At 61.8% G+C, this 57,671-nt stretch carries 29 protein-coding genes and 2 pseudogenes (2 of these 31 only partly in view); 18 read left to right on the top strand and 13 right to left on the bottom strand.

The features are described 5' to 3' along the window. A protein-coding gene (gene qhpC, locus ACWKV5_RS25390) for a quinohemoprotein amine dehydrogenase subunit gamma (protein ID WP_008145336.1) crosses the window boundary here: on the top strand, positions 1–270 show its 3' portion. The gene continues 54 nt to the left of window position 1, outside the view; 270 of the gene's 324 nt are visible here — the last part of the coding sequence; its start codon lies off the left edge, out of view; its stop codon occupies positions 268–270. A 24-nt stretch (positions 271–294) separates the two neighbouring features. Beyond that, a complete protein-coding gene (gene peaD / locus ACWKV5_RS25385; RefSeq protein WP_483843495.1) occupies positions 295–1,413 on the top strand; it encodes a quinohemoprotein amine dehydrogenase subunit beta in 1,119 nt (372 codons plus the stop codon). Positions 1,414–1,530: 117 nt separating this feature from the next. On the opposite strand, the gene ACWKV5_RS25380 is transcribed toward peaD, so the two are convergent. Continuing rightward, positions 1,531–1,932: a lysozyme inhibitor LprI family protein gene (locus ACWKV5_RS25380; protein WP_483843494.1), complete on the bottom strand. Its 402-nt coding sequence runs from the start codon at positions 1,930–1,932 to the stop codon at positions 1,531–1,533. 234 nt (positions 1,933–2,166) lie between these two features. On the opposite strand from ACWKV5_RS25380, the gene ACWKV5_RS25375 reads away from it, so the two are divergent. Further along, on the top strand, positions 2,167–2,661 hold the full coding sequence (locus tag ACWKV5_RS25375; RefSeq protein ID WP_483843493.1) for an SRPBCC family protein: 495 nt from the start codon (positions 2,167–2,169) through the stop codon (positions 2,659–2,661). Positions 2,662–2,951: 290 nt separating this feature from the next. Here ACWKV5_RS25375 and inhA read toward each other — a convergent pair whose 3' ends face one another. Continuing rightward, a complete protein-coding gene (gene inhA, locus ACWKV5_RS25370; protein ID WP_483843492.1) occupies positions 2,952–3,629 on the bottom strand; it encodes an isonitrile hydratase in 678 nt (225 codons plus the stop codon). An 89-nt stretch (positions 3,630–3,718) separates the two neighbouring features. Here inhA and ACWKV5_RS25365 point away from each other — a divergent pair, with 89 nt between their 5' ends. Beyond that, on the top strand, positions 3,719–4,702 hold the full coding sequence (locus tag ACWKV5_RS25365) for a GlxA family transcriptional regulator (RefSeq protein ID WP_483843491.1): 984 nt from the start codon (positions 3,719–3,721) through the stop codon (positions 4,700–4,702). On the opposite strand, the gene ACWKV5_RS25360 is transcribed toward ACWKV5_RS25365, so the two are convergent. The 3 genes from ACWKV5_RS25360 to ACWKV5_RS25350 form a co-directional block, all read right to left on the bottom strand. Beyond that, the gene (locus ACWKV5_RS25360) at positions 4,671–5,573 is read right to left on the bottom strand and encodes an alpha/beta fold hydrolase (RefSeq protein ID WP_483843490.1); all 903 of its coding nucleotides are present in this window, start codon (positions 5,571–5,573) and stop codon (positions 4,671–4,673) included. The two genes, ACWKV5_RS25365 and ACWKV5_RS25360, sit on opposite strands and share 32 nt — an antisense overlap. 46 nt (positions 5,574–5,619) lie before the next feature. Then, positions 5,620–6,009: a hypothetical protein gene (locus tag ACWKV5_RS25355; protein ID WP_483843489.1), complete on the bottom strand. Its 390-nt coding sequence runs from the start codon at positions 6,007–6,009 to the stop codon at positions 5,620–5,622. Positions 6,010–6,415: 406 nt separating this feature from the next. Then, positions 6,416–8,254, bottom strand: coding sequence for a glycoside hydrolase family 15 protein (locus tag ACWKV5_RS25350; RefSeq protein ID WP_483843488.1), 1,839 nt, complete (start codon positions 8,252–8,254; stop codon positions 6,416–6,418). Positions 8,255–8,498: 244 nt separating this feature from the next. On the opposite strand from ACWKV5_RS25350, the gene ACWKV5_RS25345 reads away from it, so the two are divergent. From ACWKV5_RS25345 to ACWKV5_RS25315, 7 genes and pseudogenes are all read left to right on the top strand, one after another. After that, on the top strand, positions 8,499–9,671 hold the full coding sequence (locus tag ACWKV5_RS25345; RefSeq protein WP_483843487.1) for an MFS transporter: 1,173 nt from the start codon (positions 8,499–8,501) through the stop codon (positions 9,669–9,671). 84 nt (positions 9,672–9,755) lie between these two features. After that, on the top strand, positions 9,756–10,490 hold the full coding sequence (locus ACWKV5_RS25340) for a thioesterase II family protein (RefSeq protein ID WP_483843486.1): 735 nt from the start codon (positions 9,756–9,758) through the stop codon (positions 10,488–10,490). A 249-nt stretch (positions 10,491–10,739) separates the two neighbouring features. Then, a pseudogene (locus ACWKV5_RS25335) lies at positions 10,740–19,817 on the top strand (amino acid adenylation domain-containing protein); the annotation flags it as partial. 12 nt (positions 19,818–19,829) lie between these two features. Then, positions 19,830–21,344: pseudogene (locus ACWKV5_RS25330) on the top strand (amino acid adenylation domain-containing protein); the annotation flags it as partial. A gap of 96 nt (positions 21,345–21,440) precedes the next feature. Beyond that, positions 21,441–21,707, top strand: coding sequence for a phosphopantetheine-binding protein (locus ACWKV5_RS25325; RefSeq protein WP_483843507.1), 267 nt, complete (start codon positions 21,441–21,443; stop codon positions 21,705–21,707). Continuing rightward, a complete protein-coding gene (locus ACWKV5_RS25320) occupies positions 21,707–33,469 on the top strand; it encodes a non-ribosomal peptide synthase/polyketide synthase (protein WP_483843485.1) in 11,763 nt (3,920 codons plus the stop codon). The genes ACWKV5_RS25325 and ACWKV5_RS25320 overlap by 1 nt, the downstream gene beginning before the upstream one ends. A 197-nt stretch (positions 33,470–33,666) precedes the next feature. Continuing rightward, the gene (locus ACWKV5_RS25315) at positions 33,667–34,623 is read left to right on the top strand and encodes an alpha/beta hydrolase (RefSeq protein WP_483843484.1); all 957 of its coding nucleotides are present in this window, start codon (positions 33,667–33,669) and stop codon (positions 34,621–34,623) included. A gap of 250 nt (positions 34,624–34,873) precedes the next feature. Here ACWKV5_RS25315 and ACWKV5_RS25310 read toward each other — a convergent pair whose 3' ends face one another. The 5 genes from ACWKV5_RS25310 to pvdM all read right to left on the bottom strand — a co-directional run bounded on the left by ACWKV5_RS25310 (position 34,874) and on the right by pvdM (position 43,074). Further along, positions 34,874–37,336, bottom strand: a complete 2,463-nt coding sequence (locus ACWKV5_RS25310; protein ID WP_483843483.1) for a TonB-dependent siderophore receptor — start codon at positions 37,334–37,336, stop codon at positions 34,874–34,876. Between the two features lie 154 nt (positions 37,337–37,490). Next, positions 37,491–39,140 (bottom strand): cyclic peptide export ABC transporter, encoded by a 1,650-nt coding sequence (locus ACWKV5_RS25305; protein ID WP_483843482.1) that lies wholly within the window; start codon positions 39,138–39,140, stop codon positions 37,491–37,493. Between the two features lie 206 nt (positions 39,141–39,346). After that, positions 39,347–40,213, bottom strand: a complete 867-nt coding sequence (gene pvdO / locus ACWKV5_RS25300) for a dihydropyoverdine dehydrogenase (RefSeq protein WP_483843481.1) — start codon at positions 40,211–40,213, stop codon at positions 39,347–39,349. A 202-nt stretch (positions 40,214–40,415) separates the two neighbouring features. Continuing rightward, positions 40,416–41,696 carry a pyoverdine-tailoring periplasmic protein PvdN gene (gene pvdN, locus ACWKV5_RS25295; protein ID WP_483843480.1) on the bottom strand — a complete coding sequence of 427 codons (1,281 nt, stop codon included), beginning with the start codon at positions 41,694–41,696 and terminating at the stop codon, positions 40,416–40,418. Between the two features lie 28 nt (positions 41,697–41,724). Further along, on the bottom strand, positions 41,725–43,074 hold the full coding sequence (gene pvdM, locus ACWKV5_RS25290) for a pyoverdine-tailoring dipeptidase-like protein PvdM (RefSeq protein WP_483843479.1): 1,350 nt from the start codon (positions 43,072–43,074) through the stop codon (positions 41,725–41,727). 193 nt (positions 43,075–43,267) lie between these two features. On the opposite strand from pvdM, the gene pvdP reads away from it, so the two are divergent. Further along, positions 43,268–44,896 (top strand): pyoverdine maturation tyrosinase PvdP, encoded by a 1,629-nt coding sequence (pvdP, locus tag ACWKV5_RS25285; protein ID WP_483843478.1) that lies wholly within the window; start codon positions 43,268–43,270, stop codon positions 44,894–44,896. A 135-nt stretch (positions 44,897–45,031) separates the two neighbouring features. Here pvdP and ACWKV5_RS25280 read toward each other — a convergent pair whose 3' ends face one another. From ACWKV5_RS25280 to ACWKV5_RS25270, 3 genes are read right to left on the bottom strand one after another with little or no spacing between them, the layout of a single operon-like run. Beyond that, a complete protein-coding gene (locus ACWKV5_RS25280; protein ID WP_483843477.1) occupies positions 45,032–46,426 on the bottom strand; it encodes an efflux transporter outer membrane subunit in 1,395 nt (464 codons plus the stop codon). Between the two features lie 7 nt (positions 46,427–46,433). Beyond that, positions 46,434–48,407 (bottom strand): MacB family efflux pump subunit, encoded by a 1,974-nt coding sequence (locus ACWKV5_RS25275; protein ID WP_483843476.1) that lies wholly within the window; start codon positions 48,405–48,407, stop codon positions 46,434–46,436. Next, the gene (locus ACWKV5_RS25270) at positions 48,408–49,580 is read right to left on the bottom strand and encodes an efflux RND transporter periplasmic adaptor subunit (protein WP_483843475.1); all 1,173 of its coding nucleotides are present in this window, start codon (positions 49,578–49,580) and stop codon (positions 48,408–48,410) included. Between the two features lie 302 nt (positions 49,581–49,882). Between ACWKV5_RS25270 and ACWKV5_RS25265 the strand changes: the two genes are divergently transcribed. From ACWKV5_RS25265 to ACWKV5_RS25240, 6 genes are all read left to right on the top strand, one after another. Continuing rightward, the gene (locus ACWKV5_RS25265) at positions 49,883–50,365 is read left to right on the top strand and encodes a sigma-70 family RNA polymerase sigma factor (protein WP_483843474.1); all 483 of its coding nucleotides are present in this window, start codon (positions 49,883–49,885) and stop codon (positions 50,363–50,365) included. Between the two features lie 133 nt (positions 50,366–50,498). Next, a complete protein-coding gene (locus ACWKV5_RS25260) occupies positions 50,499–51,836 on the top strand; it encodes a lysine N(6)-hydroxylase/L-ornithine N(5)-oxygenase family protein (RefSeq protein ID WP_483843473.1) in 1,338 nt (445 codons plus the stop codon). A 510-nt stretch (positions 51,837–52,346) separates the two neighbouring features. Continuing rightward, a complete protein-coding gene (gene mgtA / locus ACWKV5_RS25255) occupies positions 52,347–55,049 on the top strand; it encodes a magnesium-translocating P-type ATPase (RefSeq protein ID WP_483843472.1) in 2,703 nt (900 codons plus the stop codon). A 168-nt stretch (positions 55,050–55,217) separates the two neighbouring features. Continuing rightward, a complete protein-coding gene (locus tag ACWKV5_RS25250; protein ID WP_483843471.1) occupies positions 55,218–55,637 on the top strand; it encodes a response regulator in 420 nt (139 codons plus the stop codon). A gap of 152 nt (positions 55,638–55,789) precedes the next feature. Then, complete coding sequence (locus ACWKV5_RS25245; RefSeq protein ID WP_483843470.1) at positions 55,790–56,410, top strand: response regulator; 621 nt, start codon at positions 55,790–55,792, stop codon at positions 56,408–56,410. Between the two features lie 12 nt (positions 56,411–56,422). Next, positions 56,423–57,671, top strand: partial view of a transporter substrate-binding domain-containing protein gene (locus tag ACWKV5_RS25240; protein ID WP_483843469.1) — the start only. 1,970 nt of this gene lie beyond the right edge of the window; the window shows 1,249 of its 3,219 coding nt (coding positions 1–1,249); it begins with the start codon at positions 56,423–56,425; the stop codon falls past the right edge of the window.

Genomic DNA, 57,671 nt, shown 5'->3' with positions numbered 1-57,671 from the left:
GCCGAAAACCGTATCGAAGAAGTGGTCGCAATGAGCTCTGTTGCGGGCTGCGCCTCGACCACCGACCCGGGTTGGGAAATCGATGCGTTTGGCGGGGTGTCGTCGCTGTGCCAGCCGATGGAAGCCGACCTGTATGGCTGCTCCGACCCGTGCTGGTGGCCGGCCCAGGTGCCCGACATGATGAGCACCTACCCGGACTGGAACAAGGATGCCCAGGCGTCCAACGAAAACTGGCGCAACCTCGGCACTGTCTTCCCCAAAGACAAGTGATCAGATAAGAAGAAGGATTCCAGCATGCACAGCATCAAAGCCTGCGGCCTGGCCGCATTCGCCGTCCTGAGCGCTTGTTCGTTCACTGTTCTGGCCGATGACAATGCAGCACTGCAAGACGGTCACGAGTACATGGTGACCACCAACTATCCGAACAACCTGCACGTGATCGACCTGGCCACCGACACCCTGTTCAAGACCTGCAAGATGCCCGACGCCTTTGGCCCCGGCACGGTGCAATTGTCGCCGGACCGCAAGACCGCTTATGTGCTGAACAACCACTACGCCGATGTCTACGGCGTCGAGCTGGACAGCTGCAAGCAGGTGTTCCACGCCAGCATCACCCAGAAACCGGGGGAGAAAGCGAAGTCGATGTTCGCCTTCACCCTCAGCCACGATGGCAAGGAACTGTTTGCCATCGCCAACCCGACGCTGATGCTCAATGACCGCTACGAAGTGCAGCAGCCACGGCTCGATGTGTACAAGACTGACGCCGGCATGGACGCCAAACCCGTGCGCAGTTTCCCGGCGCCGCGCCAACTGACCATCATGCAAAGCGGCGATGATGGCACGCTGTACGTGGCCGGGGCGGACGTCTACAAGGTCAACGTGAACACCGGCAAGTTCGAAGTGCTGATCCCCAGCCGTCACTGGAAGCGCCCGAACTACAGCGCGCCGGACGTGCTCTACGTGTGGAACCAGCAGACGTATCGCCATGATTTTTCGCTGCTCTACACCGCTGCGAAATTCAAGGACAAGAAGCAGGACCCGTTGACCGCCGAATACCTCTACGGGCTGTTCAGCATCGACCTGAAAACCGGCAAGACCGAAACCACCGACTTCGGTCCCCTGACGGAAATCTACTTCAGCGGCATGCGTTCACCGAAGGACCCTAACCTGATGTTCGGGGTGCTCAACCGCTTGGCCAAGTACGACATCAAGGAAAAGAAAATGCTCCAGGCGGCGACGCTGGATCATTCCTACTACTGCATTTCCTTCAACAAGGACGGCAGCAAGATCTACCTGGCCGGGACGTTTAACGACGTAGCGATTTTTGATGCCGACAGTCTGAAGCAGATTGGCAGCATCAAAATGCCGGGTGGGGATATGGCGATTACGACGGCGCAGGTGTTTGTCCGGTAATTGCGGTGCCTGAACTGACGCCTTCGCGAGCAGGCTCGCTCCCACGCTGGAACTGTGAACGCAGGACCAATGTGTGCGAGCCTGCTCGCGAAGGGGCCCTCACAGATCACAAAGGCATCAAACCCCAGGCACTGGGCAGCTCAAATCCCCCTCCTGGCACTTCAGATAATTCCTGAACGTCTGAACCCGCGCCTTGGTCAAGTCAGTGGTGCAGCTGCTGTAGATCAACGGATACACACTGCCCCCTTCCACCCCCGACGCCGAAAACTTGCACTCGGCATCCCGAAACGCAACCCATGCCCGTTGCGCGCCCACCAGCAACTTCTTGCGCTCGGGCTCGGCTTTCAGACGCGTGGTGATTTGCTGGTACAGCGCATTCAACTCCTTGTCCGCTGCCGCATTCTGCTGCGCTGCGCACTGGTTCATCGTGGCCTGGTCGGTGGCGTTGTCGCAATCCACGGCGAACGCCATCGAGGTGAACATCACTGGCGCCAGCGCCAGGAAAAAGCGTGAGTACATGGCGAAAACTCGCTGTGGCAGAGGAAATTGCGGGGCAGTGTAACGAATCGTTATGAACCTGCGCCGACAGAGCGCAACTGGCTGCCAGCAACTCTCGCGCCCGCAAACCCGAACTTATGCGCACAAATATGGCCGAATATCCCGAGCATGGTTGATCGCGACAAGCGATTGGTTCAATTTTAGGGTTGGTCTTGTGGTTGTTACTGACCTACTGTTCAGTACAGGAGGTGACTTATGAATCCAACATCAGATCGAGATCGCATCGAAAGGAAAATCCTGCTCAAGGCGAAGCGTTCGCATGTCTGGCGCGTGCTGGCCAATGCCGAAGCGTTCGGGCAGTGGTTTGGCGTTGCACTGGAAGGCAAGCGTTTCGTCGCCGGTGAGTGGACCCAGGGGCAGATCACTTTTCCCGGGTATGAGCACTTGTTGTGGAATGTGTTGGTGGAGCGGGTCGAGCCAGAGCGGTTGTTTTCGTTTCGCTGGCACCCGTACGCCATCCACCCGGACGTCGACTACTCCCAGGAGCCGACCACGCTGGTCAAATTCGAGCTCGAAGACATGGACAATGGCACGCTGCTCAAGGTGTCCGAATCCGGTTTCGATCACATCCCCCAGACGCGCCGTGAAAAGGCGTTCCGTATGGACAGCCGTGGTTGGGAAGAACAGATGAACAACATCGAACAGTTTCTGACCGAAAGCGCCAAAGCCCATGAGCGTGAAGGTGGTTAAGGCTACAGCCCCCTGAACTCGCGGCCTCTAGCCTGGATACCTTAGCCGTCTAAGGGTTTTCGGAAGGGCAGGTATAGCGAATGTCTTACACGCGGTGCTAGCTATGTCGTCTATTGCAGATTGGATCCGACACGTAATCTAGCCCCATCAACTGAAGCACAGGAAGCGCTTCAGGATCACGGATGATCGACCATCAGCAAGGATTGGCTACCGACAGGGAGTCGACAATGGTCTTGGGAAAAACCCGCTTCGGCGGGTTTTTTTTTGCCTGTCGAAAAGTTCGGCAGCACTTAGAGCCTGGCCGCTGCCCGTTCGGTGATTTGCGTGCGCAGCTCAAGCGAGGCGGCTGCCCGGCGTTGCGCTTCAGCCAGAACACTCGATGGAGCCGTTTCAGGGCTGCCCGACTGGAACGGCGGTGCTGGCGCATATTCCAGTTGCAACTGCACCAACTGCGCCGTGTCCTTGTCGAACAACTCTGCCGCCAGGCTCAGGGCAAAATCGATCCCTGCGGTAATCCCGCCACCGGTCAACAGATTGCCGTCGCGCACCACGCGGTCCTTCACCGGGATCGCCCCCAGTGGCTTGAGCAGCTCGTGATAGGCCCAGTGCGTCGTCGCCCGCTTACCCTTGAGCAAACCCGCGGCGCCGAGCACCAGCGCACCGGTGCAGACCGACGTGACATAACGCGCGTTGACGGCTTGAGCCTTGATGAACGCCAGTGTTTCTTCATCTTCCATCAACGGCCCGACGCCACCGCCGCCGGGAACGCAGATCACGTCCAGCGCCGGACAGTCGTCGAACGTCATGGTCGGTTTCAGCACCAGGCCAGTGCTCGCGGTAACCGGCACCAGGTCCTTCCAGATCAAATGCACCTTCACGTCCGGCAGCGAGGCCAACACATCGTAAGGGCCGGTCAGGTCGAGTTGCTGAACCTGGGGAAACAACAGAAAACCGATCTGCAACGTCATGGCTTATTTCTCCTGAAGTGGGTGGACGTCTTCACTGTAGGCTCGTAGGATTTGGCGTATCCGCCAATCACCCCACGAATTACGCCAACATGCCGAAAACCATTCACGTGCTCGCGTTTGCCAATGTGCAACTGCTCGACGTCACCGGGCCGTTGCAGGTGTTTGCCTCGGCCAACGATATTGCGCGCCAGAAAGGTTTGCCGGCGCCTTATGCGCCGACGGTGATTGCCAATGGTGGCGGGGCGGTGATGTCCTCGGCGGGGCTGGCACTATTCGCTGAGTCGTTGCCCCACGGTGAAAGCGACACGCTGGTGATTGCCGGTGGCTGGGGCGTTTACGCGGCGGCGGAAGACCCGGCGCTGGTGGCCTGGGTACGCGAACATGCGGCTTCTTGCCGGCGTATCTCGTCGGTGTGCACCGGCGCGTTTTTACTGGCGGCCAGCGGCTGGCTCGATGGCCGGCGAGTGGTCACGCACTGGACGCGGTGCGAGCAGTTGGCGCAGAAGCATCCGCGTCTTCACGTCGAACCCAATCCGATCTTCATCAACGACGGCCCGGTCTGGACTTCGGCCGGGGTCACGGCTGGCATCGACCTCGCCCTGGCCATGGTCGAAGAGGACCTCGGTCGCAACATGGCCCTCGAAGTCGCCCAGCAGCTGGTGGTGTTTCTCAAGCGTCCGGGTGGGCAGTCACAGTTCAGCGTAACCCTGTCCTTGCAGAAAGAAGGCGACCGTTTCGACGAACTTCATGCCTGGATCAGTGAAAATCTGACCAAGGATCTCGGCATCCCCACCCTGGCGTTGCAGGCGGGCATGAGCGAACGCAGTTTCGTGCGCCACTACCGTGCCGACACCGGGCAAACCCCGGCGCGCGCCATTGAATTAATCCGGGTTGAAACGGCGAGACGGCTACTCAGCGATACCGGCGTGCCCATTAAACGGGTGGCGGTGCAATGTGGGTTTGGCAGCGAAGAAACGCTGCGGCGTAGTTTTCTAAGGGCCATGGGCGTGACACCACAGGCTTATCGCGAGCGGTTTTCGGTCAGCGCTGCAGCAGATCCAGTAATGCTTTGAGGGTCGCCTCGGGGGCTTCCTCGGGAATGTTGTGACCGACGCCTGCCAACACCCTCCGCTCGTACGGGCCGGTGAAATGCTCGCGGTCATCGTCGATGTCCGGTGGCGGTCCGACGCCATCGTCGGCGCCGTACAGGGAAATCGTCGGCACGCTGATTGGCGGCTGTTGGGTCAGCGCTTGTTCCATCCATTCCAGCGCCGGATCACCGGGTGCATACATGAAGCGGTGGCGATAAGACTGGATGACCACTTCGACGAAATCCGGGTTGTCGAAAGCCGGCGCGCTCAATGGGTACAAATCAGGGCCTTTGATCCAGGTCGGCGACCATAGCTTCCAGAGTAATTCGCACAAACTCCGCCGATTTTTCGTCAGGCCTTCTACCCCGCGCGGGGTGTGGAAATAGTACTGATACCACAGGCGATGTTCCGTCTCCGGGTCTCGAGGCTCGGTGGAATTCGGGATGTTCTGCAAGTTGTAGCCATCTCCAGTCACCAGGCAACGCACCCGTTCCGGCCACAACGCCGCGACGATGCACGCGGCGCGACCGCCCCAGTCGTAGCCGCAGAGGGCTGCTTGCTGGATGGCCAGCGCATCCATCAAGTCCAGCAAATCCTGGGCGAGAGCGGCCTGCTGGCCGGAGCGCAAGGTGTCGGGGCTGTTGAAGCGTGTCGGGCCGTAACCGCGCAGGTACGGGACGATGACGCGGTAGCCCTCGGCGGCGAGGGCCGGGGCGATTTCGTCGTAGGCGCGCGGGGAGTAGGGGAAGCCGTGGAGCAGGATCACGGGATCGCCGGTCGTTGGGCCGTGTTCCTCGTAAGCGATTTTCAGGCTTGGGGTCTGGGCATAGTGGATCAACGCGTCATGGATCATTCGATACTCCCGTGCGGTTGTTTCTAGCGGCTTGAAGCCAACGTCCCTACGCTTCCACTTCCGCCACCTGATTAAAGTACTTCGACCGATCCGGCGTAAACGTCACCACCATCCCGGTCCGGGTGCATTCCAACGCCCGCTCTTCAGCCAAATCAACATCCAGATCTTCCCCCCGCAGGCCCTGCCATTGGGCGAGATACTTGAGAGATCCGTATTTTTCCAGTTTTTTCAGGCTGCGACTGACGCCACCCTTCCACCCCAGAACCAGTAGCTCTCCGGCAAGGCTGCGTTGGGCGAGGTTGGGGAAGCGGGTGGCGCGTTGGCGGCCGATTTCCCAGCATTTGATCAGGCCTTTGTCCGGGCCTTCCCACAGTTCGTCGCGGTTCAGGCCGGACCGAAGGGGAGAGTCGATGCTGCGGTGGATGCGCTGGCTCATTCAGGTTCCTTGAATTCGGGTTTTGTTGGACAGCTCCGCTGTACCCGTTGTTGCTGGATGTTAGGGGGGGATGTAACGACTGGCAACAAGGTATTTCAGGCTGTAGGAATGGGGTGTGCTGGGGTTAAACGGGAATGTTTGTTTAATTTTTGTAGGAGGTTGGGCCTAAGTGCCCACAAATGCTCGCTAGCGTTGGATTGGTATGGCTTGGGAGTGTGTTTAAGCCTGTTGTGAGTAAGCTTTGTTCCTACAAACGGCAGCGCAAAACGGGAAAATTCTGACGGACCTTGTCGGCAAGTGGTGTTGTGGCTGGTGGCCTCTTCGCGAGCAGGCTCGCTCCCACAGGGGATTACCGTTTGCCCCCCCCTGTGGGAGCGAGCCTGCTCGCGAAGGCGCCGCCTCAGTCTCAAGGCTGCCAAAAACTCTTCTCCCCACTCAATTTCCGATCCAGAAAACTTGCCGCGCTGATCAACGCCAGGTGCGTCAGCGCTTGCGGCGTATTCCCCAGATGCCGTGCATGACTGTCCAGCTCTTCGGCATACAGCCCCAGCGGATTGGCATATCTGAGCAACTGTTCAAACTCCAGATGAGCCTTTTCCACCTGACCGGCCCGCGCCAGGCATTCGACGTACCAGAACGAGCACGCGGCGAACGCGCCTTCGGTGCCGTCGAGGCCGTCGATGCGGGTGTCGTCGTTGCGATAGCGGTAGACCATGCCGTCGCGCACCAGGGTTTTTTCGATGGCTTGAAGGGTGGCGAGCCAGCGCGGGTCCTTGGCGCTGACGAACCGTACCAGCGGCATCAGCAACATCGAACCGTCGAGGGCGGTGCCGCCGATGTACTGGACGAAATGCCCGCGTTCTTCGTTCCAGAAGTTTTCCCAGATGTCGGCGTAGATGGCCTGGCGCATCTGGTCCCAGCGGGCGAACGGGGCGGGCAGTGAACGTTTCGAGGCGAGGCGAATGGCGCGGTCCAGTGCGACCCAGCACATCAGTCGCGAGTGCAGGAAGTGATGCTGCTCGCCACGCATTTCCCAGATGCCGACGTCTGCCTGCTGCCAGGTTTCGCACACCTGATCGACCACTTCCACGGTGTGTTTCCAGCCCTCATGGGAAATGGCCTCGCCATACTTGTTGACCAGGTAGATCGCATCCATCAGCTCGCCAAAGATGTCGAGCTGGACCTGATCGTAGGCACCGTTACCGATGCGCACCGGCGTCGCGCCGCCATGGCCGGACAGGTGCGACAGTTCGACCTCAGGTAATTCCTGCCGACCGTCCATGGCGTAGAGAATGTTGAGTTTCATTGACTTGCCATGACAGTCGCTGACCCGCCCGCGCAGCCAGCGCATGTATTCGTTGGCTTCCTGGACGAACCCCAGGCGCATGAACGCGTAGACGGTAAACGACGCGTCGCGGATCCAGGTATAGCGATAATCCCAATTGCGTTCGCCGCCCGGCGTTTCCGGCAGGCCGAACGTGGCGGCGGCGAGAATCGCGCCGTGTTTGCGTGAGGTCAGCAGCTTCAGGGCGAGGGCCGAGCGGTTGACCATTTCCCGCCAGCGACCGCGGTAGTTGGACTGACCGATCCAGTCGCGCCAGAACTTCAGCGTGCGCTCCAGGCACAGGTCGGCGGCACCTTCCTTGAAGCGCGGATCGTCGAGCCCACCGAGCAGGAACTGTGCACTCTCATCTTGCTTCAAGGTGAATTCGGCGACCGCTGCATCGCCTTCAACGCGCACAACCTGATTCGAAGACAGGCGCATGGACGGTTGGTCGGCGGCCTCGAACGTCACGTCTTTTTTATCCATCCGCGCGCGGGTCATGGCGCGAGCGTAGTCTTGACGCACGGCGCAACGCATGTGAAACGTCGCTTCGCCGCTGACTACCCGGACCCGGCGTATCAACAGCGGCAGATCGTCCTCGGTGTCGCCGATGGGCAGCAGGTCGGTGACTTCGACCACCGCGCGATCACTCAGCCAACGGGTTTGCAGCACGTTGGTGTCCGGCAGGTAAATCTGCTCACGGCGGGCGTCGGGCAAGTCCGGCGCCAACTGGAAGATACCGGCCTCGGGCGTATCCAGCAGCGAGCAGAAAATCGATGGGCTGTCGAATTCCGGCCAGCAGAAAAAGTCCACGCTGCCCTTGTCATTGACCAGTGCCGCGCTGCGCATGTCGCCGATGATGCCGTGGGCGTCGATGGCGCTTTGTCGTTCGTGAAGTAGCGGGTTGAGGGAAATCGCCATGAAGGTTAGCGCCTTGCGGTGAGGGCCTAACTAGCTGACTGGTTTTAAGGGGCTGGAGTTCATTTGCGGGATGATGGTGATTGTTCTGGCCCCTTCGCGAGCAGGCTCGCTCCCACAGTAGATCGCGGTCCACTGTGGGAGCGAGCCTGCTCGCGAAGGGACCTTCACATTGAACCAACAATTGGGAGCTTTCCCCTCAATCAGCCTTATGGCAATTTGCAGTCCCTTGTCGAGACCCGCAACCATGGCCAATCCTTACCGCGATCTGTTCAAAGCCCCCGGCAGCCGAGCCTTCGTGCTGGCCGGCATGATCGCGCGCATGCCGATTTCCATGACCGGCATCGGCCTGATCACCATGCTCTCGCAACTGCAGGGTGGCTACGGACTGGCCGGTGCCGTGGCCGCGACCTTTGCCCTGGCCACAGCTTTTTGCGCGCCGCAGGTCTCACGATTGGTCGACCGCTACGGGCAACGCCGGATCTTGCCGATCTCAGCGTTGATCGGCGGCGGGGCGTTGTTGCTGGTGTTGCTGTGCACCCGTTTGCAGGCGCCGCACTGGACGCTGTTTGTGTTCGCCGCGCTGGCCGGTTGCATGCCGAGCATGTCGGCGATGGTGCGGGCGCGCTGGACCGAGGTCTATCGCGGTCAGCCCGAACTGCAAACCGCCTATGCCCTGGAATCGGTGCTGGACGAAGTCTGCTTTATCGTCGGGCCGCCATTGTCGGTGGGCTTGTGCGTGGTGGCGTTCCCCGAGGCCGGGCCGCTCGCGGCGTTGTTGATGCTGGCGATCGGTGTGACGACGTTCGTCCTGCAACGCGACACTGAACCGGCCATTCATCCCCATGAAGAACATCATCAAGGCTCGATCATCCGTTCGGTGGAGATTCAATTGTTGATGCTGTTGATGGTCGCCATGGGCACCATTGTTGGCGTGGTCGATGTGGTCAGCGTGGCCTTCGCCCAGCAGCAGGGCCAACCGGCGGCGGCGAGCATTGTGTTGTCGGTGTATGCGATTGGTTCATGCATGGCCGGGCTGGCGTTCGGGGCCTTGCGCTCGAAGGTGCCGTTGCCGCGTTTGTTCTTGTACGGCGGGGTGGCGACGGCGGTGACGACGCTGCCGTTGTTGCTGGCGAGCAACATTCTCGGGCTGTCGCTGGCGGTGTTCGTGGCCGGGCTGTTTTTTGCGCCGACCTTGATTGTCGCGATGGCCTTGGTGGAACGCATCGTGCCACCGGCCAAGTTGACGGAAGGCCTGACCTGGCTGGTCACCGGGTTGAGTATTGGCGTGGCGATTGGCGCGGCGAGTTCGGGGTGGCTGGTGGATGCGTTCGGTGCGCGCAGCGGGTTTTGGGTGGCGATAGCGGCAGGCCTGGTGGTCCTCGTTTCCGCCGTCCAAAGCTATCGCCACTTGAAATAAAGCCCCCTACAGGGGCTTGTGTTCGACTAATTCTGCGCGGCGCTCATCCGTTCTCTTGATAGACAACTTTTCGAGGTAAGCCCGGTGACCCAGCTGACATTGCTGTGCCTGCCCTATTCAGGCGCGAGCGCCATGGTTTACAGCCGCTGGCGGCGCAAACTGCCGGAGTGGCTAAAGCTGCAACCGGTGGAACTGCCCGGCCGTGGCGCACGGTTCGGCGAGCCGTTGCACACCGACATGCGGCGCCTGGCGCTGCAACTCGCGCAGGAACACATCGCCACGCTCAAATCCCCTTACGCGATTTTCGGCCATAGCCTGGGCGCCTTGCTCGCCTGTGAAATGGCCCATGCGTTGCGTTCGCTAGGCTGTCCGGAACCGGTGGCACTGTTCGCTTCAGGCACCGCCGCGCCGACGATGCGTGCTGATTACGATCGCGGTTTCGCCGAACCGAAAACCGATGCCGAGTTGATCGAACAACTGCGTACGCTCAACGGCACCAGCGAAGAAGTGTTGTCCAACGACGAGCTGATGAGCCTGACGCTGCCGGTATTGCGCGCGGACTTCCTGTTGTGCGGACGCTTCGAACCGCAGCAGCGCCCCTTGCTCAAATGCCCGGTGCACGTACTTGGCGGCAAGGAAGATCGCGCCACCACCGAACAATTGATCGGCTGGCGCAAGGAAACCCACGGCAGTTTTTCCGTGGACATGCTCGGCGGTGGTCACTTCTTCATTCATGAGCATGAGGCCAAGGTGCTGCGGGTGATCAAGGACCAGCTCGACATCCACCATCGCCGGCATGCCATGGCCGCCAGCGCCTGACACATTCCCCAGTGGAACCTTTGTGGGCGAGCCTGCTCGCGAAGGCGGCGCCACATTCAAAATGGATGTGACTGACAGACCGCTTTCGCGAGCAGGCTCGCTCCCACCGTTTGATTTTCGCCAACCTGACACTCCGCGTTCTGCCTCCTTCCTGATACTTGTTCTCATTTGTTAATTTTTCCGGTGTGCATTCGTTTTATAGGGACGACGTGCCTTTGTGCTTCCCGCCACTGATCCGGATGCTTAGAAATGAATGCTGAAGACTCCTTGAAACTTGCTCGCCGGTTTATCGGGTTGCCCCTGGAAAAGCGCCAGATGTTCCTTGCGGCCTTGCACAAGGAGGGCGTTGATTTCGCCCGTTTTCCCATCCCGGCCGACGTCGAGGCCGCGGATCGCCAAGCGTTATCCTATGCCCAGCAACGCATGTGGTTTCTCTGGCAACTGGACCCCCACAGCGGCGCGTACAACCTGCCGGGCGCGGTGCGCCTGAGCGGGCGGCTGAACCTGTCCGCGCTGGAGCAAGCCTTCGCCAGCCTCGTTGAACGTCACGAAACCCTGCGCACGGTGTTCCAGCGCCAGGCCGACGACAGCTTGCTGCAAGTGCCGGCCAGCGCGTCGCTGGTGATCGATCATGTGGACTTCAGCGCGCTTGCGGCCACGGAGCGCGAATTGGCCGTTGCGCATGCGGCCGAACAGCAATCGGTGCTGCCGTTCGATCTGTCAGTCGGCCCGTTGCTGCGCGTCACCTTGCTCAAACTCGCCGATCAGGAACACGTGCTGTTGCTGACCCTGCACCACATCGTGTCCGACGGCTGGTCGATGAACGTGCTGATCGACGAATTCATCCGCTGCTACGACGCCTTCGACGCGGGCGCACAGCCGCAACTCGCGCCATTGCCGATCCAGTACAGCGACTACGCCCTGTGGCAACGTCGCTGGCTGGAAGCGGGCGAGCAGGCGCGCCAACTCGATTACTGGCAAACACAGTTGGGCAACGAGCACCCAGTGCTGGAATTGCCCACCGACCATCCGCGCCCGGCCATGCCGAGCTATCGCGGTACTCGTTATGAATTTGCCGTCGATGCGCAACTGGCCGAACAACTGCGTGCCACCGCGCAAAAGCACAACATCACCCTGTTCATGCTGTTGCTCGGCGCCTTCAACGCGCTGCTGCATCGCTACACCGGACAGACCGACATCCGCGTCGGCGTGCCGATTGCCAACCGCAATCGCGCCGAGATCGAAGGCCTGATCGGATTCTTCGTCAACACCCAGGTGCTGCGCACGCAACTCGACGGCCAGCCCCGCGTCGACGACTTGCTGCGGGCCATCAAGGAAACCGCTCTCGGTGCCCAGGCCCATCAGGACTTGCCGTTCGAGCGTCTGGTCGAAGCGCTGAAACTGGAACGCAGCCTCAGCCACACGCCGCTGTTCCAGGTGATGTACAACCATCAGCCGCATGTCGCAGACATTGCCACGGTCAGCACTGCGTCCGGCCTCGCGCTGGGCGTGATCGAGTGGGAAGGGCGCACCACGCAGTTCGACCTGACCCTCGACACGTACGAAAAGGGTGGCAAGTTGCACGCCGCGCTGACCTACGCCAACGACCTGTTCGACGCCGACACCATCACGCGCATGGCGCAACACTGGACCCGTCTGTTGCAAGGCATGGTCGGCGATCCGACGCAGCGCATCAGCGATTTGCCGCTGCTGGAAAGCGCGGAATACCAGCGCATCGTGCATGACTGGAATCACGCTGACGAAAGCTTCCCACAAGACCTGTGCATTCATGAACTGATCAGCCAGCAAGTCGCCGCCAATCCGAATGCATGGGCGGTGACCTTCGGCACACAGCAGCTGACTTACGCCGAACTCGACATCCAGGCCAATCGCCTGGCGCACAAACTGATCGAATTGGGCGTCGGCCCGGAAGTCCGCGTCGGCGTAGCGATGCAGCGTTCGGAAAACCTGTTGGTGGCGTTGCTGGCGGTACTCAAGGCCGGCGGCGCCTACGTGCCGCTGGACCCGGATTACCCGGCCGAACGCGTGGCCTACATGCTCGAAGACAGTCGCGCCTTGGTGTTGCTGACGGAGCAATCGGTCGCCGCGACATTGACCGTCACAGCCGATACGCAAGTGTTGCTGCTGGACGCCATGACGTGGGCCGAGTACCCGGAAAACGCGCCTGAAACGGGCGTCACGCCGGACAATCTCGCCTATGTAATCTACACCTCCGGTTCCACCGGCAAGCCAAAAGGCGTGGCCATCGCCCATCGCAACGTGCTGGCGCTGATCGACTGGTCGGCATCGGTCTTCAGCCGCGAAGACATTCAAGGTGTGCTGGCCTCGACCTCCGTGTGCTTCGACCTGTCGGTTTGGGAACTGTTTGTGACCCTGGCCAACGGCGGCTCGGTAATCATCGCCCGCAATGCCCTGGAACTGCCGCACCTGCCGGCGCGGGATCAGGTGCGCCTGATCAACACCGTACCGTCGGCGATCAATGCGTTGCAGCGCGACGGACAGATTCCGCCGAGTGTGCGCATCATCAACCTCGCCGGTGAGCCGCTGAAGCAGAGCCTGGTGGACGCGCTGTATCAGCAACCGACCGTGGAGCACGTCTACGACCTGTACGGCCCGTCAGAAGACACCACGTATTCGACCTGGACCCGCCGTGAGGCCGGTGGCCGCGCGAACATCGGTCGTGCGCTAAAGCACACCGCCAGCTATTTGCTGGATGCCGAACTGCAACCGGTGCCGCAAGGCGTTTCTGCCGAGCTGTACCTGAGCGGCGCAGGGATCACCCGTGGTTACCTCGCGCGGCCGGGCATGACCGCTGAAAAGTATGTGCCGAACCCGTTCGCCAGCAATGGCGAGCGCCTGTACCGCAGCGGTGACCTGACCCGCTATCAGGCCGATGGCACGCTGCAATATGTCGGGCGCATCGACCATCAGGTCAAGGTCCGTGGCTTTCGCATCGAACTCGGTGAAATCGAAGCGCGGCTGTTGCAGCAGGACGCCGTGCGCGAACTGGTGGTGCTGGCGCAGGACGGGGTCAACGGCCAGCAATTGGTGGCCTATATCGTGCCGAACGATCCCGCGTTGCTGGGCGACACCGACGTTCAAGCGACTCAGCGTGAAACGTTGAAAGCCGCGCTGCGCCAGCATCTGCCGGATTACATGGTCCCGGCGTTCTTGCTGTTCCTCGATCATCTGCCGCTGACCCCCAACGGCAAACTCGACCGCAAGGCCTTGCCGGCGGTTGATGGTTCACAGCAGCAACGCGAACACGTCGCGCCACGTAGCGCACTGGAAAAATCCCTCGCCGCAATCTGGCAGGACGTGCTGGCTGTCGACAACGTCGGTCTGGAAGACAACTTTTTCGAACTGGGCGGCGATTCCATCGTGTCCATGCAAGTGGTCAGCCGCGCGCGTCAGGCCGGGATCGTGTTGAGCCCCAAGGACCTGTTCCAGCACCAGACCATCCGCAGCCTCGCTCAAGCGGCCCGCAGCGGCGAACAGGTGTTGATCGACCAAGGCCCGGCCATCGGTGCGGTGGCGTTGGCGCCGGTGCAACAATGGTTTTTCGAACAGGTAATCCCCGAGCGTCAGCACTGGAACCAGTCACTGCTGCTGGTGCCTCGCGAGGTGTTGAATGCTGAAGTGCTGGACCGTGCCCTTGAGCAATTGCTGACCCTCCACGACAGCTTGCGTCTGCGCTACGAGCAGACCGCTGATGGCTGGCAGCAAACCTACGCCGCGTCGACCACCGAGTCGGTGCTGTGGCAGAGTCAGGCGCACTCCGTCGACGAACTCAACGCTCTATGTGACGAAGCCCAACGCAGCCTCGATCTGCAAACTGGGCCGCTGATGCGCGCACTGCTGGTCGCTATGGCCGACGGTACTCAACGCCTGTTGCTGGTGATTCATCACCTGGTGGTGGACGGTGTTTCCTGGCGTGTGTTGCTGGACGATCTCCAGAAGTTCTACAGCGGTGGCAAGGTGTCGTTGGTGAAAACCAGCAGCTACCAGCGCTGGGTCGCTCGTCTGCAAGATCACCTCCCAGCGTTTGAAACCAGCAAAGAGTATTGGCTGGCCCAATTGAACAACGCCCCGACTGATCTGCCCTGCGACTGCCCGAACGGCGCGCTGGAAAACCGTTTCGAACACAAAATCGAGCTCAAGCTCAACGCCGAACACACCCGTAAACTGCTGCAACACGCTCCGGCGGCCTATCGCACCCAGGTCAACGACCTGCTGCTGACCGCACTGGCGCGCGCGGTTTGCCGCTGGAGCGGGCAGGGCAGCGCGCTGATTCAGCTGGAAGGGCATGGCCGCGAAGACCTGTTCGACGACATCGACCTGACCCGCACCGTGGGCTGGTTCACCAGCCTGTTCCCGGTCAATCTGGTGCCGTCGAGCGATCTCGGCACATCGATCAAAGCCATCAAGGAACAGCTGCGCAGCGTGCCGGACAAGGGCCTCGGCTACGGCGCATTGCGTTACCTCGGCGGCCCGGCGATGAGCGCCGAACTCGCCGCGTTGCCGCAGCCGCGCATCACTTTCAACTACCTGGGGCAGTTCGACCGTCAGTTCGACGACGCCGCGCTGTTCGTGCCGTCCACCGAAGGTAACGGCGTGGCGCAGGATCCATCGGCACCGCTGGGCAACTGGCTGACAGTCGAAGGACAGGTCTACGGCGGCGAGTTGTCGCTGAGTTGGGGTTTCAGCCGCGAGATGTTTGACACCGCGACCATCCAGGGGCTGGCGGACGACTACGCGCAGGAGCTCAAGGCGCTGATCGATCACTGTTGCGCCGTTGAAGTGCCGCAAGCCACGCCGTCGGACTTCCCGCTGGCGCGCATCAGCCAGACGCAACTCGACGCGTTGCCGGTTGCAACCCTTGAAGACCTGTATCCGCTGTCACCGATGCAACAGGGCATGCTGTTCCACACGCTCTACGAACCGCACGTCGGCGCCTACATCAGTCAGTTGCGCCTGGACATTCAAGGCCTCGATCCGCAGCGTTTTGCCCACGCCTGGCAGACCGCACTGCAACGCCACGACATCCTGCGCAGCAGCTTCCACTGGCAAGGCCTCGACACCGCGCATCAGGCGATTGTCCGTCAGGTTGCGTTGCCGCTCGAGGTGCTGGAAGCGACCGACACCGATACGCTGGCCGATGCCGAGCGCGCCCATGGTTTCGAATTGGGTCGCGCGCCGCTGTTCCGTTTGAAGCTGGTCCATACCGACGCTGACGTCTGGCACCTGATCTACACCAGCCACCACATTTTGATGGACGGCTGGAGCAACGCGCAGTTGCTGGCCGAAGTGATCCAGCATTACGTCAGCGGGCAATCGCTGCCGGTACCGAGCGGCCAATACCGCGATTATCTGGGCTGGTTGCAGCAGCAATCCGCCGTCGCTGGCGAGCAATTCTGGAAAGCCGCGCTGGCGCCGCTACAAGCACCCACCTTGCTCGCCGAAGCCTTGCGTCCGCCCGTGGGCGCCGAGGGCAGCGAAGCCTATCGAGTGGCCCTCGACAGCCGCGCCACCCAGCGTCTGGCCGACTTCGCCCGGCAACAGAAAGTCACCCTCAACACCGTGCTGCAAGCGGCGTGGAGCCTGTTGCTGCACCGCTACACCGTTCAGGATTGCGTGGTCTTCGGGGCCACCGTCGCGGGTCGTTCGGCGCCATTGCCGGGGATCGAAGAACAGCTCGGGTTGTTCATCAACACGCTGCCGCTGGTCTGCGCGATGAAGCCTGAGCAATCCGTCAGCCAATGGCTGGGCGAGCTGCAAGGGCTGAACCTGGCCATGCGCGAGTTCGAGCATGTGCCGCTTTACCACATTCAGGGCTGGGCAGGGCAGCAGGGTTTGGCGCTGTTCGACAGCCTGCTGGTGTTCGAAAACTTCCCGGTCGCCGAAGCGCTGAAGCAGGGCGCGCCGGCCGGGTTGTCGTTCGGCAACCTGCACAACCATGAGCGCACGCACTATCCCCTGACCCTCGGCATCGAACTGGGTGAAGGATTGAACCTGGACTTCAGCTACGACGCGGCACGGTTCAGTGCGGCGCAGGTCGTTGAGTTGTCGGCCAATCTGCAGCATCTGCTGATGCAATTGATGGCGTTGCCGGACGCGGCATTGGGTGCGCTGGAATTGCTCGATGTCGAGGGTAAAAATGCGCTGCTTGCGCTCAGCCAGCCGGCCCCGGTTCAGTTATCCACAACCTTGTTAGTCCACGAACAAATCGCCGCTCAGGCTGCCGCCACGCCGAATGCCCTGGCATTGCAGGTTGACGGCCAATCCCTGAGCTACGTCCAGATGAACACTCAGGCCAATCGCCTGGCCCATCGCCTGATTGAAAACGGTGCCGGTCCCGGCAAGCGTGTCGGGCTGGCGCTGCACCGTGGGCCGCAACTGGTCGTCAGCCTGCTGGCGGTGCTGAAAAGCGGCGCGGCGTATGTGCCGCTGGACCCGAGCTACCCGGCAGAACGCCTGGCCTACATGATCGACGACAGCCGCCTCGACGTGCTGCTGTGCGAATCCGGACTGCTGGAAAATGTGCAAGGCGTGCGCCGTCTCAGCCTCGACGACAACGCCGGTTTTCCTGAACACGATCCGCAAAACCACGCGGGTGCCGAAGATCTGGCCTACGTCATCTACACCTCCGGCTCCACCGGCCAGCCCAAAGGCGTGGCCATCGCCCACGCCGCGTTGCGCGAATTCTGCCAATCCGCCGCTGACTATTCGGTGCTGTCGGCGGCGGACCGCGTGTTGCAGTTCGCGACCTTCAGTTTCGACGGCTTCGTCGAGCAGTGTTTCCCGGCGTTGTGCGTCGGCGCGGCGTTGATCATGCGCGGTGATGCGTTGTGGGATGCCGGGCGACTGGCGTCTGAAATCGTCGAGCAAGGCGTGACCGTGGCAGACCTGCCGGCGGCTTACTGGTACCTGCTGGCCCGCGACTGCGCGAGCGGCGTGGTGCGCGATCTCGGTGATTTGCGTCAGGTGCACGTCGGCGGCGAAGCGATGTCGGTCGAAGGTTTGCGCTTGTGGCATCAGGCTGGATTGAGCCACGTGCGACTGCTCAACACCTACGGCCCGACCGAAGCGACGGTGGTGTCCAGTGTGCATGAATGCCGTCTCGACGATGCCAGCGATGCGTTTGGCATCCCGATTGGTCGCGCCATCGCCGGCCGTGCGTTGTATGTGCTGGACGCCTCCGGTCAATTGCTGCCCAACGGTGGCGTTGGCGAGCTGTGCATCGGTGCACCGGCCTGCCTCGCGCAAAGCTACTTCGATCGTCCGGCGCTGACCGCCGAACGTTTCCTGCCGGACCCGTTCGCCCGTGAGCCGGGTGCGCGGCTGTACCGCAGCGGCGACCTGGCGCGCTACAACACAGATGGCCGTCTGGAATACGTCGGCCGTATCGACCACCAAGTGAAAATCCGCGGTTTCCGCATTGAAATGGGTGAGATCGAAGCCTGCCTGCAAGCCCGCGAGGACGTGCGTGAAGCGGCGGTCATTGCTCAGGACGGGACGCAACTGGTGGCGTATGTCGTGGCCAGCGACGCGGTGGTTTCTGAAACTGATTATCTGGAAAGCCTCAAGGCTGTTCTGCGTCAGTCGTTGCCGGAATACATGGTGCCAAGTCACCTGATCCTGCTGGCCAGATTGCCGCTCAACAACAACGGCAAACTGGATCGCCGGGCCTTGCCGCGTATTGAGGCCAGCGACGTACAACGTGATTTTGTAGCCCCGGCCCAAGGGCTGGAAACGCAACTGGCGCTGATCTGGCAGGACGTGTTGCAGGTCGAGCGAGTAGGGCGTAACGACAACTTCTTTGAACTGGGCGGTCACTCGTTACTGGTGCTTCAGGTGATCTCGCGGGTGCGTCAGCAATTGCACCTCGAGCTGTCGGTGAGCAGCCTGTTCTCGGCCGCGACTCTGGCGGAATTTGCCGAGCGTGGAGCGCTGGCGAACATCAGCGGCCAACCGATCCTGCAACCTGCGCCTGTCGATCAACCGCCGATGCTGTCGTACGCCCAACAGCGCCAATGGATTCTCTGGCAGCTGGACCCGCACAGCCCGGCCTACAACATTCCCGCTGCATTGCGCCTCAAGGGCTCGCTCAATCTCAATGGCCTGTGCGAGGCCTTCGCGCAATTGCAGGCCCGACACCAAACCCTGCGCACGACGTTCGAACAGGATGGCCAGCAGGCGCGTCCGGTGTTGCATGACACGCTGGCGCTGCAACTGGAACAGCGCACGCTCGATCAATCATCCGTCGACAGCGCGGTGGCGGATGAAATCGCCCGGCCATTCGACCTGCGCAGCGGCCCGCTGTGGCGCGTCTTGCTGCTGCAAGTAAACACCGACGAACACGTGCTGGTACTGACCGTGCACCACATCGCCGCCGATGGCTGGTCGATGCAGGTCATGGTTGATGAGTTCAGCGCGTTGTATCAGGCGGCCGTCGACGGTCGCGCTGCCGGTCTGGCCAGCCTGCCGGTGAACTACAGCGACTACGCCCGTTGGCAGCGCGACTGGCTGGAAGCCGGCGAGGGCGCACGGCAACTGGCATGGTGGCGTGAGCAACTGGCTGGCAGCCAGACACCATTGGAGTTGCCGAGTGAACTGACCCGTCCGGCCCGTCGCTCTGAGCGCGGCGCCAGCCTGACGCTGAACGTTGATCGCGAGTTGCTGGCCGGTTTGCGCCAACGCGCCCAAGAGCAGCAAGTGACCTTGTTTATGCTGTTGCTGGCGAGTTTCCAGACCTTGCTGCATCGCCAGAGCGGGCAGTCGAGCATCAGCGTCGGCGTGCCGAGCGCCGGGCGTTCGCGCCTCGAAACCGAAGGCCTGATCGGCTTCTTCATCAATACTCAGGTGCTGCGCACACAGGTCGACGGGCAGCAGCCGTTCAGTGCGTTGCTGCAGCAGGTCAAGCAAATCGCACTGGACGCCCAAGCCCATCAGGACGTGCCGTTCGAGCAATTGGTCGACGCCTTGCAGCCGGATCGCAGCCTCAATCACAGCCCGTTGTTCCAGGTGCTCTACAACCATCAGCAGCAAATGGGCGCGAGCGTCGAGCGCAGCGTGGCCGACTTGCAGGTTGAACGTCTGCACTGGCAGCAGCAGACCACCCAGTTTGATCTGGTACTCGACACCCAGGAACAGGGCGAAGCGCTCGATGCCAGCCTGACTTACGGCACGGACCTGTACGACGAGGCGTCGATGCAGCGCTTCGCCGAACAGTGGCTGAACCTGCTGCGTGCGGTGGTCAACGATCCACAGCAACGCGTCGCCGAACTGCCACTGCTGCATGCGCCGCAATCCGACGCGTTGATCCAGCACTGGAACCCGGCATTCGCGGCGCAACCCTCGTCGCCAACCTTGCACCAGTTGTTCGAAGCTCAAGCCGCGCAACAGCCGAACGCCATCGCACTGGTCTGCGAAGGTGAGCAACTGACTTACGCCGCGCTCAACGCCCAGGCCAATCGACTGGCGCGCACACTGCAAGAGCAGGGCGTCGGGCCGGAAGTGCGGGTCGGCATCGCCACTGAGCGGGCGATGCCGCTGGTGGTCGGCTTGCTGGCGATTCTCAAGGCCGGCGGCGCCTACGTGCCGCTTGATCCGCACTATCCGGCCGAGCGCCTGAGCTACATGATCGAAGACAGCGGCATCACGCTGCTGTTGACCCAACAACACCTGATCGATGGCTTGCCCTCCCGCGAGGGCGTGCAGGTGCTGAAGCTGGAGTCGTTGCAACTGGACGCCTTCCGCGACGACGACCTGCCGGCACTGGCGACCCCGGACAACCTCGCGTACGTGATCTACACCTCCGGTTCTACCGGGCGACCGAAAGGCGCATTGCTCAGCCATGCCAACGTCGGGCGCCTGCTGAGCGCCACCGCCGCCGAGTTCAACTTCGGCCCGCACGATGTCTGGACGCTGTTCCATTCCTACGCCTTCGACTTCTCGGTGTGGGAGCTGTTTGGCTCGCTGTGCACCGGCGGGCGTCTGGTGATCGTGCCGCATGACATCAGCCGCGAACCGCAAGCGTTCCACCGCTTGCTCTGCGATGAAGGCGTGACGGTGCTGAACCAGACCCCGAGCGCGTTCCGCCAATTGTTGCCGATTGCCTGCACCAGCCCGCGCAGCATGGCCCTGCGTCAGGTGATTTTCGGCGGTGAAGCCCTCGACGTCGCGAGCCTGCGTCCCTGGTTCGAACGCTTTGGCGACCAACAACCCACCCTGGTCAACATGTACGGCATCACCGAAACCACGGTGCACGTGACCTACCGCGCGATTCGTCTGGCCGACCTGGACGGCAAGGCCCAGAGCCCGATTGGCCTGCCGATCCGCGACCTGCGCTGGTACTTGCTCGACAGCCAGCTGCAGCCAGTTCCGGTAGGGGTGGCGGGCGAGTTGTACATCGCGGGGGCTGGCTTGGCGCGTGGTTATCACGGGCGTTTCGGCCTGACCGCCGAACGCTTTGTGCCGAGCCCGTTTGACGCTTCGCAACGCCTTTATCGCAGCGGCGACCTGGCGCGCCAGCGCGCCGACGGCAGCATCGATTACCTCGGCCGCATCGACCAGCAAGTGAAGATTCGCGGTTTCCGCATCGAACTCGGCGAAATCGAAACCGCGTTGCTGGCCCAACCGGGCGTGCGCCAAGCGGTGTTAAACGTGCACAACGGCGACGGCGGACCGCAGCTGTGCGCCTACGTCGTGGCCGAGCACACCCCTTACGACCCGATCGCCTGGCGCGATCAACTGCGTGCCGCGCTCAAGGTCGATCTGCCGGACTACATGGTGCCTAGCCATTGGTTGCTGCTCGACGCCTTGCCACTGACCGGCAACGGCAAGCTCGACCGCAAGGCCTTGCCAGTACCGGATGCCGAGGACTGGCAACGCCCGTTCGAAGCTCCCGAAGGCGAACTCGAACAGCAACTGTCGGCGATCTGGGCCGAGGTGCTGGGCGTGGCTCAGATCGGTCGTCGCGACAACTTCTTTGAACTGGGTGGGCACTCGCTGCTCGCCGCCCAGGCCAGTGCCCGCGTGGAACTGGAACTGGGCATCGAGCTGCCGCTGCGCGCGCTGTTCGAATCCACCGACCTGCAGGCTTATGCCGCCATGGCCGGGCAACACGCCCCGGCTGACAACGATGCACGTCTTGATGCGCTTGAGTCGCTTCTCGACGAGATGGAGATCAACTGATGGAACACACCACTGCCCAGCGTATCGCCAGCCGTTTCGCCGGCCTGCCCGCCGACAAGCGCCGCGAGTTTCTGAGCCGCATGCAGGAGCAGGGCGTGAGCTTCGGCCAACTGCCGATCCCGCCGGCTGCCGAGCCACAAACCCGCTTCGAACTGTCGTACGCGCAGCAACGCCAATGGTTCCTCTGGCAACTCGACCCGCAGAGTTCTGCGTACAACATTCCGGCGGCGTTACGTTTGCACGGGCCGCTGAATGTCGCGGCGTTGCAGCAGAGCTTCGACGTATTGCTGGAGCGGCATCAAAGCTTGCGCAGTCGTTTTGTCGAGGATGACGGTCAAGTCGTTCAGACACTGGCCGGGTTCACATCGCTGGCGATCGAACACATCGATCTGCGCGGCGAACCTCAGGAAAATCGCCTCGATCTCGCATTGAAAAACGTCGAGTTGGAAATCGCCTGCCCATTCGATCTGCAGCACGGGCCGCTGTTGCGGGTCAGCCTGTTGCAACTGGATGCCGAAGACCACGTGCTGTTGCTGACCCTGCACCACATCGTCACCGATGGCTGGTCGATGGGCGTGTTGGTGGAGGAATTCTCCCGTCTCTACGCCGCGCATTGCCAAGGGCAAGATGCAGCACTGGAACCGCTGCCGATCCAGTATTGCGATTACGCCCTGTGGCAACGCCGCTGGATGGAAGCGGGGGAACTGGAGCGCCAGCTCAACTGGTGGCGCGACACGCTGGGCAGCGAACAACCGCTGCTGGAATTGCCGACTGATCGCCCACGCCCGGCGCAACCGAGCCAGCGCGGTGCGCGTCTGGATTTCGCCCTCGATGCAACCCTCGCCAGCGGCCTGATGACCTTGGCCAAACAGCGCGGGGTTACGCCGTTCATGCTGTTGCTGGCGAGCTTCCAGGCCTTGCTCTATCGCTACAGCGGTCAGTCCGACCTGCGCGTTGGCGTGCCGATTGCCAACCGTAATCGTGCGGAAACTCGAGGCCTGATCGGCTTCTTCGTCAACACCCAGGTGATGCGCGCGGAACTGGACGGGCGCCAGCCGTTCAGCCAATTGCTCGACCAGACCCGCACCGCCTCGCTGGATGCCCAGGATTACCAGGACTTGCCGTTCGAGCGTCTGGTGCAGACGCTGCAAGGTGAGCGCAGCCTCAGCCACAGCCCGCTGTTCCAGGTGATGTTCAACCACCAGCAAGCCAAACCGGCCGCGGTCAGCGGCTTGCTCGCCGGGCTGCGAGTCGAAGCGCTGAACGCCACGGCGCACACCACGCAATTCGACCTGCAACTGGACACGCAGGAGGAGGGCGACAAACTGTTCGCCAGCCTGACCTATGCCACCGATCTGTTCGACGCCGAGCGCATCGAGCATTTGGCCCGCCATTGGCGCACCCTGTTGGCCGGTGTGCTGGCGAACCCGCAATGCCCACTCGCCGAGTTGCCGCTGCTGGCTGCCGACGAGCGCCTGCGTATTCTGGATGACCTCAACGACACCGCTCAGGCTTATCCGGGCGAAGTCTGCGTACAGCGCCATTTCGAAGAGCGTGTGGCTGAAAACGGCGCGGCGACGGCGCTGGTGTTCCAGGGCCAGACCCTGAGTTACGCCGAACTGAACCTGCGCGCCAACCGCCTGGCCCATCACCTGCGCGCTCGGGGTGTCGGCCCGGAAGTGATCGTCGGGATTGCCTGCGAGCGTTCGTTTGAAATGGTCGTCGGTCTGTTGGCGATTCTCAAGGCCGGTGGTGCCTATGTGCCGCTGGACCCGGAATACCCGCTGGATCGCCTGAGCTACATGATCGAAGACAGCGGTATTTCGTTGCTGTTGACTCAGGAACATCTGCTGGCGCAATTGCCGACCCCCGATAACGTGCGGACCTTGTGCCTGCGCGCCGAGGCTGACTGGTTGAGCGATCTGCCGGGCACTGATCTGTCCAACCTGGCCATCGCCGAAAACCTCGCCTACGTGATCTACACCTCCGGTTCTACCGGCAAACCCAAAGGCGCGGGCAACCGTCATGTGGCGCTGCATAACCGTCTGGAGTGGATGCAAGAGGCCTACAACCTGTTGCCGACCGACCGTGTGTTGCAAAAAACACCGTTCAGCTTCGACGTGTCAGTGTGGGAGTTTTTCTGGCCGCTGATGAAAGGCGCCACGCTGGTGATCGCCGCACCGGGCGAACATCGCGATCCGCAACGCCTCGCCGCGTTGATCGTCGAACAAGCAATCACCACGCTGCACTTTGTGCCATCGATGCTTTCCGCGTTCCTCGGCGCCGAGGAGTCGCAAGCCTGCACCTCGCTGACACGGATCATTTGCAGCGGTGAAGCGCTGCCGATGGAACTGCAACGCCAGACGCTGCGCAGCCTGCCGCAAGCCAATCTCTACAACCTCTATGGCCCGACCGAAGCGGCCATCGACGTGACCCACTGGACTTGCGTGGAAGAAGGCCGTGACAGCGTGCCGATTGGTCGCCCGATTGCCAACTTGCGCACCTGCATCCTAGACAATGAACTGCAACCGTTGCCGTTGGGCGCGGTGGGCGAGTTGTACCTCGGCGGCGTCGGCCTGGCGCGCGGTTATCAGCGTCGCGGCGCGCTGACCGCCGAGCGATTTGTGGTCGATCCGTTCGGCAGCGGCCAGCGCCTGTACCGCACCGGTGACCTGGCGCGTTATCGCGCCGACGGCGCCATCGATTACTGCGGGCGCATCGACCACCAAGTGAAGATTCGCGGTTTGCGCATCGAACTGGGCGAAATCGAAGCGCGCCTGCAAGAGCATGCCGACGTGCAGGAAGCCGTGGTGCTGGCCCTCGACGGCCCGAGCGGCAAGCAATTGGTCGCGTACCTCGTGCCGCAGGATCGCGCACTGCTGGAGGCCAGTTCCGAGCAACAAGGCGCGTGGCGCGAAACCCTGAAGAGCCATTTGCTCGCCAGCCTGCCGGATTACATGGTGCCGGCGCAGACCGTGCTGATCGAACAAATGCCCCTCAGCCCGAATGGCAAGCTCGACCGCAAACGGCTGCCAGCACCCACCGCGCACGTCAGCCAACGCGCCTTCGAAGCGCCGCGCAGCGAACACGAACAGGTGCTGGCGCAGATCTGGCAGGACGTGTTGGGCGTGGAGCAGGTCGGGCGTCAGGACAACTTCTTCGAACTGGGCGGCGACTCGATCATTTCGATTCAAGTGGTCAGCCGTGCCCGTCGTGCAGGCCTGAACCTGCAACCCCGCGACCTGTTCCAGCAGCAGACCTTGCAAGCGCTGGCCGCTGTGGTTAAAGAACAGGCCGCACCGCTGGCGCATCAAGGTCCGGTGGACGGCGTACAGAAACTCACGCCGATCCAGCGCTGGTTCTTCGACGAACCCATCCCGCAACGCGCGCACTGGAACCAGGCCGTGCTGTTGGTACCGCGTGAAACCCTCGAATTGCCGCGCCTGCAAGCGGCGCTACAACGTCTGCTCAAACAGCACGACGCACTGCGTTTGCGCTTCAGTCAGGTCGACGGTCAATGGTCGGCGCGTTATGTCGGGGCCGACAGTGCCGATGTGATCGACATGCTCTGGACCGCTCGCGTGGCCAGCGATGCGTCGCTCGAATCGGTGTGCGACGAAGCGCAACGCAGCCTCAGCCTGCAAGATGGTCCGCTGCTGCGCGTGGCGTTGATCGCCCAGGCCGACGGTTCGCAGCGGTTGCTGCTGGTGATCCACCACTTGGCGGTGGACGGTGTGTCGTGGCGGGTGTTGCTGGAAGATTTGCAGGCAGCCTACCTTGGGCAAGACCTGCAGCCGAAGACCAGCGCTTTCCAGGCCTGGGCCGAGAAACTCGACGCCTATGCACGCTCCGAAGCCGCCACTGGCGAACTGGCCTGGTGGCAGGCGCAACTGAGCGTCGCCAATGATTGGTTGCCGGCGGCCAATGCCCACGCCAGTCAGGCCGGGCATCTGCGCCAGGGCGTCAGCATCGGTCTGGACCGCGAACAAACTCGCCAACTGCTGCAACAGGCGCCGGCGATCTACCGCACGCAAGTCAACGACCTGCTGCTGACTGCACTGGCCCGCACCCTCAGCCGCTGGACCGGTGACGAATCGGCGCTGATTCAGCTCGAAGGCCATGGCCGCGAAGAGCTGTTCGACGACATCGACCTGACCCGCACCGTCGGCTGGTTCTCCAGCCTGTTCCCGGTGCGTCTGACGCCGACCGCTGACCTGGCGGCTTCGATCAAGGCCATCAAGCAACAGCTGCGCGAGGTCCCCGGCAAAGGCATGGGCTACGGCCTGTTGCGCTACATGGGCGATGCGTCGACCCAAGCGGCATTGGCCGCGTTGCCGCAGGCGCGGGTGACGTTCAACTACCTTGGCCAGTTCGACCAGAGCTTTGCCGAAGACGCATTGTTTACCCCCGCTCGCGAATCCAGCGGTGCCGCGCAATCGGCCGACGCACCGTTGCCGAACTGGCTGTCGGTGGACGGTCAGGTCTATGGCGGCGAACTGAAACTCGACTGGACCTTCAGCCGCGAATGCTTCGAACAGCATGAAATCGAAGCCCTGGCTGCAGATTTCCGTCACGAATTGCTGGCGCTGATCGCCCATTGCCTGAGCGATGGCGCGGGCGGCGTGACCCCGGCGGACTTCCCGCTGGCGCGTCTGACTCAGGCACAACTCGATGGCTTGCCGGTACCGCCGGCGCAGATCGAGGACGTGTATCCGTTGTCGCCGATGCAGGCCGGTTTGTTGTTCCACAGTTTGTATGAGGCGGAGTCTGGCGCGTACGTGAACCAGCTCAGCGTCGAAGCCCGAGGTCTGGATGCCGAACGACTGGGCTGCGCGTGGCAAGCGGTGCTCGACACCCATCCGATCCTGCGCAGCAGTTTCCACTTCCCCGACGGTTTTGAAGCGCCGGTGCAGTTGGTCCATCGTCATCTGCATTTGCCGCTGACCCGCCTCGACTGGCGCGGCCGTAGCGATCAGGCCCAAGCGTTGATTGAATTGATTGACGACGAACGCCTGCAACTCGACTCGACCCGGGCGCCATTGATGCGCTTGACCCTGGTGCGACTCGACGATGATCGCCAGCAACTGATCTACACCCACCATCACCTGTTGCTGGATGGCTGGAGCAACTCGCTGCTGCTGAGCGAAGTTTTGCAGCGCTATGCCGGGCAGGAAGTGCAGGCGCCAACCGGGCGTTTTGCCGATTACATCGGCTGGTTGCAACGTCAGGACGCACAGGCAGATGAACTGTTCTGGCGCGAGCAACTGGCCCACCTCGACAACCCGACGCTGTTGGCGCAGAGCCTGGCCCATGGCGGCGGTAAACACCTGTCGACGGCAGGGTTCGGCGACCATCGCCAGACGTTCGATGTTGCCACCAGCCAACGCTTCAGCGAGTTCGCCCGTCAGCAGAAAGTCACGCTCAACACCTTGGTGCAAGGCGCGTGGGCGCTGCTGCTGCAACGCTACAGCGGCCAGCGCAGCGTGGCGTTCGGCGCCACCGTGGCGGGGCGGCCGGTGGATTTGCCGGGGGCCGAAAGCCAGCTCGGGTTGTTCATCAACACCTTGCCGGTGATCAGCACGCCGGATGCGCTTGAAAGCGTCGGCCAGTGGCTGAGCCGCTTGCAGGCGCAGAACCTGGAATTGCGTGAGCATGAGTTCACCGCATTGGGCGACATTCAGCGCTGGGCCGGACGTGCCGGCGAGCCACTGTTCGACAGCCTGCTGGTGTTCGAAAACTTCCCGGTGGCCGAAGCGCTGCAACAGGGCGCGCCGGCCGGGTTGAGCTTCTCGATCCCGCAGAACCATGAACGCACCAACTTCCCGCTGACGCTGGCGGCCACCGCCGAAAGCCAGTTGAGCCTGAACTGGAGCTATCAGTGCGCTCACTTCAGCGCCGAGGCGATTGCCCGCATGAGTGAGCATCTGGCCGCGCTGCTGGCGGCGATGGTCGCCGCACCACACGCTGCATTGAGTGAACTGGACCTGCTGACCGCGCCTGAACGTACACAACAATTGGTCGAGTGGAACCCCGCGTTCACCGCCACGGCAAATCCGCTGTGTGTGCATCAATTGATCGAGGCCCAGGCGGTTATTCGCCCGGACGCCACCGCACTGATCTTCAATGACCTGGAGCTGAGCTTCGACCAACTCAACCGTCGCGCCAACCAATTGGCCCATCGCTTGCGCGCACTGGGCATCGGCCCGGAAGTGCGGGTCGGCCTGGCGATGCAGCGAACGCCTGCAATGATCATCGGCTTGCTGGCGATCCTCAAGGCTGGCGGCGCCTACGTGCCATTGGACCCGGCGTACCCGGCCGAACGCCTGCGCTACCTGATGGAAGACAGCGGCATTGCGCTGCTGATCAGCCAGTCGTGGCTGCGGGAAAAACTGCCATTGCCGCCAGGTCTGGCGGTGCTGGAAGTCGACCGCGAACCGCTGGAATCGATGGCTGAGACCAACCCGGTCAACCTGACCTGTGGCGAAAACCTCGCCTATCTAATTTACACCTCGGGCTCCACCGGGCGGCCGAAAGGCGTCAGCGTGGCCCACGGTCCGCTGGCCATGCATTGTCTGTCCATCGGCGAGTTGTACGGCATGACCCCGGACGACCGCGAACTGCAATTTGCTTCGATCAGCTTCGACGGCGCCCATGAGCGCTGGCTGACACCGCTGGTATTCGGTTCGGCGGTGATGCCCCGTGACGATGAGTTGTGGAGTGTCGAGCGCACCTGCGCCGAGATCGAAAAACACGGCATCACCATCGCCTGTTTCACTCCAACCTATCTGGGTCAGATCGCCGAATTCATGGGCGAAGCGGGGCGTGATCTGCCGATCCGTTCGTACACCCCGTGCGGTGAAGGCATGGCCAAACATGCCTTCGACGAAGTGCAGCAGGTACTGCAACCGAAACGCCTGATCAACGGCTACGGTCCGACCGAAACGGTGATCACGCCGCTGATCTGGCTGGCGTACCCGGATACCGAATTCGACTCGGCGTTCATGCCGATTGGCCGGCCGGTGGGCAATCGCAGCGCCTATATTCTGGACGGCGGTCTGCAGCCGTTGCCGGTCGGCGTCGCGGGCGAGTTGTACCTGGGCGGCGAGGGCGTCGCCCGGGGTTACCATCAGCGTCCCGATTTGACGGCTGAACGCTTCGTGCCGGATCCGTTCGTACCGGGCGCGCGTTTGTACCGCAGTGGCGACCTCGCACGGTTCCGTGCCGATGGCGTCGTTGAATACCTTGGCCGGATCGACCAGCAAGTGAAGATTCGCGGGTTCCGTATCGAACTCGGCGAAATCGAAGCCTGCCTGCTTGAACATGAAGGTGTGCGTGAAGCCTTCGTGATCGACCGCGAAGGTCCGGTCAGCCGCCAATTGGTCGGTTACGTGGTGCCGCGCGATCCGCTCGCCGATGAGCAGGACCTGCGCGAGGCGCTGACGGCGCACCTGCGCAGCCGCTTGCCGGCGCACATGCTGCCGGCGCATTTGATGTGCCTGGCGGCGTTGCCATTGACGCCGAACGGCAAGCTTGATCGCCAAGGGCTACCGGCGCCAGAGGCCACTCGGCAACAGCACGATCATGTGGCTGCCGCGTCGCCGGCCGAAGCACTGCTGGTGGACATCTGGCAGGAACTGCTGGGGCTGGAATCGGTGGGCGTCACCGAAAACTTCTTCGAACTGGGCGGGGATTCGATCATCTCGTTGCAAGCGGTGAGCCGTGCCGGGCAGCGCGGGTTGGTGTTCAGTCCGAAGCAACTGTTCGAGCAGCAGACCATTCGTGCGTTGGCCGCCGTGGCCGGCAGCCGTGAAGCAACATTGATCGAAGCGCCGAAAGTCGAAGCTTTTTCGCTGGTGCCGCACATCGACGTTGCCGCCCGTGAAGGACTGCAAGACTTGTATCCGCTGTCGCCGATGCAGCAAGGCATGTTGTTCCATTGCCTCGATTCACCGGAGCTCAACCCGTACGTCAACCAGTTGAGCGTGGCGGTGGACGGTTTGCAGGTGCCGCGTTTCCGCGCGGCGTGGCAGACCCTGGTCGAGCGTCACGAAGTGCTGCGTGCGGCGTTCCGCTGGCGCGATGGCCTGGCCGATCCGCTGCAAGCGGTGTTCGCCGACGTCGAGTTGCCCATCGAAGAACTCGACTGGCGTGAGCGCCGCGACACTGAGCAGGCGTTGCAGGAACTGGCCGCAGCGGAACAGGCTAGGGGTTTCGACCTGAGCTGTCCGCCGCTGATGCGTTTCATCCTGGTGCGCCTCGGTGATGACCGTTACCAGATGATCTGGATTTACCACCACTTGCTGCTCGACGGCTGGAGCGCCTCGCGACTGCTGGGTGACATGCTGCGCCTGTACCACAACGACACGTTGCCGACCCTGACCGGTCGCTACGCCGATTACATCGCCTGGCTGCAACGTCAGGATGGGGCGCAGGCCGAGGGCTTCTGGCGCGAACGCTTGGCATTGCTCGAAGAACCGACCATTCTGGCCAAGGCGTCGGGTGCCGCAGGCTCCGGCCACGGCGTGATGTACAGCAACCTCGACAGCGAGGCGACGCGCAAACTGCACACCTTCGCCAAGCGTCAACGCGTGACGCTGAACACGCTGGTGCAAGGCGCGTGGTTGTTGCTGTTGCAACGCCACAGCGGCCAGCGCAGCGTCGCGTTCGGCGCCACGGTGGCCGGGCGTCCGACCGGTTTGGCCGGGGCGCAGGACATGCTCGGCCTGTTCATCAACACCTTGCCGGTGATCCAGACGCTTGATCCGCAACAGCCGTTGGGCGAGTGGTTGCGTGACTTGCAGGACTACAACCTGATGGTCCGCGACTACGAACACACGCCGTTGTCGGACATTCAGCGCTGGGCCGGGCAGGGTGGCCAGGGCCTGTTCGACAGCATCATCGTGTTCGAAAACCATCCGGTGGACCGTGCGTTGCGCGGGGGTGAGGAAGGTGAGCTGCGTTTTGCCGAGGTCGGCAGCGGTGGCGTGACCAACTTCCCGATGGACTTGATGGTCAGTGCCAACGAAGAAGGCCTGGAAGTCGAGTATTTGTTCCTGCAAGACCGCTTCAGTGAGGTGGAAGTGCAGCGGATTCGTGCGCAGCTCGAAGGGTTGCTGCGTGCATTGCCGGAGGATGCGACGTGTCTGCTCGGCGATATTGGCCTGCCTGAGTCGCGTATCAGCCTGCCGCAAGCGTCGGCCGACAGCGCCGATGTGCTGCACGCGTTCAATCAGCATGTACAGACGCAGCCGCAGAACATCGCCTTGATCTGTGAGGATCGGCACCTTAGTTATGCCGAGCTTGAGGCGCAGGCCAATGGGCTGGCGCAGCAATTGATCGATCGGGGCATCGGCGCGGAAAGTCTGGTGGCGGTAGCGTTGCCGCGTTCCGAACGCACCATCGTGGCGTTCCTCGCGGTGCTGAAAGCGGGGGCGGCTTACCTGCCTTTGGACCTGGCGTACCCGGCCGAACGACTGGCTTATATGTTGAGCGATTCGGCCGCCAGTCTGTTGCTCTGCGACAGTGATCTGGGCGAAAGGCTGCCGTTGGCGGATAGCCCGCCACGCCTGCTGCTTGATCAGTTGCGCGTTGCCGACAACGTGGTGTGCCCGGTTTCCAATCCGTTGCCGGGGCATCTGGCGTACCTGATCTACACCTCCGGCTCGACCGGCCAACCGAAAGGCGTGGCCGTGGAACGTGGACCGATTGCCCGGCATTGCCGCGGCATCATCGAGCTCTACGAACTGGCGCCGCGCAGCCGTGAATTGCACTTCATGTCGTTCGCCTTTGACGGTGCTCAGGAGCGTTGGCTGAGTGTGCTGTTGGCCGGCGGCAGTCTGGTGATTCGCGAAGACAGTTTGTGGACGCCGGAGCAGACCCTGGAAGTGCTGCATCGTCACGCCGTCACCGTCGCCTGCTTCCCGCCGGCGTACCTGCAACAAATGGCCGAAGTCGCCGAACGTCTGGGCAATCCGCCTGCGGTTGAGGTGTATTGCTTTGGCGGTGATGCGGTGCCGGACGCCAGTTTCGAACAGGTCAAACGCGCCTTGCGTCCGCAGCGTCTGGTCAATGGCTATGGCCCGACCGAAACCGTGGTCACGCCGCTGTTGTGGCGTGCCGAGGCCAGCGAAACCTGCGACGCGGCGTATGCGCCGATTGGTCGGGGCGTGGCCGGGCGTGGCTTGTACGTGCTGGATGTCGACCTCAATCCGTTGCCGGTCGGCGTCAGCGGTGAGCTGTACCTGGGCGGCGAATGCCTGGCGCGGGGTTACCACCAGCGTCCGGGCATGAGTGCCGAGCGTTTCATCCCCGATCCGTTCGAGGCCGGTGGCCGCATGTACCGCACCGGCGACTTGGTGCGCCAGCGTGAGTGCGGGTTGATCGACTACCTGGGACGGCTCGACCAGCAAGTGAAGATCCGTGGTTTCCGTATCGAACCGGGCGAGATCGAAGCGCGTCTGCGTGAGTGCGCGGGCGTGCAGGATGCCGCCGTGGTGGTCCACGACACGCCGACCGGCAAGCAATTGGTCGGTTATGTGGTGGCGGCCGGCGCAGTCGGTCTGGATCGTCGCTTGAAGTCTGAACTGCAAGCGCAACTGCCGGATTACATGGTGCCGGCGCGGATCATGGTGCTGGAACGCTTCCCGCTGTCGGCCAACGGCAAGCTTGATCGTCGCGCACTGCCAACGCCGGAATGGGCGCTTGGCGGCTATCGCGCGCCGCGCAATGCCCTGGAAACGGCGCTGACCGCGATCTGGCAAGAGGTGCTTGGCGTGCCGCAAGTGGGCATTGACGATAACTTCTTCGAACTCGGTGGTGATTCGTTGCAGGTGCTCAAAGTCATTTCGCGGGTGCGCAGCCAGCCGCAATTGGGCTTCGAATTGAAGCTGAGGGATCTGATGCAGAAACCGTGCATCGCCGAACTCAGTGGCTATCAGGTGGCTGAACCAGCGTCCGCACCGGACCCCTTGCTGGCGCTGAATGCGCGAATCCCCAACGTGCCGGCGTTGTTTTGCCTGCACGCCGGTTTCGGCACGGTGTTCGACTACGAACCGCTGGCGCGGCGTCTGGAAGGACGGCGCACGGTGTACGGCGTGCAATGCCGGATGTTGCTTGATCCGCAGTGGCAGGACGAATCGCTGCTGGCCATGGCGCAAGCCTATGCGCAGCGGATTCGCGGTCAGCAGGCCAAGGGCCCGTATTACCTGTTGGGCTGGTCGTTGGGCGGCGCGTTGACGCAACTGGTCGCACACGAACTGGAATCCTTGGGTGAAACGGTTGCGTTTGCCGGGCTGGTCGACAGCTACGTGGCGGGCACCGCGGAAGCGGGGGACTGGCGCGAGGATCTGGGCGACTTCCTGAAGTTTGTGCTCGGGTTACCGGCCGATGAGGCTCAGGCATTGATCGCGCGCAAAGCCGCTGATTTGAACGAGCGCGAGGGCTCCATCGCAGTGATCGAGGCGGCCTTGCACGGTTCCAATGAGCAAGCGGCATTGGGCGCAGGGGAACTGACGCAGATTTTTGCGACGGGTTCACGCCTCAAACAACTGGCGTTGGCGCATCGGCAACTGCCGGTGATTCAGGCAGCGGCGCATCGCTGGTGGGTGGCCGAGCGCGACGACGAGCGCCGGGTGTTCGAGGCGCAGGTCGGCAGCCATGGCGTAGATCGCCTGTTGGCCGGCGGGCATTACGAACTGCTGCGCGGCGACGAGTTGCTGGATGAGCTGGAAGACTTGCTGGAACACCGATTGACCCTTGCTTGAAAACAATCGTGATTAGAGGGGCTTTTGTGGCGAGGGGGCTTGCCCCCGTTGGACTGCGCAGCAGTCCCTTCGTTTTTGGGTGAAGAGGGGCCGCTACGCGACCCAACGGGGGCAAGCCCCCTCGCCACAGGGGGCTCATCAGCTCCAGTGTTTTGTTGTGCCCGATAAATGTTCTCTTTGTGTGAAGGATTCATCCCATGGCCGTATTGCCAGAACTTGAAGCATTTCTCGAACTCGCCGAGTTCGGCCGGATGACCGGCAAAAGCCGCGCGATGCATGAGCAATCGCCGCAACAGGCGCGGATCGATTTTGAAGCGTCGTCGGGGTTTCTCGATGTGCCGCTGGACACCGTGGTCTGTGAGAATTTCATCATTCCTGCCCGCGACGGTCATAGCCTGTCGGCGCGCTTGTATCGCGACGGGCAAACGGTCCAGGGCTTGCAGCCGGTGGTGTTGTATTTCCATGGCGGCGGCTATGTGGTTGGCAGTCTCGATTCCCACGATGCGTTGTGTCGGCGCCTGGCCTCGCAGGGTGGTTTTGCGTTGCTGACCGTGGATTATCGACTGGCACCGGAGTGGCGTTTCCCGACCCCTGTGCAGGATGCCTGCGACGCCGGCAACTGGCTGGTACGTGAAGGCGCGTCACGAGGGCTGGACGCCAATCGGGTGGCATTGGTCGGTGACAGCGTGGGCGCGACATTGGCCACGGTGTTGTCGATCATCGCGGTGCGCGAGCCTGAGGAACTGGCGTTGAAACCCAAGGCGCAGGTGTTGCTATACCCGGTGACGGATGCAACGACGAAACGCGCCTCGCATCGGGACTTCGCCGAGGGCTATTTGCTGGAAACGCCGACACTGGACTGGTTCTACGCGCATTACGGGCGCACGCCGCAGGACCTCACAGACTGGCGCTGCTCGCCGTTGCTGGCGGCGGATTTATCCGGCGTGGCACCGGCGCTGGTGTACCTGGCCGGGCATGATCCGTTGCATGACGAAGGGCTGGCCTATGCCGAACTGTTGAGTGCGGCGGGTAATGAGGTGACGTTGCTGGAGCAACCGGACATGACCCATGACTTTATGCGCATGGCGGGGTTGTTGGGGGAGGTTGAAGGGATTCACGCGGAAGTGGCGGGGTGGGTGCGTTCCCGGGTGTGAGATGAACTGAAAAAAACCGCCATTCCTGGATCAGGGGTGGCGGTTTTTTTGTGTCTGGCCTGGGGGGCTTTTGGTGAATCCACTATCGCCTTCGCGAGCAGGCTCGCTCCCACATGGATCTTGAGAACACCGCAGATCTCCAGTGGGAGCGAGCCTGCTCGCGAAGGCGGCCTGACATCCAACACAAATCGCCCAGACAAAAAAATACCCGCATCTCGCGACACGGGCATTTTTCATTTCAGCTCACACCTCAGAAATCATACTTCGCCGTGAGCTGCAGGTTGCGCGGCTCGCCGTAGAACGTCGTACCGAAGTTGCCCAGGCCAGACATGTACTTCTTGTCGAAGACGTTGTTGGCGTTGGCGGTGAAGCTCAGGTGGTCGTCGTACTGGTAACGGGTCATCAGGTCCACAAGGGTGTAGCCGCCTTGCTTGAGCAGGGTACTGCCGGCAGTCGGGCTGAAGCTCTGGCCGTAGAACGCGCTCTGCCAGCTGATGCCACCACCGACGGTGAACTGGTCCAGCGCGCCCGGCAGGCGGTAGGTGGTGAAGGTGCGCACGACGTGTTCCGGTTTGCTGGAGGCCAGCGGGAAACCGTAGATACGTTGCTCGTCCTTGTCGCGGGTGCGGGCGTAGGTGTAGCCGGCCGACAGGTTCCAGCCCTCGGCCAGTTCGCCGGCCAGTTCCATTTCCACACCTTTGGTGGTGGCGCCGGAGATGGCTTCATAGACGTCTCGACCGGTGCCTACGTCGGTGGTGACGTACTGGGCAACGTTGTCCTGATTGATCTGGAACAAGGCAAAGGTGGCGTTCAGTTTGCCTTCGAAGTAAGCCGCTTTCAGGCCCGTCTCGTAGCTGTCACCTTCAACCGGGTCGAGGGTCGAGCCGCTGGCGTCCAGGTAGATTTGTGGCTGGTAGATTTTGGTGTAGCTGGCATACACCGAGTACGTATCGTTCAGGTCATAGACCACACCGGCGTACGGCGTGACAACGCCATGTTCCTTGTAGCTGGCATGGGAGTCGGTCTGGGTTGCCCCCGGATAGTACGAGTAATCTTCGTTGTACTTGAAGGTGCTCAAACGGCCGCCGAGGATGAACGACAAGTCGTCGGTCGGACGCAGGCGCGTGGCCATGTAGATACCGTTCTGGCTTTGGGTGCGTTCGTACTTGCCGTTTTTCGGGAATTCCTGTTTCGGCAGGTGACCGTTCCAGTCGAAGATGCTGCCCGGCACCAGTTCGAACGCGCTGGTGTCGTAGGTCGCGCCGGTCTGGCGCGAGTGGGCGGCCATGAAACCGGCGACCAGTTCATGCTCGCGACCCCCCAGCGAGAACGGACCGGAAATGTTCACGTCCCCCGAGTTCTGCACGCGATGACCTTCCCAGCGACCCCAGTACAGGAAGTTGCCTTCGCCCGTGACAGGGTCTGCCGAGCCACCGCTGGCCGAGGCCAGTTGGGTGTCGTGATCGGTGGTTTTCTGGTCGAAGCTGGCCTTGAATTTCCAGCCATTGGCCAGCGCTTGTTCAAGCGAGGCGAAGTACGTCGTGCTGTCGAAATCGCGGCGGCTCCAGTCGGCACCCGGGTTGAAGCTGCGCGAGAAGTCGGTACGGCTGCCGTCGGTGAAGTACGGTGCGTTACCGGTCCAGGTGCTGCCGCGCGGAGTGACGCTGGATTTGTCGATACCAAACGTCAGCAAGGTGTCGTCCGTCAGGTCGGCTTCAAGGACGCCGTAGAAGATATCTTTTTTCTGGCTGTAGTGGTCGATGTACGAGTCTTTGTCCTGATAGGCGCCGACGAAGCGACCCCGTACGTTGCCAGTATCGGTCAGCGAACCGGAGATATCGCCTTCGGTGCGGTAGTTGTCCCAGGAACCGGCGGTGGCGCTGACCGAGGCCTTGAATTCCTTGGTCGGTTTCTTGCGGATCAGGTTGACGGTGGCAGACGGGTCGCCCGCGCCGGTCATCAGGCCGGTAGCGCCTTTGACCACTTCGATGCGGTCGAGGCTGGCCGCGTCGTCGCCGTTGTTCGGGTTTTCACCGTACACGCCGTCGTAGGGAATGTTGACGCCGTCGTACTGGAAGTTGGTGATGGCAAAACCACGGGCGGAAAACTCGGTGCGGTCACTGTCGTACTTCTGCATCGTGACGCCGGGGGTGTTGCGCAAGGCGTCAGACACGCTCTGTACGCCGCGATCGTCCATCTGCTGACGCGTCACCACGGTGACCGATTGCGGGGTTTCACGAATGCTCAGCGGCAGCCCGGTCGCGGAGGCGGTGGCGCCGGTTGTGTACGAACCGGTGTCTTCCGTGGTCAGGCCCAGGGCCTGGCCGGAAATGGTGGTCGCGCCCAGTTGCAGGCCCGAACCGCCACCGGACACCAGGGTCACGGTGTTGCCGTTGATCTGGAAGGAAATGCCGGAGCCTTGCAGCAGTGCCTTCAGGGCATCAGACGGTTCCAGCGAACCGGACACCGCGCGGGACTTGATGCCGGCCACCTGATCCGGGCTGTAGAGGATCTGCAGGTTGGTCTGCATGCCGAGTTCAGTCAGCGCATTGGAAAGCGGCTGGACGGCAATATTCACTTTTACAGGTGCAGCATTGGCCATCGAGCTCCCCAGCAAGGTGGCGGTCAGCAATACGCTTGTAAACAGGGTGCGATGCAAAGTCGGGCGCTGTACGGCCAGCGCGAGAGGTGTGCGGCGTGGTTGAGGTCGCATTACTTACCTGAGCTCCTGAAAAGTGTTGTGCAAAGTTATTGTTAATAAGAATGATTATTAAGACGCGGCGTGGACGTAAAACCGGAAAGAAACCTGAGAAATAAATTTCAGAAAGATGAAATGAGCAGGTTTATTGCGAACCTGTGGCGAGGGATCAGGCAGGGGCCAGCTCGGTAACCACCCGGCCGCTTTCCATGCGCACTAGTTGATCGGCGACGTCGAAATAACGGTCATCATGGGAAATCACGATGATGGTCTTGCCCAGGCGTTTGAGGTCCGGCAGCAGCTCGGTGTAGAAGATCCGGCGGAAGGTCGGGTCCTGATCCGCCGCCCATTCATCGAACACCAGCACCGGCCGCTCCTCCAGCCACGCATTGACCAGCGCCAGGCGTTTGCGCTGGCCGGTGGAGAGGTCGGTGGTGGTGAAATTGCCGTCCTTGACGCTGACCTTGTGCGCGATTTCCAGTCGTTGCAGGTATTTGTTGGCGTCTTCGGGGATGTGCGTATCGCCCTGGACCACGTCATCGAACAGGTAGTAGTCGGCGAAAATCGTGGTGAACAACTGGCGATAATCATCGCGATTCTGCGCGTCGATGGCCTCGCCGTTGACGCTGATCTCGCCCTGCTGCGGTGTGTACAGACCCAGCAGCAGCTTGATCAACGTGGTCTTGCCGCAACCGTTCTCGCCGACGATAAAGGTGATGTCGCCTTGCTTGATCGTCAGGTTGACCGGCCCGAGCTGGAACGGCGCCGCCCCTTCAACGGCCGGGAAAGCGAAACGCACATCGGCCAGTTTCAGTTCGTGCACGGCTTGTTTGACCTGGCCCTGATCGCTCAGCAGCAGATGCGGTTCAGGGGTGGAAAACTGCTCGGACAATTCGGCGATGCGGCGAAAAGCAATCTGCGCCCGGCTGACAATCGGCAGGGTGCTGATCAAGTGTTCCAGCGGGCCTTTCATGTACAGCAGCACCAGCACGAAACCGCTCATCACGGTTTTGTCGGCGCTCGGCCAGAAGGTTTGCAGGGCCAGGGCCAAACCGATCACCACGAAGAACAGCATCGAGCCAAAGGTCTTGGCGATCACGAACGTGTTGATCGAACGCACCTGGGTGTTGCAGATGAATTCGGCGGTGGCCTTGATGCCCGAGACAAACATGCGCTGGCGGCGCGGGCGATGAATGCGCAGTTCCTTGGCGCCTTCAGCAATCGCGTTGTAGTGTTTTTGCAGTTCGTCTTCAGCGTCGCGGGCGGCCATGAAACCCTGCACGCCTTTGCTCTGGGCGTAGGCCTGAATCGCCGTGCCGATCAGGATGGCGGCGACCATGATCAGGAACATCGGCCACGACAGGATCGCCAGGTAACCCATGCAACCGAGGGTCACGGTTACGGAAATCGCCAGTGGGGCGAAGGCGAAAGCGAAATCGCTGATGGTGTCGACGTCGTGGGTCAGCACCGGGATCAGCCGGTGGCTGCGGTAGCGCTCGATCTGTTCGATGGGCGCCGACAGGACTTTTTCGCCCAACTGTTTACGCAGTTTGGCGATGATGTGCTGGCCGACGTAGTTGGTGCCGATGTCCGAGCAGATCGAACTCAGCAGCGCCAGCAGGCACAGGCCGGCGAACAGCGCGACGACGCCTTGGGTCAGGCCGCTGTCCGAATGCAGGGCGTTGTTGATGGTCGCCAGCAAGACCGTGACGCTCAGGCCGCCGACCATGCCCAAAAAAATGGACGCAGCGACGATAAGCCGAAAGGGTTTCAACAGGGCGAACAATTCGCCGATGGCGCCACGGGGAGGCTGGGTCATGGAGGACGGTTCCTTGGGTGGAAAGGCAGATACCCAGTAGAACGTCTGATCGAAGGCTTAATTTAGCGACCACCGACTGATGGTCGTCACACATAACCCTGTGGGAGCGAGCCTGCTCGCGAAAGCGCACTGACATTCAACTTCAATGTCGACTGACACGCCGCCTTCGCGAGCAGGCTCGCTCCCACAGGGGATCTCGGTGATTCTTAGAGATCGCGGACAATGCGAAAGCCGATCCAGTCCCCGCGCTCTTGCGGGTACTGGCTATTGCGGTTGCCGGAGCGCGAGAACACTGGCGCTTCACCCCAGTCATTGCCACGAATGCGCACGGCTTCGCACTTGGCCTCTACCCACGCGCTGCCATCGGTGGGCGCACCGACGTAGTCCGGGTGTTCGCAGTCTTCGACCCATTCGTACACGTTGCCATGCATGTCGTACATGCCGAAGGCGTTCGGCGGGTAGCTGCCCACGGGCGAGCTGTAGCTGTAACCGTCGGCCGGGCCGTAGGTGTTGGCGTGCCTGGCGATGCTGTATTCCTTGCCCTCATCGAAGGGGAAGGGGAATGGGCCCTTGGTGCCGCCCCGCGCGGCGTATTCCCGTTGGGCCTCGCTGACCATGCGGTACGTCTGCCCGGTTTTTTTCGACAGCCAGGCGACGTAGTTTTTGACGTCGTCGAAGTTCATGCACACCGCAGGCTGGCGCGGTGTCTGCGGATAACGCGGTTTGCTGGCGACGCATTCGCGGCCCGGCCGGGTATCGCCATTGGCAATGATCACGCCGCTCTCGCGCACATAGCTGTCCCATTCACCGGCGGTGACCTGGAAGCGGCTCATGGCGAACGGCTTGGCGAAGGTCACGTCGTGCATCGGGCCTTCATCGGGCTCGCGACCGACTTCATCGTCCGGCGTGCCCATGGTGAAGGTGCCGGCGGGCAGCACCACCATTTCCGGGCAGTCGCGGCAGTCCTTGAATACTTTGCCGGGCGGCGGTGCGGCGGCGGCCTGGGCGCCTCCGATCATAAGTGCGGTCAGGGCCAGGGCCTTGAACGGCAGGGTCAATTGATCTCGGTTCATGAGTCATCTCGAGTAAAGAAAAATCGGGGTGCTATGGTGAGCTGGCTTACCTGTGGCGAGGGGGCTTGCCCCCGTTGGGTCGCGAAGCGGCCCCCTGCGTCCTTTCAGACAAACCGAGCTGCCTGGATTTACGACTGCTCCGCAGCCGAACGGGGGCAAGCCCCCTCGCCACAGGTAATCCCAATCTCCACAGGGATCAGCGTCATGCGGTTTTGTTCAGCAGGGCCATGAAGCGGTCGATCTGTTCTTCGGTGTTGAGCAAACCCGGCGCAATCCGAATCACCGGGCCGACATCGCGCTCCACCGAGTCGCAGACCACGCGGTTTTCCATCAACCCGGCGGCGACTTTTTCGCAGTCGCGGTCCTTGATGCGGAAGAAGGTGAAACCGGCGGACAGGTCCGGGCTCTTTGGCGTGACCAGTTCGATCTGCGGGTTTTCCAGCAAGCGGTTTTTCGCATAGGTATTGAGCGCATGAATCCGCGCCTGCACCTCGGCCTTGCCCAGTTCCAGGTGCAACTTGAACGCCTCGTCCAGCGCCCAGCGGTGTTCAAAACTGTGATAACCGCCGGGGGTCATGATGGTCGAGAAGGTGGTGGCTTCGGAGAACGTCGGAATGGTCGGCGTGACGTCCTTGAGCTCGGCGGAACGGGCGCAGATGATCCCGGTGCCGCGCGGGCCGAACATCCATTTGTGGGTGCCGGCAATGAAGAAGTCGCAATGCATGTCGGGGAAGTCGAGGTCTTCGACGCCAAAACCGAGCACACCGTCGACCACATACAGAATGCGGTCCTTGTCGTCGCGGTTGCGGTTTTGTTCTTCCACCAGTTTGCCGATCTCGCCAATCGGCAGTTTCACGCCACTGCCCGATTGCACCCAGGTCATGCCCAGCACGCGGGTATTCGGGCGGATGCCTTTGGCGATGGAACCGAGCACTTCGTCGACGGACACGTCGCGGCTGTTCTCGAACAACTTGAGCTTGCGCACCTTGACCCCGTCCTTTTGCTGACGGTAATCCAGCGCGTAGTTGGTGGCGTAGTGTTCGTGTTCGGTGGTGAGGATTTCCTGATCCGGGCGCACATGGATGCCGCCGTAGATCAGCGACAAGCCTTCGGTGGTGCTGCCGGTGAGGGCGATCTGCTCAGGCTTGGCCTTGAGGTAACGCCCGGCCCAGACGCGCACGTCCTGTTCGCGTTTTTCCGTTTCGCCGAGGTCCCAGTCCATCGCCCGGCCGGGGTTGCGGTCGAGGTTGGCGCGGTGCCGCTCGATGGCCTCGCGCACCGGTCGCGGGTGCGACGTCACCAGAAAGTTGGCGAAGTGCAAATAGTCCGGGTCCTGATCGAACAGCTGGCGCAATTGCGCCCACTTGTCCTTGGGCAGCGGCTGCGCCGTGGCAGCCCGTGCCGGCAACATCACAGCGCTGCTCAGGGGCAGGCCGGCTGCGAGAATCCCGGCCTGCTTGAGGAATGAACGACGGTTGGTCATCAGCAAGGTTCGCTTTTGCAAAGGAATTTCAGTTTTTCGCCAGCGGCCGGGAAGACTTCTGCACCTGGTCCCAGACCCGCAGGAAATTGCCGCCCCACAGCTTGGCGATGTCGGCCTCGCTGTAGCCGCGACTGATCAGTTCGGCGGTGACGTTGCGGGCTTCGCTGACATCCTTCCAGCCCTCGAGGCCGCCGCCGTCGTTGAAGTCGGAGCTGATGCCGACGTGGTCGATGCCGATTTTCTTCACCGCGTAATCAATCGCGTCGCCGTAGTCCTTGAGCGTGGCTTTCGGTTCTTCGTCGACAATCGCGTAGAGCTGGCTGGCGTATTCGCCGAAGCGCTGCTCGGACCAGACGGTGATCACCGGGTCGCCGGGCATCAGCGCCATCTCCAGGCCTTGCAACGGTTGCAGGTCGAAGCGGGCGCGCAGGGCGTTGAGTTTGTCCTGGGTGGTTTGGCTCAAGGGGCGGATGTAGGTCGGGAAGCCGACAATCTGCACCACGCCGCCGCTGTTCTTGATCAGTTGCATTTCCTGGTCGCTGAGGTTGCGCGGGATGTCCACCAGCGCACGCGGCGCCGAGTGCGAGGCGACCATCGGTGTGCGGCTCAATTGCGCGACTTGCTCCAGGGCCTTGGTCGACATCTGCGAGACGTCGATGATCACGCCGAGGTCGTTGAGGCGGTGCACGGCTTGTTTGCCGATGTCCGACAGGCCGCCGAGGGCATCGCGCGAGTCATTGAAAAACGGCAGTGGGCGCGACGAGTCGGCCCAGGCGTTGTTGCCCACGTAATTGAAACCGAACATGCGCATGCCACGGGCGGCCCACGTGTCCAGGGCGTTGAGGTCGTTGCCCAGCGGGTAGGCGTTGAGCATGCTCATGAACACCGCGAACTTGCCTTCGCCGTGCAGGCGCCGGAAGTCGTCGGGGGTGTAGGCGATGGCGACCTGGTTGGGGAAATCGCGAACCATGGCGCTGATGATTTTGTAGCGGGTTTCCTGCTCGAACCGGGCTTCGTCGACGAAACCGGCAGTGGGGCGGTGCGGAGCGTTGGCGCCGTTCCAGATTTCCGGCCAGCCGAAGATGGTCAGGGCTGCGCCGGACAGGCGTCCGCGCCCGGTCTTGACCAGGTCGAACTGGCCGCTGCCCTCCTTGTCGGCTTCGTTGCCAGCGGTGCCGAAGTCCAGCGGCACAGTGACGTGGCTGTCGAACGAGAGGATGCGCGTTTGCAGGTCATCGGCCTGTTGCATCACCTTGACCGGGTAACCAGGGTTGTCCTTGAACCAGTGATCCCAGGCGGCATAGCCGGCACCGATGCTGATGGCCAGCGCCAGGGGCAGGCCGAGGTACAGCGCCTTTTTTGAACGTGGTTTTTTCATGTTCATCTCAGTCAGGTCCGTTGCCCCGGTGTGGGGGCTTTGCTATCTGGGATGGACGAGTGGCTGATCCGATAATTTAGGTGTATCTGCCGGCTTGCTCCGGGCGGCGTTCCGACGAAGCTTTTAAATTTTCAGAGAGGGAGAACGTTCTAGCTTGGATAAAGCCTGCTTCATGGCTGACACAGGTAGGGCAATGACGATTTCTCGACGATGGTTCATGGCAGGCCTGGCGCTGACCGGCGCTGCCGTGCCTGCGGCTTTTTATGGGCATCGCGAATGGACGAAAGCGGATCCGACGATCACCCCCAGCGAAGCTTCATTTGATGTGGCGGATGTTGCTGGCCAACGGCTGGCGGACACGCTGCGGGGCGTCTGGCAGATTCGTTTTGAAGGGCGTGACGCCGGGATTGAAGGGTTGCCTCGTGACGGTCTGGAAGTGTTTCTGGATGTCGGCCACAAAGGACGCGGCCTGATCGGCTATCTCGACACGGCCGAGCGTTTGCGTTCAAACGAAACTCCGCGCTACCGGGTGCTGGGTGATCTGGCCGATGCCAAAGCGGCGCAATTGAGTTGGCGACTGGTCAGTGCCGACGCGGCCAACGGCACCCCCGATTACGAATTCAGCATGACCCTGGACGAAGTCTGGGCCGGTTTCGGCAATGCCGGCAGCGGCACCCTCAGCGGTCGCGTATTGAACCTTGATCGGCCGCTGATGATGACCGCGCAGGACAACCGCTTCATCGCGGTCAAACGCGTATTTCCGGAAGCCCGCGAGCGCACCGGGCTGAATGCGCCGCTGCTGGCCTGGTTGATTTCCCCCGAGCACCGGCTGTTTCACCAGCTCTGGCATGCCTCGCGGGACAAATGGCACACCTTGGCCGAAGACAAACGCAATGCCCTGCGTGGCCTCGGCTGGCAACCGGGTCCGCGTGACAAGGAACGCGATGCTCGCGGTGCGCGCAAGGATCGCAACGGTTCGGGCGTGGATTTTTTCTTCATGCACCGGCACATGCTTGGCACCGCGCGGTCGATGCAGGACCTGCCGTCGTGGCAGCACTTTCCGTTGCCGCAACCGGAACTGGCCCGTGACCGCATCGGCTTCGCTCATTACTGCGACAACCACGACGGCACCGCGCTGCCGCCGACGTGGCTGGCCGACGACGATGCCGAATATTCGCAATGGGTCAGCGATATCAAGACTGCCGAGACTTATCACAGCAATTTCCAGGTCTGGGAGTCGCGCTACCGCGACCCGCGTTACCTGTCGAAGCTGACCCTGGGGCAGTTCGGTTCAGAGGTTGAATTGGGTCTGCACGACTGGCTGCACATGCGCTGGGCCTCGGTGCCGCGTGATCCGTCCAACGGCCATCCGGTGCCGTTCGCCCGGGATCCCTCAGACTTCTCCGCCCGCTGGTTTGCACCTGAAAACGACTTCCTCGGTGATCCGTTTTCATCCCATGTGAACCCGGTGTTCTGGCATTTCCATGGCTGGATCGATGATCGACTGGAAGACTGGTTTCGCGCGCATGAACGCTTTCATCCGGGGGAGGTGAGTCGGCTGGAGGTCAATGGCGTGGCGTGGTTTGCGCCGGGGCGTTGGGTGGAGGTCGATGATCCGTGGCTCGGGCCGAGCACCCACGGTTGCAGCACCACGCCGGGGTTGCAGGCGGGCAAGTCGGTGGAGATGGACCCGGAAACCATGAAGCTGGCGTTGCGGATCACGTTTGGCGAGGATGAGAAGAAGCTCGCTGACTTGTTCAGGAAAGTGCCGCAGCGGCCCTGGTATGCGCGACATTTAAAGGCTAAGCCCCTTACCAGTTAATCAGTTACTGCGCGTTATCGTTCATCGCGAGCAAGCTCGGCTCCCACAGGTTATGTGTCTTGCCTAAATCATGTGGCACACATAATCCCTGTGGGAGCGAGCCTGCTCGCGAAGGCGGCCGAACAGATACAGCCATCACAAAGTTTGCCACCCCCCACCCAGTGCCTTGTACAGCGCAATACTCGCCTGCAACCGCGACAACCGCAGCTGCACATTCAAATCCTGCGCCGCATACAGCGTGCGTTGTGTCTCCAGCACCGTCAGCAAATCCTCGGCCCCGGCCTGATAGCGGCTCTGCGCAATATCGAACGCGGTTTGCGCCTGCTTCAGTTCTTCACCTTGCCATTGCCGCTGTTCATCCAGCCCACGAATGCTGTTCAGCGCTTTTTCCACGTCGGCGAAACCGTTGATGATCGCGCCGCGATAGGTCTCCAGCAGTTCCTGCTGGCGGGCCGTGGCCTTGTCGCGTTCGGCCCCCAGGCGTCCGTTGTTGAACACCGGCGCAAGCAACCCGGCGGTGAGGTTGTAGAACGGACTGCGCAGAATGTCCGATGCGCGATCCGCGCCCGAGCCGATTTCGGCGCTCAACGTCACGGTCGGCAACATCGCGGCGCGGGCCACGGTGACATCCGCCTGCGCTGCCGCCAGTTGCGCCTCGGCACAGGCAATGTCCGGACGACGGCTGATCAGTTCGCTGGGCAGGCCGGCGCCAATGGTCGGCCATGACAGCTGATCAAAGTGTTCCTGACCCAATGCCAGCGCCTGCACCGGTCGGCCGAGCAGGGCGGCAAGGCTGATCGACGCGTCCTGCGCCTGTTGCTGCACCAGCGGCAATTGCCGTTGTTGCGCGGCGACCAGGCTTTTCTGCTGCGCCAGTTCCAGCGCTGTCGCCGAGCCTGAATCAAACCGCGTCTGCACCAGTTTCAACACGTTCTGCGCATTCGCCAGGTTCAACTCGGCGATGCGGCTCTGTTCACGCAACGACAGGGTTTGCGCGTAGGCGCTGGCAACACTGCTGAGCAGCGTCAGTTCCACCGTGGCCTGATCGAACTGGCTGGCCTGCAGGGCAAATTGCGCGCTGTCGCGGGAAGCACGCTGGCCGCCCCAGAAATCGACTTCGTAGCTGGCGCTGAGGTTGGCGTTGAAATAGTCCACGGCGCTGTTGTCGCTGTCGGCATCGAGTTGGCTATAGCCATTGCCGCGCAGCAGTTTCTGGCGGTTGGCATTCAACCCGGCCGTGACCTGCGGCAGTTGCGAACCGCCGGCCACCACCGTTTCCGCCCGGGCCTGACGCACCCTGGCGATGGCTGCAGCCAGATCGAAACTGCCGATTCGCGCCTGTTCGACCAGTCTGTCCAACTGCGGGCTGCCGAACTGCGTCCACCATTGCGGGTTGTTGCGCGCGGCGTCTTGCGTGTGGGGTGATTGCCAGGAAACGGGTGCCTCAATACCGGCGTCCGGGCGCTGGGCGGGCGTGCCACACGCGCTGAGCAACAGGCAGAGCGTCAACAGACTGAGTTGCGGCTTCATGGAGAAATCATTCACTGGTAAGGGCCGTGACCGGGTCGAGTCGGGCAGCTTTGCGGGCCGGCATGAAGCCGAAGACAACACCGGTGACCAAGGCGCAGCCGAAGGCGCCAAGCACCGCTATCAAGGAAAATGCGACAGCGACTTCACTGAGAATCAACACACCGCCGACGATCAGCGCCAGGGCAATCCCGGCCAGCCCGCCGACCACCGAGAGCATTACCGCCTCGGTCAGAAACTGGCGCAGGATGTCGCGCTGCCGGGCGCCGGTGGCCATGCGGATACCGATCTCGCGGGTGCGCTCGCGCACGGTCATCAGCATGATGTTCATCACGCCGATGCCGCCCACCAGCAAGGAAATCGCGGCAATCGAGCCGAGCATCAGCGACAGGGTGTTCTGCGTGCGCGCTTCGGCCTGGATCATTGCCGCGTTGTTGGTCAGTTCGAAATCCTTCTTGCCGTTGTGCAGGCGCAGCATCAATTGCTCGATGGCTGTTTCGGTCTCCTTGACCTTGCGCGCGTCGGCGGCGGCGATGGCCACGTATTCCGGAGTGTGCGTGCCGAACAGCCGCACGCTGGCGGCGGAGTAGGGAATGGCGATGCGGTCGTCGCTGTCGGAGTCGCCAGAGCTGGCGCCTTTTTCCGCGAGCACGCCGACCACCTGAAACGGCACGTTTTCGATCAGGATGTATTGGCCAATCGGGTTGGCCACATCCTTGAGCAGTTTGGTCCGCACCTTGTGGCCGATCACCGCGACCGCCGCCGCGTTTCGCTCATCGGCCTCGGTGAAGTAGCTGCCTTCGACCACCGGCCAGTTGAAGATCGCCGGGAAGTTGGTGTCGTTGCCGCCGACGTAGCTCAAGTGGTCGAGGTTGCCGAAACGAACCCCGGCTTCCTGGCCATTGACTGGCATGATCCGCATCACTTGCGGCAGGCTGGCCACCGCCGCGACGTCATCGAGGGTGACGATGCCCGGCGCAGTACGCGGATTCGGCGCCGAGCCGCTGAGGTAAATGATGTTCGAACCGAAGGCGCCCATCTGTGCCATGACCTGGCGCTTGCTGCCTTCGCCGACGGCGAGCATCACCACCACCGAGGCCACGCCGATGATGATCCCGAGCAGCGTCAGCGCGGTGCGGAAGCGATTGATCCACATCACCCGCCACGCCGCTTGCACCGCGTCAATCAATTCGCCTTTCCACGCGCCGGTGGCTTCGGCGCCTTCGCTCAGGCGCTTGCGCAGGTCCACGGCTTGCAGCGCGCCGGGGTTGGCTGAGGTCTGGGCCTGAGGGTTATCGCGGGCGCTGTCGCTGATGATCAGGCCGTCGCGGATTTCGATGATGCGTTTGGCCCGGGCCGCGACTTCGCGGTCGTGGGTGATCAGGATCACTACGTGGCCCTGGCTCGCCAGTTCATCGAGCAGGGTCATGACCTCGGCGCCGCTGTGGCTGTCGAGGGCGCCGGTGGGTTCGTCGGCGAGGATGATGTGGCCGCCGTTCATCAGGGCGCGGGCGATGGACACCCGTTGTTGCTGGCCGCCAGAGAGTTGATGCGGGCGATTGCCGGTGCGCGAGGCCAGACCGAGACGGTCGAGCAGCGCGGCGGCGCGGGCGTGACGTTCGGCCGCCGGCAAGCCTGCGTAGATGGCCGGCATCTCGACGTTTTCCTGGGCCGAGCCGGACGGAATCAGGTGATACCCTTGGAACACAAAGCCGAAGGCTTCACGGCGTAGCCAGGCCAGTTCATCACTGTCGAGGCCGGCGACGTTTTCCCCGGCGAAGCGGTATTCGCCCGATGTCGGGCGGTCGAGGCAGCCGAGAATGTTCATCAGCGTCGACTTCCCGGACCCGGAGGCGCCGACAATCGCCACGAACTCCCCGGCATGGATCGACAGGTCGATACCGCGCAACACATGCACTTCGGGAGCGTCACCGCCGCCGTAGGCTTTGCGAATGTCGTGCAGGTCGATCAGGGGCGTCTGCATTCAGCCGCCACTCCCGTCAGCCGGGCCGATCAGCAGGTGATCGCCTTCGCGCAGGCCATCGAGGATCTGCACCCGCAGGCGATCACTGATGCCGGTGCGCACTTCACGCGACTCGATGCTGCCGTTTTTGGCCACGACTTGTGCGGTTTGAGTGTCCGGTTCCGCGCCACCTTGCAACGCGGCAATGGGCGCGGTGAGGACGTTTTTTGCCTGGTCGGACACGAAAAACACCTGCGTCGTCATCTCTGCCATCAGCGCGTTGTCGGCGTTATCGACGTCGAGCAACACGGTGTACAGCACCACGCGGGCGCTGCCACTTTTGCTCGAACTGGCCGGGCTGCCGCCGCCCTGGCTGGTCTGGTCGAGTGGCTTGGGTGGTACGGGCAGGATCTGCCGCACCGTGCTGCTCCAACGACGATTGCCACCGCTGAGGGTGGTGAACCAGGCGTTCATGCCGGGTTTGACGTGGCCGATGTCGGCTTCCGAGACTTCGGCCCACACGGTCATCGGCGACAGTTTGGCGATGCGCAGAATCAGCGGCGTTTGCTGTTGCGCATTCAGCGTCTGGCCTTCACGAGCGTCGAGGGCGACCACCGTTCCGGACATGGGCGCATAGATTCGCGTGTAACCGAGCTCGGCCTGATCGCTGCGCAGGCTGGCTTCGGCCTGGCGGATCTGCGCCTGGAACATGTCGATACGCGCCTGGGTGGCGCGCAGTTCGGCCTGGGCGGTTTGCACGTCTTCTTCGCGGGTGGCGCCACCGGCCTTGAGGTTCTGCTGGCGCTGGTATTTCTGCCGTGCGAGTTCGTGCAGGGCCCGTTGCTCCTGGAGCTGGGCCTTGAGGTTTTCGATGGAGAAACGCCCGGCATCGAGCTTGGCCTGTTGCGTGGACGGATCGATTTCCACCAACAATTGACCTTCCTTGACCACGTCGCCGACCTCCACATGAATTTTGTGGATCTGCCCGGAAGCCTGGGCGCCGACGTCGACATAACGTCGGGGTTGCAGGGTGCCCAACGCGGTGACGCTGCTTTCGATGTCGCCCCGGCTGACGGTCACGGTGGCGAACCTGTCGCGGCCGGGCGGAATGATTTGCCAGGCGGCGACGGCGATAACGGGGATCAGGCTAAGTGCTACAAGCAGGGCGCGTCGGGTGTGTCGGGGACGTTTCATGCAGGGTTCCGGCCAATGGGTATCGGCCCGTCGTTCAACCTGCGCGCAGCTAACAGCGACAGCCGAGAGAGACGGGGAGCTGTCCTGTAAACGAGGAATGGTGCGGGGAATTTAGGTGCGGACACATAGGGTTACACCTGTAGCTCATGACTATTTGTGCGACAAGGACAAGCAGCACTTTAAATCTATATGAGAATTACTATAAATTACGCACCTCGAACTGCCACTATCGTGCCACTGCCTATTTCGGCGGTCGACGAGGGGGCTCAAGGACAGAAACCGCACCCGTGCGGCCGGGAGTCATGTTGGAAAACTACTATCGCGAGCTGGTGTGTTTCCTGAACGCCAAGCTAGGCAACCGTCAGGTGGCCGAAGATGTGGTGCATGACGCGTATGTGCGGGTCCTGGAGCGTTCCAGCGACACGCCCATCGAGCAGCCCCGGGCGTTTCTGTATCGCACCGCGCTCAATCTGGTGATCGACGACCATCGGCGCAATGCCCTGCGTCAGGTCGAGTCGCTGGACGTGCTCGACACCGAAGAACGCTACTTCACGCCATCCCCGCACAACTGCCTCGATCACGGCCAGCGCCTGCAGATGCTCCAGCGTGCCCTGGCGGAACTGCCACGGCTGTGTCGTGAGAGTTTTCTGTTGCGCAAGATCGAAGGCATGTCCCACCCGGAGATCGCCGAACAACTGGGCATTTCGCGGGCCCTGGTGGAAAAGCACATCGTCAATGCAATGAAGCATTGCCGGGTGCGGATGCGTCAGTGGGATGCCCATTGATCCCCGCCGATTAAATTTTATTTCACTGTCCTCGTTCCTACTCAACAGACGACCTGCTGTCCTGCCCAAGGCCGGTCAGGTCACTTAGGCTTACTCCCCATCTGTTGAGGGGTTCATCCAGAGGACACTGGAAATGACACAGGCAATTGCATCGCCCATCGTTCACGACCTGATCGGCGTCGGTTTCGGCCCTTCGAACCTGGCGCTGGCCATCGCTTTGCAAGAGCGCGGGCCAATCCAGGGCGAGCTGGATGTTCTGTTTCTCGACAAGCAGGCGGACTACCGCTGGCACGGCAACACCCTGGTGACCCAGAGCGAACTGCAGATCTCGTTCCTCAAGGACCTGGTGACGCTGCGCAATCCGACCAGCCCGTATTCCTTCGTCAACTACCTCAAGCATCACGGTCGCCTGGTGGACTTCATCAACCTCGGCACCTTCTATCCGTGCCGCATGGAGTACAACGACTACCTGCGCTGGGTCGCTGCGCAATTCGAATCGCAGAGCCGTTATGGCGAAGAAGTGCTGACCATCGAGCCGGTGCTGCACAGCCAGCAGGTCGAAGCGCTGCGGGTGATCTCGCGCGATGCCCAAGGGCAGCAACACGTGCGAACCACCCGTTCAGTGGTGGTCAGCGCGGGCGGTACGCCGCGCATTCCGGAGGCGTTCAAGGCGTTGAAGGATGACGCACGCGTGTTCCACCACTCGCAGTACCTGGCGCAAATGGCCAAGCAACCGTGCGTGAACAATCAACCGATGAGCATTGCGATCATCGGTGGTGGGCAGAGCGCGGCGGAAGCGTTCATCGATCTGAACGACAGCTTCCCCTCGGTGCAGGTCGACATGATCCTGCGCGGCTCGGCGCTGAAACCGGCGGATGACAGCCCGTTCGTCAACGAAGTGTTCTCGCCGGAGTTCACCGACCTGGTGTTCCAGCAAGCCCACAGCGAGCGCGAACGCCTGGTCAATGAGTACCACAACACCAATTATTCGGTGGTGGACATCGACCTGATCGAACGCATCTACGGCATCTTCTATCGCCAGAAAGTCTCGGGTATTGCACGCCACGCGTTCCGCACCCTGACCACGATCGAAAAAGCCACGGCCACTGAACACGGCATCGAGTTGGCGGTGCGCAACAACGCCACCGGCGAAGTCACGGTTCGTCTATACGACGCCGTGGTATTGGCCACCGGTTACGAGCGGCAGATGCACCGCAAACTGCTGGCGCCGCTGGAGCAGTACCTGGGTGATTTCGAGGTGGATCGCAACTACAAACTGATCACTGATGAGCGCTGCAAGGCCGGCATTTATATGCAGGGCTTCTGCCAGGCGAGCCATGGGTTGAGCGACACGCTGTTGTCGATCCTGCCGATTCGGGCGGATGAGATTGCCGGCTCGTTGTATGAGCATGGCAAGAACCGTGGGCACAGCCGTTCGGTGGTGGACTTGTTGTTAGCGACTGCCAGCTAATTTTCGTCGCCTTATCGGCCGCCTTCGTCGGAACGCCGCCCGGAGCAGGCTCGCTCCCACATGGGTCCAGTGAACACAGGTCCATAGTGGGAGCGAGCCTGCTCGCGAAGGGGCCCTTGAGAACACCACAAAATGTTAAAGCTGAACCCTTCCTGAAGAACCCCGCGATTCCCCCACCGCACGCCGTTCCTTCGTTTACTCTGCATAAATCGCGGCGTAAGCTTCGCGCGTTTTCATCAATAGCGGAGACCCACAGTGGGTACTTGTTCGAGTGACAGTAGTCGGCCGGTTTCAGTAACCGGCACCTTCTCGGCAAGATAACGCGCAGCTTTTTTGTGCCGTTGTCTCGCCGTACAGCGAGCAGCGGCCTCCCGGTCGAGCCAGCCCTGGTCCGATTCCCGATGTCCTCTCATCGACACACTTTCGTGTGATGGCGCCTGCCTGGTCGTCATCGCAGCGACTCGACACGCCTGCTCGAAGGTTTCCCGGCTGACCCTGGGGGGCAACGCCATGAACCTGACCCTGCTCAAGGAATTCTTCGCCGGATTCCTGCGCACTCGCCACATCGCCCGGCACTTCCGCCGCCTGGCGCTGCTGGAAACCTTCACCGACACCACGGTCAGCCGTGAAGTACCGCCGACGCTGGCGCAAACCCTGGTGAGCGCCGCCAACAGCGACACCGGCCAATTGCTGGACAAGCTCGGCACGCACACCGATGGCCTGAGCGAAGAGGAAGCCGACACCCTGCGTGAGCGTTTCGGCCTCAACGAGGTCGAGCATGAACAGCCACTGCCGTGGTGGATCCACCTGTGGCACTGCTACAAGAACCCGTTCAACCTGTTGCTGACGTTGCTCGCGGTCATCTCCTGGCTGACCGAGGACATGAAAGCCGCCATCGTGATTTTTTCCATGGTGGTGCTCTCGACGTTGCTGCGGTTCTGGCAGGAAACCAAGTCCAACCAGGCCGCCGACGCGTTGAAGGCGATGGTGAGCAACACCGCGACAGTCCTGCGCCGTGACGCACTGCGCATCGAGTTACCGATCAAACAGTTGGTGCCGGGCGACCTGATCGTGCTCTCGGCCGGCGACATGATTCCCGCCGATTGCCGGGTGCTCAGCGCCAAGGACCTGTTCGTCAGTCAGGCGGCGATGACCGGCGAATCGATGCCGGTGGAAAAATTTCCGCGCCAGCAAGACAACGACACCAGCAATCCACTGGACCTCGACAACATCCTGTTCATGGGCACCAACGTGGTGTCCGGCACGGCGATGGCGGTGATCCTCACCACCGGCAACGACACGTATTTCGGTGCCCTGGCGCAACGCGTCGGTGCCACTGATCGTGCGCCGACGTCGTTCCAGACCGGGGTCAACAAAGTCAGCTGGCTGCTGATTCGCTTCATGTTCGTGATGGCGCCGCTGGTGCTGTTCATCAATGGTTTCACCAAGGGCGACTGGACCCAGGCGCTGCTGTTCGCGTTGTCGATTGCCGTGGGTCTGACCCCGGAAATGCTGCCCATGATCGTCACCTCGACGTTGGCCAAAGGCGCGGTATTCCTGTCGCGTAAAAAAGTTATCGTCAAACGCCTGGATGCGATCCAGAACTTCGGCGCCATGGACGTGCTGTGCACCGACAAGACCGGCACCCTGACTCAGGACAAAATCTTCCTGGCCCGTAACGTCGACGTGTGGGGCAACGACTCCGACGACGTGCTGGAAATGGCCTACCTCAACAGTTACTACCAGACCGGCCTGAAAAACCTGCTGGACGTGGCCGTGCTGGAACACGTGGAAATCCACCGTGAACTCAAGGTCGGCACCGCGTTTCGCAAGATCGACGAGATCCCGTTCGATTTCACCCGCCGGCGCATGTCGGTGGTGGTCGCCGAGCGCGAGCATGCTCATCTGCTGATCTGCAAAGGCGCAGTGGAGGAAGTGCTGGCGGTGTGCACGCGAGTGCGTCACGGCGTGGTTGATGAAGCGTTGAGCGATGAACTGCTGGCGCGGATTCGCCAGGTGACCGCCACGTTCAACGCCGAAGGCCTGCGAGTCGTCGCGGTGGCTGCGCGGCCAATGATCGAAGGCCGCGACACGTACAGCCTGGCCGATGAGCAGGAGCTGACGCTGATCGGTTACGTGGCGTTCCTCGATCCCCCCAAGGAAAGCACCGCGCCGGCCCTCAAAGCGCTGGCGGCTCACGGTGTGGCGGTGAAAGTGCTGACCGGTGACAACGAACTGGTCACCGCGAAAATCTGCCGCGAAGTCGGTCTGGAGCAGCAGGGCCTGCTGATGGGCAACGACATCGAACGCATGAGCGACGCCCAGTTGGCCGTGGCGGTGGAGACCACCAACGTCTTCGCCAAACTCACGCCGTCGCACAAGGAGCGCATCGTGCGCTTGCTCAAGGGCAACGGCCACGTGGTCGGGTTCATGGGCGACGGCATCAACGACGCTCCGGCCCTGCGCACCGCCGACATCGGTATTTCGGTGGACAGCGCCGTCGACATCGCCAAGGAGGCGGCCGACATCATCTTGCTGGAAAAAAGCCTGATGGTGCTGGAGGAGGGCGTGCTGGAAGGGCGCCGCACATTCGCCAACATGCTCAAGTACATCAAGATGACCGCCAGTTCGAATTTCGGCAACGTGTTCTCGGTGCTGGTGGCCAGCGCGTTCATCCCGTTCCTGCCGATGCTGCCGATGCACCTGCTGGTGCAAAACCTGCTCTACGACATTTCGCAGATCGCCATCCCGTTCGATAACGTCGATGAAGAAATGCTCAAGCAACCACAGCGCTGGCAACCGGCGGATGTCGGGCGCTTCATGCTGTTCTTCGGGCCGATCAGCTCGATCTTCGACATCACCACGTTTGCCCTGATGTGGTACGTGTTCGACGCCAATACCCCGGACCACCAGACCTTGTTCCAGTCCGGCTGGTTCGTGGTCGGGCTGCTGACCCAGACACTGATCGTGCACATGATCCGCACCCCGAAAATCCCGTTCCTGCAAAGCCGCGCGGCGATGCCGTTGATGGTGATGACCGGGATCATCATGGCGGTCGGTATTTTCCTGCCGATGGGGCCTCTGGCGCACTACTTCAAACTGCAGGCCCTGCCATCGATGTACTTCGTGTTTCTGCCGGTGATTCTGCTGGCGTACATGGCGCTGACGCAGGCGGTGAAAGGGTTCTACATCCGCCGGTTTGGCTGGCAGTGAAGCGTCCGGTTGCGACGTCATCCAAATGAGGCGAGGGGGCACGGATCCAGCCGTGAACCCTCATCACTATCAGAAAGGGTGAATCAGCATTTAGGAAAAGTCCTACATAAACCGGTACCAAGCTTCCGTAGCCTTGCGCCACACTTTGGTCACCCTGCGGGCCCCGGAATGACGAGCAAAGCATTACGAATCCTGATTGCCGACGAGCAGCACTTCCACCGGATGAAGGTCGAGCGCCTGTTTAACCAGTTGGGTTACTACCGGGTGGCACCGGTTCAACACCTCGAAGAGTTGTTGAACCTGGTCGAGTACGGTGGCGAGGCGATTGACGTGGTGGTCATCAATGCCGCTCTGGCTGCTGGATCTTTGGACCTGCGCGGGTTTTTCCTCGATAACCCCCAGGTTCGTCACAGCCTGATTTTCAACGACGATCACACGCCGATGTCAGTCGGCGAGGCACCCATGATTCAGGTGAGCCCAGCGCTACTTCCCGACCTGGCGTGCATCCAGCGCTTGATGTCGACTGTCGATCCGTTGGTGCGTAAGGGGCATGATCTGGCCGGGCGCTATCAGCAAAAAACGGGTTGAGCCGAAGCAGCCGTCCGTCGGAACTGTCATTTCTGACAGGTAGTTTTCACCCCCTCACCATGTAAGAGTTTTCGCGCAGTTGCTGCGTGGACTCCAGCCTTTTCGGGCGGCATTCGTGGCGTCATCGTCGATTTTTTGCACAGGGAGTTTTCATGAAGTCAGTGCTGATTGTGGACGATCATCCGGTGGTTCGCGCCGCAGTCAAACTGGTCCTTGAGCGGGAGCGTTTCAGACGGATCCATGAAGCATCCAATGTGGGTGAAGCGTCGGCGATTCTCCGCGAACACGCTATTGAACTGGTGATTCTGGATCTGGTGATGCCTGGCGGTAACGGGCTGGATGTGCTGGAACGCATCAGAACCAGCCACTTGTCGTGTGTGGTGCTGGTGTTCACATCCCTTGACCCGTTGTTTTTTCAGGAGCGTTGCATGCGTTCCGGCGCCTTGGCGTACGTCTCCAAGACCAACGATCTGGGTCAATTGCACAAGGCCATACACGCGCTGATGGCCGGCTACACCTATTTCGCACGACTGCCCAGCTTATCCCTGGACGCGCTGCAGCAAAGCGAAAAACAAATGATCGACAAACTTTCCAACCGCGAACTGACCATCCTCCAATACCTGGCCCGAGGTACCGCAAACAAGGCCATCGCCGAGGCGATGCACTTGAGCCACAAGACAGTCAGCACCTACAAGACCCGTTTGATCTTGAAACTGGGCGTGCAGTCGGCCGTGCACCTGCGCGACTTCGCCATCCGCAACCACTTGATTTGAAGGCGCCTGAACGTGCGTATCCTGTTGTGCGCAATGTTGTTGTGTCTGGCGCCGCCGGCGCTGTCGAGCCTGTCTGGGGAGGCGAAGTCCTTGGACCTGCTGGGGCGTTCCACGGTGGAGGGTTACGAGGTCCATCTGAATGAAAAGGACTGGCAATGGCTACGCAACAAGGAAGTCTTGCGCCTCGGGGTGAGTGGCGCGGACTATCCGCCCTTCGAAGTGACGCGCAGCGAGGCGGAGCTGGAAGGCATCACCGCCGATTACGCTCATCTGATCGCGCAATTATTGAAAGTCCGGGTTGAAGTGCAGCGGTATGACACACGGGACGCGGCCATGGAGGCTCTGAAAGACGGCGCGCTTGATCTTTTGGGGACCTCGAACAGTTTCGAAGCGGCCGACCCTGAGTTGGTTCTGTCCAGGCCCTACGCTGAAGATCAACCCATGCTGGTCACCCGCCTGGACGAGCGCATGCCCGAGGATCTGACGGGTAAACGCATCGCCATGGTCGATGACTATCTGCCGGCGCGGACAGTCGCAGCGTTTTATCCCGGGGCCAGCCTGCAGCGTTATCCCTCGGCACTCGATGCGCTGGGAGCGGTGGCATACGGGCAAGATGACGTGTACCTCGGGGACCTCATCAGCGCCAATTACCTGATCAACAACAACTACCTCAATAACGTTCAGTTGATGGGGCCGTCCGGTCTCGACGCTAACCCGTTCGGCTTTGCCCTGTCGCGGAGCAACGTGGCGCTCAAGGGCATCGTCGACAAGGCATTGGCGGCAATCCCCATGGAGCAGCGTGCAACCATCGACCTGCGCTGGAGCGCCGGCAGGGTCAACAGGCTGGGGCAGTCGCGCGTCAATCTGAGCGCCAGTGAACAAGAGTGGCTGGATCGTCATCCACAGGTGAAGGTCGGGGTGGTAGAGAACTTTGCGCCGTTGACCTTCTTCAATGCCGAAGGGCAATTCAGCGGCTTGACCGCACAATTGTTGACGCTGATCAGCCAGCGCAGCGGCTTGAACTTCAGCGTGATACGGGGCCGGACCCTGGACCAACAGATTGAGCGACTCAGGGCCGGGGAGATCGACGTCATCCCCGCCATCATCCCGGCGACCGAAGGTGTAGCCGATCTGCACTTTACCAGCCCCTACGTGACCAATCCGTACACACTGGTCAGTGCCAACACCCTCGATAGCCCAAAGACGCTGGACGAGCTGAGCGGGAAACGCCTGGCGATTTATCGCAGCCACCCGGTGCGTG

It is taken from the genome of Pseudomonas oplopanacis (assembly GCF_057128725.1).
Note: the sequence above shows the minus strand (reverse complement) of the source record. Positions and strands in the feature narration are given on the sequence as shown.

What these genes read in the sequence shown, in the direction of transcription:
- ACWKV5_RS25270 (WP_483843475.1), bottom strand. Translation starts at nt 49,580, where the DNA reads ATGAAACGTCCCCGACACACCCGACGCGCCCTGCTTGTAGCACTTAGC.
- ACWKV5_RS25350 (WP_483843488.1), bottom strand. Translation starts at nt 8,254, where the DNA reads ATGGCGATTTCCCTCAACCCGCTACTTCACGAACGACAAAGCGCCATC.
- peaD (WP_483843495.1), top strand. Translation starts at nt 295, where the DNA reads ATGCACAGCATCAAAGCCTGCGGCCTGGCCGCATTCGCCGTCCTGAGC.
- ACWKV5_RS25315 (WP_483843484.1), top strand. Translation starts at nt 33,667, where the DNA reads ATGGCCGTATTGCCAGAACTTGAAGCATTTCTCGAACTCGCCGAGTTC.
- mgtA (WP_483843472.1), top strand. Translation starts at nt 52,347, where the DNA reads ATGAACCTGACCCTGCTCAAGGAATTCTTCGCCGGATTCCTGCGCACT.
- ACWKV5_RS25305 (WP_483843482.1), bottom strand. Translation starts at nt 39,140, where the DNA reads ATGACCCAGCCTCCCCGTGGCGCCATCGGCGAATTGTTCGCCCTGTTG.
- ACWKV5_RS25355 (WP_483843489.1), bottom strand. Translation starts at nt 6,009, where the DNA reads ATGAGCCAGCGCATCCACCGCAGCATCGACTCTCCCCTTCGGTCCGGC.
- pvdO (WP_483843481.1), bottom strand. Translation starts at nt 40,213, where the DNA reads ATGAACCGAGATCAATTGACCCTGCCGTTCAAGGCCCTGGCCCTGACC.
- ACWKV5_RS25320 (WP_483843485.1), top strand. Translation starts at nt 21,707, where the DNA reads ATGGAACACACCACTGCCCAGCGTATCGCCAGCCGTTTCGCCGGCCTG.
- ACWKV5_RS25345 (WP_483843487.1), top strand. Translation starts at nt 8,499, where the DNA reads ATGGCCAATCCTTACCGCGATCTGTTCAAAGCCCCCGGCAGCCGAGCC.
- inhA (WP_483843492.1), bottom strand. Translation starts at nt 3,629, where the DNA reads ATGACGTTGCAGATCGGTTTTCTGTTGTTTCCCCAGGTTCAGCAACTC.
- ACWKV5_RS25280 (WP_483843477.1), bottom strand. Translation starts at nt 46,426, where the DNA reads ATGAAGCCGCAACTCAGTCTGTTGACGCTCTGCCTGTTGCTCAGCGCG.
- ACWKV5_RS25265 (WP_483843474.1), top strand. Translation starts at nt 49,883, where the DNA reads ATGTTGGAAAACTACTATCGCGAGCTGGTGTGTTTCCTGAACGCCAAG.
- ACWKV5_RS25375 (WP_483843493.1), top strand. Translation starts at nt 2,167, where the DNA reads ATGAATCCAACATCAGATCGAGATCGCATCGAAAGGAAAATCCTGCTC.
- ACWKV5_RS25250 (WP_483843471.1), top strand. Translation starts at nt 55,218, where the DNA reads ATGACGAGCAAAGCATTACGAATCCTGATTGCCGACGAGCAGCACTTC.
- ACWKV5_RS25275 (WP_483843476.1), bottom strand. Translation starts at nt 48,407, where the DNA reads ATGCAGACGCCCCTGATCGACCTGCACGACATTCGCAAAGCCTACGGC.
- ACWKV5_RS25245 (WP_483843470.1), top strand. Translation starts at nt 55,790, where the DNA reads ATGAAGTCAGTGCTGATTGTGGACGATCATCCGGTGGTTCGCGCCGCA.
- pvdM (WP_483843479.1), bottom strand. Translation starts at nt 43,074, where the DNA reads ATGAAAAAACCACGTTCAAAAAAGGCGCTGTACCTCGGCCTGCCCCTG.
- ACWKV5_RS25310 (WP_483843483.1), bottom strand. Translation starts at nt 37,336, where the DNA reads ATGCGACCTCAACCACGCCGCACACCTCTCGCGCTGGCCGTACAGCGC.
- pvdP (WP_483843478.1), top strand. Translation starts at nt 43,268, where the DNA reads ATGACGATTTCTCGACGATGGTTCATGGCAGGCCTGGCGCTGACCGGC.
- ACWKV5_RS25380 (WP_483843494.1), bottom strand. Translation starts at nt 1,932, where the DNA reads ATGTACTCACGCTTTTTCCTGGCGCTGGCGCCAGTGATGTTCACCTCG.
- ACWKV5_RS25360 (WP_483843490.1), bottom strand. Translation starts at nt 5,573, where the DNA reads ATGATCCATGACGCGTTGATCCACTATGCCCAGACCCCAAGCCTGAAA.
- ACWKV5_RS25260 (WP_483843473.1), top strand. Translation starts at nt 50,499, where the DNA reads ATGACACAGGCAATTGCATCGCCCATCGTTCACGACCTGATCGGCGTC.
- ACWKV5_RS25365 (WP_483843491.1), top strand. Translation starts at nt 3,719, where the DNA reads ATGCCGAAAACCATTCACGTGCTCGCGTTTGCCAATGTGCAACTGCTC.
- pvdN (WP_483843480.1), bottom strand. Translation starts at nt 41,696, where the DNA reads ATGACCAACCGTCGTTCATTCCTCAAGCAGGCCGGGATTCTCGCAGCC.